This is a genomic window from Methanosarcina siciliae T4/M (genome assembly GCF_000970085.1).
GTDB lineage: Archaea > Halobacteriota > Methanosarcinia > Methanosarcinales > Methanosarcinaceae > Methanosarcina > Methanosarcina siciliae.
The window spans coordinates 4727895-4785565 of the sequence record NZ_CP009506.1 but is presented as its reverse complement, the minus strand read 5'-3'; the positions used below and the strand labels follow the sequence as shown (position 1 = coordinate 4785565).

The window sequence follows — 57671 nt, the reverse complement described above, 5'->3', positions numbered from 1 at the left end:
AAATATAGAGTACCTTTTGTAGTTACTGCTCATGGATATGATATCTATAGATTGCCTTTTAAGGATGATGAATGGAAATCTAAAATTGAATATGTTCTCAATTCTGCTGACGCGATTATTACAGTAAGCAGAAGTAATCTTGAATGTATAAGAAAACTAGATGTAAAAACACCAGTAGTAGTTCTTCCAAACGGATACAGGGAAGATGTTTTTCATCCGCTAAATCCATATGAGTGTAAAAGGTCATTAGGTTTGTCTTCTGATAAAAAAATAGTTCTTACTGTAGGAAATCTAGAAGAAGTTAAAGGGCATAAGTACTTAATTGAAGCTATGGGCCGTGTTGTGAAAACGCGGAAGGATGTGATTTGTTATATTGTAGGAGAGGGCAAACTAGAGAATAAGTTGAAAAAACAAATAAAGTCCTCAGGTCTTCTAGATTATATAAAGCTTATAGGTGGCAGGCCTCATAATGAGATCCCTTTATGGATGAATGCCTGTGATATTTTTGTGATGCCAAGTTTAAAGGAAAGTTTTGGAGTAGTTCAGATCGAAGCGATGGCTTGTGGAAAGCCTGTTGTGGCGACTTATAATGGTGGAAGTGAAGAAATAATTTTATTCGATAATTATGGATATTTAGTTCAACCGGGAAATTCAGATCTTTTAGCAGAAAAAATAATCATTGCAATTGATCATAAGTGGAATTCTGAAGAAATTCTTAAATTTGCAAATAAATTTAATTTAAAAAATCAAAAAAAACAGATTTTGGATCTTTATAATCTCGTAGGTGATGGAGACGAAAGTTGTATTACTGGGTCAATATCCAATTGATCCTGAAAATATTAGTGGTGGGGTTGAAGCCTGCATATTGGGAATCGTTAACGAATTTAAAAAATACCCAGATATAGATCTTCATATTGTTACCGTACAAATATTAAAAAAAAATGTTTACAAAAATATTGAGGGCATTTCTGTACATTACCTTGCTTCGCCGCCATTTCCAAGGTTTTTAACAGTTAATACAATAGATCGATATAAGGTAATTAATAAAATTAAGGAAATAAATCCTGATCTAGTCCACGGTCACATTAGTAATTATGGTTATTATGCATTAAAAAGTGGATATCCTTCTATTGTAACGATTCATGGAATTGCAAAAGAGGAGTATAATCCTCAATTGAGACCTTCTATACTTGACAGTATTAGAAGAAAAGTTCATTTACCTATGGAAGAATTCTGCTTAAAAAATGCAAGAATCTTAACGACTGTAAGCCCTTACGTTATGGAGAAAATTGAATCTTTTTGTAAGGGTGATGTTTATGTTATTCCAAATGGTATAAGAGATGAATTTTTTAAGATTCAATCTCAGGAAGTTGGTGACCGTTTATTATTTATAGGTGGCATTGAGCCAAGAAAAGGTTTATTAAATATAATTAAGGCAGTTGAAATGATATGTACAAAAAGAGATAACATAAGATTGCATATTGTAGGGAGAATCAGAAAACAAGGATATTACGATAGTTTGGTTGAGTATATTAAACAAAATAATTTAAGTTCCTATGTAATTTTCAGGGGAGCATTGGACAATGAGGAATTAAAGAGGGAATTATCAGAATGTTCAATATTTGTATTTCCCTCAAAAGAAGAATCTTTTGGAATTGTTTTAGCTGAAGCTGAAGCATGTGGAAAGCCTATTGTCACTTCGAACATAGGTGGTATTCCTTATGTGGTAGATAATAATAGGACGGGTTTTTTGGTAGAATACGGAGACGTTAATTCTTTGGCAGATAAAATATTGACGTTACTTGAAAACAAAAATTTAAGAATAAGTATGGGGATTATGGGAAGGGAAAAAGCTAGAGAATTTTCCAACAAAAGCATTGCAGAAAAATATTATTCATTATACCAAAAAGCGATCAGAAATGTCAGGTTTTAATTTCGAAAAATTGGAATTTATAAAAAGTATTGGAAGGAGAGCGGATGCGATCTTTCCGCTATGTGGGTTTTTGTTGGGTTGTTTTGTCATTTACATGTCCTTGTCGTATAGGATTCATCAGCAGGATATAGGAGGCACTATCCTTTTTGCTTCTTTAACATACATTTTATTGAAAGAAAAATTGCTAAAGGGAAATGAGATCTTCCAACTTCAAGTTCCAAAATGGTCAGCTTATGTCAATAATATCTTTTTTTTCTTTGTTTTTAGTTTTAGTTTGTGGATATTATATACAAATCTTTATATAAGACCTTTGAGCTATTTTATACTCACGGCTTTTGCATGTGTTTCTATTACTTTTGATATCCTACATTCTAACGAAAAATTGTCAGGATTTGTTCTCTTCAAAATTTTGATTATTGGACTTCTCCTTTATGGTGGGATTTACTACGAATTTTCTGATATTTATGGCACCGACACTCATTTTCATAATGGTGAGACCTCAATTTATATTGAAAGAGGTCACATTGTTTTAGATGCTCCACAGGGGTATTTTAATTCCTATTATTATTTTCCCATATTTCATATACTTACTTCAGTAACAAGTATACTGACCGGTTTGAATGTTTATGACTCGATATTTTCTTCAATCACTTTCCCATATACTTTTTCAGTTGTTTTTATTTTCTTAATAGGAAAAAAACTTGTGAATTCAAAAGTGGGATTATTAGCAGCCCTTATACTGGTTTTTGGAGATTATAGAATTTTGTTTGGTGCAGCTCCAATACCTACAAGTTTTGGGAGCGTTTTTTTTATGGAAATTCTTTATTTGTTTCTTGTGAATGCTTCAAAACCGATTTACAATAAGTTCATTGTTATTTTTTTACTTGTAGTTTTGGTGTTGACACACACCATTGCTGCATTCATAATGTTTGTAACAATAATCTCTCTATACTTCTGGAAAAAAATTAAATCTTATCTTGAAGGTTTTAATTCAACAGATTCAAAAATATTTCTTAATACAATAGTGATGTTTGGTGCTATGCTTATAGGGTACTGGTTATATGCCATTTCAGTACCTGAAAGGTCATCCGCAACATTCCTTGATTACATCCTAAGTTCTTTATATCATGCTCTTACTTATGATGCAGAATTCGCAACAAGTGTTACTGAAAAAGTTTCACCTTACGTAGCGACAAGTTACTCTGAATATTTTTTGGATCACCTTGGATATCTATTTTTTTTGGGAACAGGCATAATTGGCACTTATGTGTGGTTGATGGATGAAAATGTATACAAGAGCTCATTGAGCTTAACAATAGTTGTATTGTTTGCATTACTATATGGTTTTTCACTTATGGGAATGCGAACAATAATGCCAAGTAGATGGTTTATATTTGTCTACGGGATTCTAGCTCTTGTCTCTGCTTCTGGAATCTTTAGAATGGCAAATTTGATTGAGAATAAATTAAATATTGTAACGATTTTAACTATTATTTTTTTGATGAGCTTTTTTATGGTTACATCAACAATTTCAAATGGAGACAATCCCTTGTATAATGAAAAATCTTCTCAAAGGTTAGGTCATAAAGCATCTGAAATCAATGGAATTGAAACTATTGGAAGGATATATAATGGGACCATTAATCCCATCGATCTCAACATGGTTTCACTAGGTTATAGTTTCATTGAAGATAGAGGAAAACTATATGTCTTAAATAAGGAAGCTTTTAGAATACCAGTTGTTTCAAAAAAAATAAATCCTGGGATTATTAACTCAGTGATTTTGGACGATTCTTTTAAGGCTAGGTTCGAATCGAATGGCTCAAAGATCTATAATAATGGCGAAATATGGGGTTATTTGTTTAACTCAAATAATTAAAAAGTAAGTGAACAAAATATGAAAACAATAGCGCAGTACAATCCACGATTCAGTCCCTGTATTGGGGGAGGAGAAACTTATGTTTCGAACTTAGTCCTAAATATTAAAAAATATAACTTTAATATAATAACAAATTCATTGCCATATTCTCCTTTGGAAGAGAATTTTTCTGAAAACACTTTAGTAAAAAGGTTTCTGCCATATGATAGGAATTTACTTCCTTTCAATAACTTTATCATTAGCAAACTTTCGTTTCCATATAGATTCTGTTCAGATATTTTGAGATTACAAAGAAAAAATGAATATCTTAAAAAATCAACTTATGATCTAATTCATTTCCATGGAATCGGATTTTGTAATAATTTATTGAGGGTTGATACTTGGATCAACAGTATGATTTTCTCTAAATTCATTGATTTTAGTGAAATTAACACTCCTAAAGTTATTACCATTCACAATCTGTTTTCCTCTTTAAATAACAATCCTATTTTTGAAAAGTATGAACTAAATATGATTGATCAATTTGAATCTATAATCTGCGTTGATAAAAATATTGAGATTTACGTTAAAAATTACTCATGTTTAATGAATAAAGATAAAAAAATACACTTCATTCCTAACTCTGTAGATATAAACAAGTTCTCTTTTTCTGAGCTTGAATTAAAAGACAAACTTGTTATTGGCTTCGTTGGAAGATTTGAGTATTCAAGAGGTATTGATATCCTTAAACTATTAATTGAAAATCTACCTAATTTTTGTGAACTCCATATAACATGCAATCAAATTCTAGGAGTTAACAATCCAAATGTTTATTTCCATGGCATTCTTCCTGAAAATGATATTCCATCTTTTATTAAGAGTATGGATATTATTTTTAATCCTGTGCTAGTGGAAGGTATCTCAAGAATAACTCTTGAAGCAATGTCTTGTGGACGACCTGTAATAATGATTGACAAAGGTGATAGATATCCTGTATTTAATGGAAAAACTGGGTATATTATAAAGGAAAACATTGATGAACTTCTTTTTTTACTTGAATATCTCTATGACAATGAAAATAAACTAAAAGAAATAGGTTACAATGCAAGGCAAACTGTTGAAAGAGAATTTAGTAATGAGGTTATAATTCCAAAGATTATAAGAATATATGATGAATTAATAGAATAATGGTAGTTATTCAGCCTATCGAAACGTATCAGCCTATTAAAACATATCGTTTGATATCATTTTGATTAAAATGAGAGGGTTGACAACTAACTGGCAAACAGTTGAAAATACAGTCAATTGGCAACAATTAAAGAAAATCAATTCGTAAAATTTGTCTACTGAAGTTTATTAAAGGTGGCCAACAAAGTTGTTTTATCTAGGCTGAATAGTTACGAATTAATTCTTTCGTGATTGAGGATTAATGAGCAGTAATTTTTAACCCTAATTTGACAGATTCTGCTAATTAATACAGTATTTTCTTACACAAAACACGTTGTATTGACACACTACATTTTAGTAAATTAAAAAATGTCCAAAAATCATAAGATGCAAGACAAAACTTTGAATTGTATTAAGAAAACAGAAGCATGAAGCCCATTTCAACATTATAAAATGTGTGATTCTGTCAAATTTGGGTTTTAATAATTTCTTAAAATTTAATACATTAGTATAGCCATCTTAGCAAATTTATTAGTGATTACTGAAGGATACAGACTATGTACATTTTTTGGAAAATATTGTATGATATTGTAAAGAATCTCCCTCAAAACAAATACAGTAATTTTCTTCGATCAAAAGTTGGAAAGCATTTACTAGGAAGATCTAAAAGTTGTGTAATCAGAATCGGTGTAGAACTTGATAGAAGTTCGAAATATGTATTTATTGGGTCTTCTCAAATTGGGGAATTTTCCGTGTTAAGTGCTCGAAGGGGGGGAGAAATATATATTGGAGATGATGTGATCATGGGTGGGAGAGTCATATTTCATACCCTTAATCATAATTATGATAAGAAAGATATTTTGATCAAAAAACAAGGAACTATTGTGAAACCAATTAATGTAGGGGACGATTGTTGGATTGGTTCTGATGTTATAATTTTGCCTGGAGTTACTATTGGAAAAGGTAGTGTTATTGGTGCGGGTTCTATGATTACAAAAGATGTTATGCCTTATTCTGTAGTGGCAGGAAATCCAGCAAGAGTGATAAAAAAGAGAATCTAATTGATATTGATGATTTAATTTTTTCATAAGATATGTAAATTAAATTTGTAATTTTTTTGATTGTGGTAATACAGATTTTAATTCTTTTTATGTTGCTAATCTTATATTCTACAGGTCGACATTAAATTTTGAGAATTTCTAATGGTTGTGTTTTTTATACAGCATATAAATCTTTAATTGGTTTGAAACTGGTTAACATATAACTCAGATCTTACGGTATATATAAACAATGAACCATTTTTGCAATAATGTTTAGTATCAGGGATAATGCATTTTTCAGCAAAAACGTTATCAGTAAAACTATTCTGAAAAAAACAAGTTGCCTGCCGAAAGCAGGTTAATGAATCAAAACGAGTAAGGAATTATAGAGGTAAACTCAATATGAATAAGTGTCAATTGAAGATTGGGATTGTTGGAAGTGAAGAAATTCATATCCAAATCATAAGTGAGTTATTAAATCAACAAGGCATTATTTTTGAAAAAATAAATCAAAGTATGTTGCCTCAAAGTAAGTATCCATGTGTTATTGCAGTCAACATGGATAATGGAAAAAATGAACTAGCTAAGAGTTATTGTATTAATGGAGAAAGAGGGATTATTGAATTAGATATTAATGATTCTATTTATAACTTATTTACTGGAATAGATGATCAATTATACCTTAATGATATTCTTTGCGATCCAATAGTAAGTAGATATGCATTAGAACTATCAACTAAAATTAAAGAGGCATATTTTCTTCATCAACTTCCATTTGTTCAAAAATGGTTTTGGCCAAATTTTTCAGAGTCTTGTTGTGTTATAACACATGATATCGATTCTTTAGATAATTCACCAAGTTTAAAAAAAAATACACTAGAATGGATAAGATATGCATATTATAACTTAAGTAATAAAGCATATTGTAGCAATATTTCTCTTATGTTAAAAGAAGAATCTAAAAGAGATATTAAGTCAAGTTTTTATTTCTTTTCAGACTATGGAAAATTTCATCGTGATTTTGTTAAATCTTTAGACCAAATTAAAAAAGCAAAATGTGAAATCGGTCTTCATGGATCACTCAATTCATTTCAGAGCCCAAAGATGTTGATTCAAGAAATAGAAGCACTAGAAGAACTGACTGAAACTAAAATTTTTGGAGAGCGCCAACACACATTAAATTTCCGGATTCCACATACATGGCGATATCAGGATCAAATCGGGCTTGATTATGATCACACATTTTACTATAATGATAAATTTGGGTTTAGAGCTGGGCTTTGTCATCCATATCACCCTTTTGATCCATTTAATTATATAAAATTCAATCTGCTTGAAATTCCAACTTCATTTATGGATTTCACTGCAATAGTCAATCAATTAACATTGGATGAACAAAAAGAAGTCATTAATAAGCTTGGAACTACTGTTGAAAAATATCATGGCTGCCTTGTAGTAAATTTCCATAATTTGTACATCCACGAAAAAAGATACCCTTCAGTTTTTAGATTATACAAGTATACATTGGATTATATTAAGAAAAACGGATATTGGGTTGCAACTGCAAGGGAGTGTGCACAATGGTGGAGAAAAAGGGAAACTGCAAACTTAGATGTCAAGTTAGTAGATAATATTTTGCAGGTGATTTCCGACACAAGTCTACCTTTATGCATTGAGGTTCCTTCCGGAAAAAGACAAATGATAAACGTCGGTAATAAAATTGAAATCAATGTAGGCGATTGAAATGATAAGTGTTCAGTTTGCAACTTCTAATGATAAAGATAACTGGAATAATGTTGTAGAATTGAGTGATTACGGTACAATATTCCATACATGGGAGTGGAAATGTGTAATTGAACAAGGTTTTGGAGACACATGTTACAGCATTGTCGCTAAAGAAAATGACCAAATTGTGGGTATATTTCCCTTATTTTCTAGACCGATGCTGGTCGAAAATAAATATCATAGATATATAGAGCCATTTTCAAATAACTTTCAGGTGTTGTGGTCTCCTCATCCAAGAGCATGGGGTTATGGAGGTCCAATTGCATTGCCTGATGAAAACCCTATTATTATTCAATCGATGTTTAATTTTGCAGAGCAGCTTATATATAAAAATAAAAAAGTTGTTGATTGGAGGATCTCTTCATTTTGTGACCCAAACATAAGAAACATTTTCCATGAGGAAAATGAATATTTATTTAATGCTCGTCAAACATCTATTCTCAAACTGAGTGACGATGTTGAGGTATTGTGGAATAATCTCAAGAAACAAACAAGAAATGGGGTCAGAAAGGCAATTAAAGAAAATATTGAAGTAGTAGAAGCGTCTCATATTTCAGAAATCAAAGAAATGTATAGAATATTATGTAAGGATTTGTACGAACGCACGGGGATTCCAAGAAACCCTTACAGTTATTTTAAAGCAATCTGGGATATTCTCATTCCTATCAGAAAAGCAAAATTCCTTCTTGCAAAATATGATGGACAATTGATTGGCTCAATAATATTATTTTACCATAAAAATAATACTATGTTTTATGAACATGGTGCTTCTTTGAGGCAATATTCTAAACTTCAACCTAACAACGTTCTTCTTTGGAAAGCAATTGAAGAAGGATCTGCCAATGGTTTTAAATTTTTCGATTTAGGTGGAATGCCTCTCGATGAGGAAGATGGAATATATAAATTCAAAAATGGATGGGGGGGAGATATTACTGAGATTGGATGGTATCGAAAGAGATTTAGATATAGGCATGTAAGAACTCTAGCTGAAAAAATTAAAACAGTTTCTCAATTTCGGTTGGAATAAATTCAATAGTTTCCTCATTCACTTTTATTTTTTTTATTATCTTGGCGGGAATTCCTCCAACCATAGAGAACGGAGGCACATCCTTATTTATAACAGTGTTTGGTAAGACAACTGAATACTGTCCAATTGTCACGTTTGGATAAATAGTAACTTTCCCACCAATCCACACATTATCTTCAATCTTGACAGGACCTTCTTTTCTAAAGGAAGGATCTCCTAATTCAGAACTGCAAAGTGATTGATATACACTGCTATGCGTCCATATTCCTACAGATGGACTGGATATATGCACGTAGTTTCCGATGGTTAGATTTCCAGAACCGTCTAAGATATTATAATATCCTATGTATGTGTGTTTTCCAATCTCTAATCTATTTTTTTTCACTCCAATAAGAAAAGTTCCGTAATCAATTTTTGAACAGTTTCCTATAGAGGTATATTGGATAAAGGTGTTGGATTCTATCTGGATGTTATTTCCAAAAAGATTTCCAAACTTTATTTTTGCGTTTTTTTCTATGCATGTTCTTTTTCCAATTTTGATATTACAAAGTCTATAAAGTGTACAACGTAGCTTGTTTGTTGGCAATTGAGATGCTATCCCCAATATATTTTTTTTTATAAATAAGAATCCACGATTCATTATTCTCACTTTAATCAATTGTTTAAATTAATTATTCTTAATTTTTTCGTATAGTTTCAATCAATTGAATATAATCTCTTGCTCTTTGTACATTTGAACAATTATTTTCAACATATTTTCTAGCATTAGATATCAGATATGACTGATCAGTAAATAGAATTTCACATACTTTATTTGCAATTTTCTCTGGATCTTTTTCTGGAATTAAATAACCATTTTCACCATCTTCAATGATCTCTTTTAGCCCTCCAATATTTGAGGCGATTACCGGCACACAACAAGCCATGGCTTCTAATGCAGAAATTGAAGTTGCTTCCTCTAATCCTTTATAATTTATTGAAGGAATAATTACCAAATCAGATAGGTTATATAAGTATTTCATTTGATCATGTTTTACACTCTCTATAAAAATCGCATTTCCTTGTAATTTATCCTTCCCAATAATTCTTTTTATTTCTGCTGCTATGGGTCCTTTATTACCTGTGAAAACCATAACAAACTTTTCCCCAATTTTATCGCGAATTAATTTTAAAGACTTTGCGGCATATATTACTCCGTTTTTTGGTACAAGTCTTCTTGGGCAAAGTATTATTTTTTTGCCGATTGGCATGTTGTATTTCTCAAATAGGTCAGAATCTATCTCTATTTTTTTGAAGTCTTCAGTATCTAAAAAATTTATTGCAACGCTAATTTTATCTGAAGAAATGTTATACTCATTGCAAATATGATCTTTGATTCGAGTGTCAACTGTGATAATTTTATCTGCTAGATTATATGATTTTTCATCGACAGATATAAACCATTTCTCAACAAAACTTTCTTTTTTAATATGGTCCCCGGCAAGTACATCGGAAATATAGCTATGTACTGTAAACAAAATTGGAATTCTAAAGATTGATTTCGTCATCTTTGATGACATACAAACAAATACGTCTTGAGCAATTATTGCATCATACTTTTTTATAAATTGTTTACATAGTAGTATTCTTTCGATAGAGTATTTAATAAAAAGAAAGTGCCATGCATCTCGCATTTGTAGGGAAAACTTTCCAATTATTATTTTTGGTAAGTAAAGCCCGGTTATTTGAAGTATTCGCGGTATTGATGAAAGAGTTACATACTCTACATCATGACCTATTTTTTCAAGCCCATTCCCCAAACTTTTCATATGGGATATTACACCTCCCACCTCATTTTCTTTTAATGCTGAAACTAATAAAATCTTCAAAATCATTTCTCCATATTTGTTTCTTTTACGACTTGCTTATGTTGTTCTTTTTCTCTTATGTGTAACTGTATAATTTCATGTTTGACAGAAATGCACATAAAACGTTTTATCTGTGTTATTAAATTATTATGGAGATAAGAACTTCTATAATATTATACTCTTGGATATCAATATTTCTTTATTGTTTTTAGTACTGAATATATATATTAAACATGAAATGTCGTATAAATTAATTTTGAGCTCATCCCAAAACCTATTTTATTCCTACATCGATAAAAGTTTTAGAATTATTTTCTTTATTTGTAGCTCGATTGACTATTCTATATTCAAGATTAGGAGAGCCAATTTTGAGTTTTGGGATCAGCTCATTCATTATTTGAAATCATATTGCACTTGGTTGTTGACGAACAAGCAAGTATATCTTTCTAAACTAATAAAATACACCTCTGATTAATCTCTAGTTACCTTTTTCATTCTATTCGTTGGAATATATTGAAAAAGCAAAGATGAAATAAGCTCTTTTTCTTTTTGATTTAGAGCTATGAGCCAGATAAGAAATAGATACAGTAAACTTAACATTATGCAGCAAACGATCAGTGAAATTATGCTTGGAAAATATATATACTGACTTATAACATGGGCTGTTACTCCAATTATTAACATGGCAAAAATTCCTGGCGTTAGTAAGAATATGAATGTACTTTTTTTTATGCCAAGTAGTTTTGCAGTATACCATGAAATAAAAAATCCATTGTTTAAAGTTAACATAGTTGCTCCAGCAATTGCAACACTATAGTATCCTAAATTTGTGTAATGCGATAATGTTATAGACAGCAAAATACTTCCTAATCCTGTAAGTATGGTAATAATTCCTGGGATGCGTACTTTATTGAAACATATATTTATTGAAGAAAGAGAATAGACAGGCAAATTTATTATAAGGTGAGTTAAGGATATCCACATTAAAGGAGCTAGTTTTATAAATTGTTCACCTACCCATAAAGATAACAAGTTTGAAGAAAATCCACATATACATCCAATTGGTAAGGCTAACGATAAACCTATAAGTTTTATGGAAGCTGATGATGTCGCTATAATTTTCTTTAATTGTTTTTTTGCGAAATATGTGAAATATATAGGTGTTAAGATTCCAGTTAGTAGTGTAGTCATTGTTCTTATTAATGTACTCCATTTTAATACTACTGCATATTCTCCACTTGAAGTGGCTCCAAATAATATATTGACGAGAATTATATCTGTTTGAAGGAACAAGAGTCCACCGATATGGTTAATCATCATCCAGCCGGTTGTACTAAACATTTCCTTTAATTTACGTTTATCAAAATAAGATGAAGAAATTTTTAGACTAGGACTTACAGATCTAAAAATATATATGGAAATCAGAAAAGAAATTATACTACTTATTAAATAAGAGAGTCCGACATACATTAAACTAGGGGTAAATAATATAAAAAATATTACAACTAATACAACTTGTGTTAACGTACTTATTATATTTATTCCTTTTATAATATCTATTCGATTGTAGGCAAATGGCGAAACTTGAAGTAACCCTCCTACAGTTCCTATTATGAAAGATCCAAGAACAGAAAAAAATAGGATAACTACATCTGTTTCCTGGTTTGATGGCACGTTTATATATTTTGGTGAAAAATATGATAGAATAAAAATTAGTGGGGTTAGTGTTAAAACGATTGCAATAATACCAAATAGTGATGTATTGAATGTGATATTTGCTTTTTTGAAATCTTTTTTTTGGAGATCAAGAGTCAAATATCTAGAAACAGATGCATTTGTTGTTTGTGTAAATATTCCTATATAAGTACTAACAGATGTAGCTATTGGTATTATCCCGTATGCAGCAACTCCAAGTTTTTCAATGAAATATGGAACTAAAAGCAATCCAATTAGTATACCTATTATGAAGGAAAGTGCATTCATCATAACGTTTTTTCCAAACTGTTTGCTAATATTGTCTTCATTTACATTTATATTCATCAAAATGTTCCTCTTTATAATGCGTTTTTGATTGCACTCTCTCTAACAAAACACAAGGAATATTTTTAATAGTAAATCTTTATGAAAAACTCAGATTTATATCTAATACTATGACAATTTAATTATATGTGTACCAGTTGGTCATTTTCTTGTCCTCATTTTTATGAATTTATGGTTGATTTTATTTTCCTACACATCCTTTTCTTAGTCCATGCACCTGCTTCTGAGCTCATTCCAAAAAGCATTTTTTATTTTTACTCTTAATAACTTATATAATTGTATCATGATCCGGAACTCAGTCGATTAATTTAAAATGTTCTACTTGAGAAGCAAACTTTGAGTCTAAATTAACTCTTAATTGAAAAATTATTTAGTGGCGTAATTACCATGTGGGATCGATGCAATACATTGATAATTTGATTATAAAGAATCTTTCTTGATCAACAGAGATAAAATCGTATTGATCTAAAGTAGATATAAGCAAGTGTCGCAACCATCGACAATATAGTCGCATAATTTTTCTAATCAGATTTCAAAGAAACTATAATATCTAAGTCGAATTTACCTCTCAATTTACCTAAAATAATCTATATTGACAGTAGCCGAAACATGTAACCTAATAAAAACTTCGAACACTTATTTTTGCACTGAATTATCACACCTCAATTTACTAAGAGTCAGTTCTGCAGCATTTCCATTACCATATAGTTTTTCCCACTCACAATCGGATTTTATCATCTTTCTTGTACAGTAAATGATCTTTTCCCCACATCCTGCAATCAAATTCGCGCCGACATCTACTGTTTCCGGTCTTTCTGTATTGTCTCGAAGTGTCACGCAAGGGATTCTGAGGACGCAGGCTTCTTCCTGCACACCTCCGCTATCTGTAAAAACTAGCTTAGCTCCACTTTCGAGCTGTAGAAATTCGAGGTAACCAAGAGGTTCGATCAGTATTGAACCTTCAGGCACTTTGAAGCCAAATTCTCCAATCATTTTTACGGTTCTAGGATGAGCTGGAAAGATTATTGGAAGGCCGAACTCTTTGTAAATTTGAGAAAAACCATTAAGAATTCCAGCAAGGCGTTCTTTACTGTCAACATTTTCGGCTCTGTGGGCTGTAGCTACAAAGTATTCTTTTTCGGTTAAGCCCAGTTCTTTAAGAATATCGGCTCTGTCCCTGGAGATCTCAAGGTTCTGGTAGGCTGCATCAACAACCGTATTTCCTGTGACAAATATTTTGTCGTGAGAAATTCCTTCATTTAAAAGATATCTTTTTGAGTTCTCAGTTGGGGCAAAGAGATAATCAGAAGTGTGGTCTGCAATTATTCTGTTTGTTTCTTCGGGCATTGTTCTGTCGAAGGATCTTAAGCCCGCCTCGACATGACCTATTTTGATTTTAAGTTTAGATGCTGCAAGAGCGCCAGCAAGGACAGTGTTTGTATCTCCCTGCACAAGCACGGCATCCGGCCTGTCTTTTATCAGAATTTCTTCGATTCCAGCAAGCATTTTTGCAGTCTGTTTTCCATGGAGGTCCGAACCTACATCTAAGTTGTACTTTGCCGGTGGGAGTTTTAACTGTTCAAAAAAGATTTTATCCATCTCATAGCTATAGTGCTGGCCTGTATGTAGTATATAGTACTCTAAACCCTGTTTTTCACATTCTCTTATTATAGGGCTCATCTTTATGATCTCAGGTCTTGTGCCGAGAATAATTGCAATCTTCATAGTTTTACCGCATCCTTGCAGGAAGATTTTTTAAACTTTATTAACTTTTAGTGAATTACACTTCTCAATTATTTAAACTATTTGATTCAATTTTACTGTTTATCATTCTTTATTTTCTTTAATTTTTTTCTAGAATTAATAGCCTGACTTTTGCTATAATAAAAACAATTTGTAAAAGCTTCTGAAACAGGCTGTCTCATAACCACTTTCAGTACTTCGCTAATTTTCATTTTCTCCTAAACGAGGCTGTTCGATACCTTTATATGTGATAAAAACTACCTCCGTATGTCTTTTCCACCATATAAGTCTGGATATTCCCCTAAAATAGAATTAAAGTCAAAAAATGTATTGATGCCGTATTAAGACCTCTCACTGACCATGTTACCATCAAGATCAATGGTTCTCTTACAAGTGAAGACGTTTTTCGTACCGTTGTGAGTATGTCAATCAACAGGAATTCTGTTCATTCTGTTACGACACAGTATAAGAATGTTGCTTGCGAAACATCTCTACGATACCATCTTAAAAAACTAAACATGGAAGAACTGATCAAATGAAAAGATTCTCCTTCAAGAACTCATAAAAACCCTGAAAACAGGCAAGTGCTGTGAATTCGCTGCTGATTATACCAATGATCCTTATTATGGAAATAAAGATTCATCTAATGAGAAATATGTAATAGGTGGACAGGCTAAAAAGTCAACAAACTCCTTTTACTCATATGTCTCTCTTTATATCATTAACAAGAATGAGAGGTTTACAATATCTGTTCTTCCTGTCGAAAAGGATAAAACAAAGGTTGAATACCTCTCCCATTTTATCAGCCTCATCTAAAAACTGAACTTTAATATTAAGATTCTCTGCCTGGATAGAGAGTTTTATTCTATTGACGTGTTTAAATTTTTGCAAAGTAACCAGGTTCCACTTATAGTTCCAGTTGTTAAGAAAGGCGAGCGGATAAAGCAGATCCTGAAAGGGAATAAGGCACGTAGCGAACAATATATTATGGGGAACTCTAAGAGGCTGTCTGAATATTCATTTTTCATCTGGATAAAGGTTCTATTTTAGCCAGTCGTCCGCTCATTATATGGATCATAGCCGCATAAATGAAGGCTTGACTGTACTCTGTTAATCCTTCATAATCTTTGCTCAAACGCCGATAACGACCCAGCCATCCAAATGTACGCTCTACTACCCATCTGCGAGGAAGTACTTGAAAACCTTTGACATCATCTTTACGCCTTATTATTTCCAAAACCCAACCACACAGGTTGTCTCAAAACTATACTCTATCATACATTTGGGTCAGAAACCCGTAATCTTTATCTTTTTTACAAAACAAATTTCAGTGTTTCCCATGTTTCGAAAGTACGATCAAAAACAGCAGTTTTTACTTCCGTTAGACCTAGAAGAAGACCTAGAAGATTTTGTTCCTGAAAACCATATCGCCAGAGTACTAAACGACATCGTAGATGTCGTTGATATCACTGTTATTGAATCCACTTACTCTAAGGAAGGCTGCCCAGCCTATCATCCAAAACCTCTTTTAAAAATATTACTTTATGGTTACCTTATAGGCATTAGAAGTTCACGTAAACTGCAACAAATGACTCAAACTGATACTGCATTTATGTATCTGGCAGCCATGCAAAAACCTGATTTTCATACTATTTGTCGATTCCGTTCAACTCATCTTGGCCCTATAAAAGAAATCTTTTCCCAAGTTGTCACATTTTTGTAAAGAAATGGATATGATTGGTTCCAGTATCTCAATTGACGGAACAAAGGTTAAGGCAAATGCTTCATCAATACAGAGCAAGAGTTCGGATGCTCTCGAAAAAGAAATAGATAAGATACTCAAAGAGAGTATTGAGACAGATAAACATGAAGATGAAATTTATGGTGACTCAACACCATATCATATTCCAGAAGAGCTTGTTGACAGGAAGAAAAGACTGGAAAAAATAAAAGCTGCTAAGAAGAAGCTTGATGAAGAAAAGCTGAAAAAAATAAACATCACAGACAATGATGCTCGAATTATGAAGCATAAAGATGGAAGCAAGAAACCTTCCTACAATTGTCAGGTTGCTGTTGATGAAAAAGAGCAAATAATCGTTGCAGCAGACGTTGTCAACGAAGAAAACGACCTTCATCAAATAGAACCAATGATACAGAATGTAAAAAACACACTGGGATATAAACCAACAATAGTACTTGCAGATGCAGGTTATTTCTCATATGGAAATCTGGAATTTTTACAGGAAGAAGGCATTGATGCTTATATTCCTGACAACTTCTATAAAGCTGAAAAAGAAGGAAAAACCAGGAAGTTCAGGAAGTCTCTTTTTACATACGATGAAGAAAAAGACTGCTATTATTGTCCGGCTGCATTTGAAATTCCCTTTACAAGAATTCAAAAGAGGAAAGGTGAACCTGATTTAAGGTTTTATGTCTGTAGCTATTGTTCTCAGTGTGTGCTGAAAAATGCATGTACTATGAGTGAAAAAAGGACGATAACAAGAGATCCTCGAGAACATTTAATGGAGAATATGAGGGCTAAACTGAACACAGAAAAAGGTACGGAAAAGTATCAGAAAAGAATGTCTACCGTAGAACCTGTGTTTGGTCAGATGAAACAGGATAGGGGGGTTTAGGGAATTTCTGTTGAGAGGGAAAAGGAAAACAGGAATTGAATTTGTTATGATGTGTACTGTACACAATATAAAGAAAATGGCAGACTTCATAAAAAGGAAAGGGAAAAACCTGAAGGATATGCTGAAAATGATAGTTGGGGGAGGAAGTAAACGCTGGAATAAAGGGGGAATTCGAGCGAGAATAACAAATACGCTATGTTGACCTATGAAAATTATCTCTCATTGTTGAAATGAAATAAAAATTGAAATGGGCATTACCCAATTGTACAAGTTAAAATGGTTATGAGACAGCCTGCACAGGTTATCTTGACCCAATCAACCAGTTGACCAGCATAAGCAGCATCAGCCCAAATAAGCTGCAATCGAGAGAATGTCCCCTTAATTTGTTCCAGAACAAGTTTAGCTCCATCCCGATCCTGAATATTCGCTGCATGAACTACAACCATTGCATGAACTACAACCATTAATAGTAGCTCTGTTGTATCCACCAGAATATGGCGCTTTCGTCCTTTGACTTTCTTACCAGCATCATAGCCGCGTACTCCACGTGTTTCTGTGGTTTTGACTGATTGACTATCCAAAATAGCTGCACTCGGTTCTGGTTCTCTGCCATTTTCAATTCTCAGTTCAGTTCTTAGCGCAGCATTTATGCGTTCCCAAATTCCATAAAGACGCCAAAGGCGGAAATAGTGGTAGACAGTTTGCCATGGTGGAAATTCGTGTGGTAACATTCGCCAGGCACAACCAGAACGTAGCAAATAGAATATGCCATTCAATATTTCACGATAGGGGTGAACACGTTTTTTGCCTCGATTAGTTGGAGATTTGGGATATGAGGCTCGATTAGTTTCCATTCTTTATCAGATAAATCGCTAGGATAAGGAAGTCTTTCAGTCTGTTCTGACATTGACGAACAATCTTGGGACAGGTATTATTTAATTTTAAGACAGCCTCTTAGTCATTTTAATCCCCTTTGGGTATTCAGTCTTATCTAACATGCACTTAACTTTAAGCCCTTTTGATGTAGTTGTTGCCGCAATAAGATTCACAATTACTTCGTAGCTTGTAAGTGGTTTACCTCTCCAATTTAAAGTTATATGAGAAAATAGTCTGTGCTCTATTTTATTCCATTTGCTTGTTCCTGGTGGGAAGTGGCAAACCGAAATTTCCATTCCAGTTTCATCAGCTAACTTTTGTAATTCCATTTTCCATAATCGTACTCTATATCCATTACTCCCACCACAATCAGCAGTAATCATGAGTTTTTTTGCTTCTGGATACGATTCACATCCCATCATATTCCACCATCTTCGTATACTTTCAACTGCAAAAGAAGCCGTATCATGATCTATTCCGACATTTACCCATCCTTCATTGTTAGCAATGTCGTAGACTCCATATGGATTTACTTTTCCCAGTTCTTTGTCCTTAAAATCATATACATTGACGTTTATGGGATCCTTTTTTGGGCGTAATTCTCTGCCCTCATTCTTGAAATTTCCAACCAACTCTTTCTTTTTTGTATCGACAGATATCACAGGCTGATGCTCTTCCTGAAACTTTTTGCAATTTTCATTTATATGGTTGAATTGTTTATCACGATCAGGATAGGAAGCTCCTTCAATTGTCTTCCTATTAGCCTGTAAACTGTAACCAAGTATGTGAAGCAGATCTGCAACTCTTGCATGAGTTACCTTATGACCCATCTTTTTTAGTTCTTCAGCCAAATTGCGAACACTCTTGGAAGTCCAACGCAGAGGTGATTCCGGATCACCACGGCTTGTTGGTTCAATAAGACTTTCAAGATCAGATTTAAGTGTGGGATCTTTATCAACACTCTTTTTGCGACCTCCACCAGGAGCTCGAATTTTACCATCGGGTATAGATGTTCCACTTGCTCCAATTGTTCCACTTTCTAGTTCTTTACAAGCTTTTGAAATGGTATCACGAGAGATTCCTGTTGCACGAGAAACTATGCTGATTCCACCTACGCCAAGGCTAATAGCCTCGGCACCAGCAAATAGACGTTTGCTTTGTTCATCCAGAAAAGGTTTTAGTAAGTTATACTTTTCAGAGATATGTTTCTCAAGTTGGTTACTCATGTATAGTCAATACACAGAACTTGTGTAAAAAAATATCTAAATTATTTTGTGACAATTGCTTAGTTGCATGTTAGTGAGCTTCTCACCAGGTGATTCGGCGGATAGACTCTTGTTGGTAATTTCTTTGTTGTGGAAACTGGTACACTTGTATTCGTTCCAAGCAGATGGATTTCCTATGAGTTTATCCGTTTCATCATCCAGTGTAGTTGAAAGTCTTACTTTCATCGTCCTGCTTCCATTCTTACGTTTCGATACCATGAAGCAAGTCTGCATCTTTTCAGATTAGGGCAAATTTCGGACCCATATGTAACTCATTACAAGTTACCATTCGCTTTTTGCTTCTTTCTTTACCCTCTATGCTATTGTTGTTTCTTACGAAAATTCTACCCATACGGGAACATATCGGGCTTACCAAGTTTTACAAAACGTATATTTATGAATGCTTTAGAAGTCACCCATAAGCCGGGAATCGTTTGTCTGTTTCCTGTAATGTGCCATAAGCCATTACAGTCTAACTCCATACCTTTTGGTGAAGCGTATCAGTCCAATTTCGCTTGTAAGCTTGACGACTCTTACAGTGGTTCATCTTATGATTCTTCATGGCATTCTTATCCTAGCAATTGTCTGGTTTGGATGAGACTTTCCACGTTGTCCTAAGAGCTTTACACATTGACGTTATCATAAATGCATGTCTTAGTTGGATTATCCCAAACAGAAGGGATAGCGTGTACGCAATACGTTTTATAACTTCTTGCCACACTTACAGAACTTTCGGTACACTGCCTTTTTCGGGAAACATTTCTCGAAGGGAGTCTTCGAGAATAGATGGGGGACGAGGAGACATAGATACACTAATATTTAGAGGATGAGCTCATCCCAAAACCCAGTTTTTAATCTCAATTGTCGGAATTACTCAGGATTGCTCTCATAATCAGAAGCTCGATTAGTCACTTAAAATACGGGGTCCAAAGAAGCAAATTTTGAGTTTTGGGATCGTCTCGATTAATATAAAAACACATGCAGGAGTGCTTTTATAACGCTTAACCGATGACGCATGGATTCGATTTATGTTTTCTAAACCTATTCATTTCATCTTTTATCTTTCTTCTGTAGATGCGGCAAGTAGGATATTAAGTTGAGTTTTATTTTAAAGTTTCAGGCTGATTGAAATAAATTTCTGAGACTCCAGAAAAGCCTGCGGCACTTAAGTGTGAATTTTTATGCTCTTATGATATCGTTTTTTTATAGGGATCATCTTTTTATTTTTTACTACTTATAATTTTCTATTTTGTATTCTGTTTTTTTTTTCATGGCTTGTATCTCAATCGTATAATGTTATATTTCTCCTACTAAAGCTCTCTTGGTATTATTATTACTAATCAATTATTTTCTTTCTGTATAACAGTCAATAAATTTATATATTACTATTTCAGACATCAATCTAAAAAATTAAAGTATATAGGGATTCGAGCAGTTATACTCTAAGTGGTATCGACTGGTTTTTGATCATCTGTAATTATTTCTATTTAATCTTGTAAATTTCAAAGGGGTTATAAAAATGAGTAATGAACTGATTATGGGCAATAATATCCAGTTCCAGGCCCATATAGAGAACCCCCGTTTCAGGGAAGCAGTCTCTCAAAATATAACTGTCGTCCTTCCAGCTTATAATGAAGAAGGCTCTATCGGGAGTATCGTTCTTCTTTCCAAGCTCTATGCAGATAATGTGATAGTTGTCGACGACGGTAGCACTGACAGGACAGCCGAAATTGCAAGAAAAGCCGGAGCCGAAGTAATTGCTCATAATACTAATAAAGGAAAAGCGGAAGTTCTTAAAACAGGCTTTACAGCTGCAATCAATCTCGGTGCCGATATTATAGTTACAATGAACTCAGATGGGCAGCACAACCCTGCTGCTATTCCAAAGCTCGTTGCTCCTATCCTTGAAGGAAATGCTGAATTCGTTAATGGCAGCCGTTCTCTTAATTATCCGGGCAAAAATACTCCTCTCTACCGGCGTGTTGGCCAGACCCTGCAGGACACCACTGCAAAAATGAACTTTAACCTCAAAATTACCGATACGCAGAGCGGCTTCCGAGCCTTTGCAGCCTCAACAAAGAATATTTTCCGCTTCAATGGTAAAAATACGGCTATAGAACGTGAAATGCTTGCCGATGCAGGTAGATCCGGTCTCCGTATAAAAGAAGTAGAGATTGGGACTTTCAAAGATTCGGAAAGCATAATCCAAAACCCGATAAAGTATCTTGCCGAAGTCATGAAAAATGTAGTTGAGGATATAGAAGTTAACAGACCTCTGTACTTCTACTCTGTGCCAGGTTTTGGTCTTGCAACATGCGGCTTCTATATGGGTTTCAAGTTCCTTGAATCCTTTTTCCTTGGCAGTACAAGCCTCAATTTTGGGCACACGTTCCTCATGTTTTTCTTAGCTTTTGTGGGTGCATACATGACTCTCAGGGGAATAATAGAGCATTCGATGGCAGGAGTGGCTAAAAATACCGATCCAGCTTAATTCTTTGAATTAATATTTGCATTTCCGGTGTTTGAATAGAGATTACAGGATTTATATATTGATTACTTGCTTTGTCTCTCTTTCAAACTCACTTAAATTTTATTCAAACTTAAATCAATACGGGGTTATTCGAATGAATAATGAACTGATTATAGGCAAGAGCGTCCAACCAATCACAAAAAAAGAGGAAAATCCAAATGTGAGAGTTCCATCTCTTCGAAACATAACCGTTGTCCTCCCTGCCTATAATGAGGAAGTTTCCATCGGCAGTGTTGTTCTTCAGGCAAAGAAATTTGCTGATAGAGTAGTTGTAGTCGACAATGCAAGTTCCGATAATACAGTCGATGTAGCTAAACTTGCGGGTGCAGAGATAATCCGAAACACCAAGCATAAAGGGTTTGATTTTCCAATTCAAATAGGTATTGAACATGCTACAGATTCTGAAGCCTTCTTGTTCATGGACATCAGTATTTGCCATGAACCAAAGTTAATTCCTAAAATGCTTGAACCTATTCAAAAAGATGATTTTGATATGGTAATTGGCACCTGTTTTAGCAAATCAAATCGGCTACAAGAGAATGTATCTTTTTTAAACAAAAAACAGATGGAAAGTGGGCCTGTAGGATTCTTTGTTTTTTCTAAAAAATGCTTTGATATATTATTAAGTTCCCCCAATATTTACATTTCTTCTGTAGGTACTATTCTCTCTTTCGCCGAAAACAATAATCTTAAGGCAAAACATCTAAACCTCGAAGAAGAGCACACATTCAGTCTATTTAAAATGTACAAAATTGGAGTTGTAGTGCCCGCATACAACGAAGAAGTTTTGTTAGGTGAAACAATTAAAGGGATTCCGGAGTATGTGAGCCGTATCTATATCGTAGACGACTGCAGTTCTGACCGGACTCCTGAAGTGATTAAAAGCCTGAAAGACTCCAGAGTTGTTTCCTTAAGGCATGAAGTGAATATGGGTGCCGGAAAGTCGGTAATTGACGGATATAAAATGGCTCTGGCAGACAAAATGGACATAGTCGTTGTAATGGATGGCGACAACCAGATGGATCCGTCCCAGATGCCTCGTCTTTTAATGCCCATAATAGAAGGCAAAGCCGATTACACTAAAGGAAACAGGCTTATAACCCGAGAAGCCCGGGAAGGCATGAGCGCCTGGAGGTTCTTTGGAAACACTTTACTCTCACTGCTAACTAAAATAGGAAGCGGCTACTGGGATTTAATGGATCCCCAGAACGGTTATGCTGCTGCATCTCGAAAAGCACTGGAAACAATAGACCTTGATTCCGTATATACTTATTACGGTTACGTAAATGATATCCTGATAAAGCTCAACGCATACGGCATGAGAGTAACAGATGTTGTAATCCCTGCCCGCTATAAAAACGAAAAATCCTCTATAAATTATCGTAGATACATAATGAAAGTCGCTCCCATGCTTTTCAATGGTTTCTTATGGAGGCTGAAGACCAAGTATGTACTTTTAAGTTTCCATCCGCTTGTGTTTTTCTATGTTGCCAGCATGGCACTTCTCCCTGCAGGACTTATTTTTGATTTCTGGATTCTTGTACAAAAGTTGATGCACAATCCGGTTTCTCAAAACTATCCCCTTCTGGGCGTATTTATGACTTTGATGGGTGCACAGTTGTTGTTTTTTGCAATGTTTTTTGATATGCAGTCGGACATTAGTAAGAAACTTAATCAAAATGTTTAATTATAAGTTTTATTCTTTGGAGTTGGAAATTTGAGGGTTCTCATAGATATCGGACATCCAGGTCATGTTCATTTCTTTAAAAACACCATTTGGAGCCTCCGTGAAAAAGGTCATGAAGTAATGGTTACTTCTAGAGATAAAGAGGTGACTATTGATCTGTTAAACGCTTACGGCATTCCTCACGATATTTTGACATCTACTGCTTCTGAGAAAGGTAGTGTATTCAAAGAATGGATGGTTCGAGATTGCAAATTTCTCAATGTTGCAAGAAAATTTAATCCCGATGTTTTGGCAGGAATTATTAATCCATGTGTAGCGCATGCTTCCTGGGTACTTGGAAAAAAAGCTTTTATCTTTAATGATACCGAACATCAGAAATTTGCTCGTAAAATAATCAATCCTTTTGTTGAAAAAGTTTATACTCCTTCCTGCTTTTATGAAGACTTCGGAAAAAAACAGGCTCGATATCAGGGGTATCATGAACTTGCATACCTGCATCCGAATCACTTTTCTCCAAATCCTGCCGTCCTTGAAGAAATGGGGTTGAAGGAAACTGACACAATAATTATATTAAGATTTGTTTCCTGGAAAGCGCACCATGATGTTGGACAGGCCGGAATTAAAAATAAAGTGAAATTAGTGAGCGAACTGGAAAAGTATGGGCATGTATTCATAACTTCTGAGCAGCCTTTAGGGCCTGAACTGGACAAATATAAAATAAGGGTTTCTCCCGAAAAACTTCATGATCTTCTCTATTATGCTACTCTTTACATCGGGGAAGGAGCTACAACAGCCTCTGAATGTGCTGTTTTAGGCACGCATGCCGTCTATGTAAACACGTTAAGAACCGGTTACACAAACGAGGAAGAATCAAAATACGATCTTGTTTTTAATTTTTCAGAAGGGCAGAATATGGAAGAAGAAGCTTTCAAAAAAGCACTGGATTTACTTGAAAATCCAAACTTAAAGTCTGAAGGCAGAGTAAAGAGAGATAAACTGCTCAATGATAAGATTGATGTTACGGGCTTTATGGTAAATGAAATGGAAAATGCCGTTTTTTAAGATAGGGGATTTGTATGAAAAATTTGAGAGAGATGGTGCATGGTAAAACTGCATCTCCAAGTACTAAATGTATACATTCTGAAAGTGGATTCAAATATTGAAATACAAGTATTTTCCCTGAGAATGAGAGCATGAATATGAGTTTTGATCAAATTATCAATAAAAATTTACTGGTATTGACACCTGCTTATCCTAATGAAACTGGCAGCTATATAGGAGATAGTTTTGTAAAAAATCAGGTTGATGAATTGAAACAGTACTTTAAAGAAATTATTGTCATCTCCCCTGTCCCTTTCAGTTTTGAACAATATCCTAAGGATAAATTATGTGATAATTATAGTTATGATAACGTTAGGGTTTACTATCCTAGGTCCTTTTATGTACCAATTCGCTATTTTAGAAAAATACTGATTGATAACCGTCTTCAGGTTATTGAAAGTTTAATAAAAAAAGAAAATATTTCTTTTGATATTATCCATGCTCATTTCACCTGGCCATCTGGATATATTGGAGTTAAATTAAAATCCAAATATAATATACCTGTAGTCATAACACTTCATGCTAATTCAGTGCGCTTCTATCAGGAAGTAAATATGAACTACCCTCTTTTAAATTATACTTGGAAAAATGCTGATGCATTAATTCGAGTTAACCAAAAAGATGTACCTGTATTGAAGAAATTCAATGAAAATTCATTCTTCATTCCAAATGGTTTTTCTCAAACATTTAAACCTTTAGATCAAAAAACATGTCGAGACAAATTAAATTTGTCTCCCAATAAAAAGATAATTTTCAGTCTCGGTTGGCTAATTGAAAGAAAAGGTTTTAAATATTTAATAGAAGCTATGGACATACTCCAAAAAGAAAGATCAGATATTCTCTGTTTCATTGGAGGATCAGGTCCTTTAAAGAATAAGTTGCAAAAGCAAATTGATGATCTTAACTTAGCTGATAAAGTTAAGCTAACTGGTTTCATTCCAGATGACCTACTCCCAATATGGATGAATGCTTGTGATGTTTTTATATTGCCAAGTTTGAGTGAAAGTTTTGGTGTTGTTCTTATAGAGGCAATGGCATGTGGTAAACCAGTTATTACTACATATAATGGTGGAAGTGAAGAAGTTGTAATTTCCGAGGATTATGGTTATGTGATCGAGTCAAAAAACTCAAAAAAACTAGCACAAAAGGTATTGATTGTTTTAGACCAAAAATGGGATTCTACAAGAATTAAAAAATATTCTGATTTATTTACTTGGGATATCGCCTGTGAAAAAATTATCAAAGTTTGTGCTGATCTTTTGAAGAACTAATTTGAAATAATAAATTATATTGTAATATTGTGGAATTGTGGATTGTCGCGACTATGGATCACAAAACAACAGATAATAGATTAGATATCTTCTTGAGCATAAGTGGAATAGTTGTAGGGTTAATTCTCTCCACACTATATTTAATTAGCCCTACCATATACTTGCTTAATATAGGAATTGCACTATTGTTTGCGTCTTTTATGTATCTTTTTCTTATTTATAATCACGAGTGCATCCAATCTTTAGAACTAAATAAAAAAACAATGAGTTTAATACCTGAAATTCTATTTTTTATATTTTTTTCACTAAGTATATATATACTTTATTTAGTTGGAAGTTATCGCCATTATTTGTATTTCATATCAATCTCATTGTGTGTTGCTCTATTAGCTGTGTCAATACTTCAGGTCAAAACAAAGAAAGATGAGATCTTTCAAATATTGAAAATATTTATTATCTCTTTAAACCTTAAATATTCGATCTACTTTATGTATGCTGGTTTTAGTATGCCAGATTCATGGCGCCATGCAAAAATGAACGATTTATTATTTCATGTAGGAAGAATGGATTTACTATTTAACAATTCTCTTTTAGATCCTTTATTAGACAAAGAATATTTTTTTCCGCTTATGCACTTTCAAGTAGCTATAAACCAAATTTTACTTGGTATTAATATTAAGTCTGCTTCCAACGTTGCCTTGATAATTCCTTTAACAATTTCTTCAGTCTGTGTTTTTTTATTCGCTAAAGAGTACTTTGGCAAAAAAATAGGTCTTTTAGCCATGTTACTAATTAATATTTCTGATTATCATATATTATGGGGCTCGGCACCTCAAACAACAACTTATGGTATATGCTTATATTATTTTTTACTATTTTGTATTTTTAAGACTATTGACTCTCCAAAACCACGCTGGATTTCAGTCTCACTCTTATTAATATTTTGTCTAATATTGTCACATGCAGTTTCTTCTTTCATATTTTTGATAACTTTATTCGGATTGTTATTTGGGAATGTAATATATGGTGCACTTTTTGATAAACATCGTCGGATTTTTATCTCTCCAACTATAATGCTTATTTCTTTTGTAGGACTCATACAGCATTGGATGATAGCGTTATATCGTAAAGATGGGACTCCATTTTTTGATAAAATGATATTAACTTTCAATTACTATATTTTAGGAGGGTATAGTGGGTTCTTAAATAGACCTGAGTCTATTGCTGAATATGCAAATACATTACCTCCATTTTGTGAAAGATTTTTGGATCATCTAAGCTTGACGCTGTTTTTATTTCTTTCAATAATAGGATGTCTAATCTGGCTCTCTAAAGAATGTCGTAATAATCTAAATTTTTCACTTATTATTTGCGTATCTTTACTTTTAGGTATCACATTTGGTTTTCCACTTTTTGGATTAAGAAATATTATTCCAGATCGATGGTTTATTTTCGAATATTTTTTTCTAAGTATTATGGCATCCGTTGGTTTTTTGAGATTATCTAAATTAATTCCTAATCAAAATCACTTAAAAATCTTCACATTTTTTATATTTTTTAGTTTATCTTTTTTCATGTCTTCAAGTACTATTTCAAATTCTGATAGTCCCTCATGGCTTGAAGAATCAACAGTTTCTGAATCATTTACACTACAGGAAATCCAAGCAGGTGAAAGATTAGCTGACTATAGTACAAATATTGTGAGTGATTCTAAATACAGTTTTAATTTTTTAGATCTTTGGTTGGGAGTCAAAAAACCTCCATTTTCTATTGAAAATATTGAAACTAACGATAACCTAAATGATACAATATACATTTGGCGAAAATATACACTTTACAGACCTATAAAGGTTACAAGAAGTCTCAATAATACATATAATAGTGTGTATTCAAAAATGATATACGAGGATAAAATATTAGGAATTTCTTTCTTTAGAAATTTAGAATCACACAACAAGATATATGATAATTGTGATGTTTCCGCTTATCATCTTGCTAACGGCACTTAATTCTTTAATTCCTATCTTTGGAAAAGATCGAGAAATGAAATGCTAAGAAATGATGTAAACATAAATCATTAGCAGTAGGTTATGGAGTTTTTTGTCTTTATGCTGGTCGATTTTAGAGTAAAAATCAGTCTCAAGTTTTTTGAACCTCAAGACTAAACTTGATACCATCAACTTCTGTCAAGGCCGGTGAATAATTCCTCCTTTTGGCCGGGTTAAAATTTCCCCATTTACAATCCTTGAGAAAGCTCAAGGATCATAAATCATGCTGAAAACGGAGGAATGGCTATTGATACGAGATTTGTATTCATGAGGCTTTGGCATCAATGAAATCGCCAGACAAACAGGTTTTGACAAGAAAACTGTTAGGAAATATCTTCGGCTGAAAACCTTGCCTGAACCCCAGAAACGTCCCGGAAGAAAGAGCAAGCTTGATCCTTACAAACCTTATATACTCAAAAAACTCAAAGAAGGTCCTATACTGCTGCTCGCCTCTATCGGGAAATCAAAGAAATGGGTTTTGATGGAGGAAAAACCATCTTCAAGGACTTCGTACAAAAAGTCCGACCTCAGCAGGGAGTCCCTGCTGTACTCCGCTATGAAACAAAACCAGGTGTAAAGGCTCAGGTTGACTGGGCAGAGATGGGAACAGTTGATGTTGATGGAAAGATAAACCTACTTTCCGCACTATTTTTTCACGCATAATATTTTTCGTACTTTTCTCCCATCAGTTTCAGCACTTTAATGGTTTCCTCATCCAGATTTAATACCTTCTTTATCCTTTTTCCATCAATTTCGATCACTAATTCTGTTATTCTTCTGAACAGGAAGAATACCCATTTCATTGTTGGAATCTGTGTTTTCTTCTTAACCTGGTTTCTAATAGCTTCTTTTGCTTCTTCCAATCTTGTTCTCAGTTTCCACTCAGCTATTGAATATAACAATAAGCACAGAACCATTACCATTGCAAGTGCTTCTATTCTGGACTCTTTTTTCAGGTATACCTCAGACACTCTGAAACTCTTATCTTTAAGGAACCTGAACCCTCTTTCAACTGTTCCCTGTTCCTTATAGTATTCTAGGAGTTGATCTGGAGTCAACTCCAGATCATTGGTTGCAAGAATGAACCTTCCTAACTTTGTTCTTCTTTCCTGCACTTTCTCCTGATCATGTTTAATCTCTGCTTCTATCAGGTAGAAAGTCTGTACCTCTTCACCTTTCCTTGGTCTCCCTTTCTTGTTTTCAAGCCTGCGAGACTTAATTTTTATATCAAGACTCTCAAACTCATAAGAGTCATTCTCTTTCAACCATTGTTCAGCAGCCATTCTTGCGTCAGCTTCACAGGCAAATTCACGATTAGAAAGCTTTTTAAGGGATTTTTCTGCTGCTTCAAGCTCCTTAATGATCTTTTCTTCAAACGTCTTCTCTTCCTTTTTTTTCATTTCCTCTGAACAGAATACACCCCATAACTGTTCTACTCCACCATAACAGGATTTTGCAGAATAGCAAGAATAACGTTCATCAGAGCATGTTTTCAGAATTAAGTCGGCTATTAAGAGTTCCTTTGCTTCATTGATGGTTGCAGGAGCTCTCGATATGAAAAAAGCGTTTGTTCCTATCTCTTTCACATTATCTTCAGTATAAAATGCGCTGTCTGCAACATGGTAGACTCTTTCATCAAGATTCAGGTTCTGTGTTAGTTCCTTTATAGTTTTGATGAGAACTTTCTTGTCGGAACTGTTGCCATCTAATGCTCTTACGAAAAGAGGAATTCCTTTCTGGTCAGTAACCATGGAAATGGAAAAACGAAGTAAGTCGACTCTCTTGTCTTTTGGATGACCATAAGTAATGTTGATAGTTTTGCCATCATCGTTTTCATAGTCACCATAAACACTGAAATTAGTAGTATCTGTATGACAGAAACGATGATTGATGGGAACGTGTTTCATAGCTTGCAAAATAATGTGGTTAAAGAGTTCGGTTGCTCCGTATTCATAAATTTTATCCAAAGCTCTGCCAAAAACATCGTCATTAAGGTGTTCTGGGAGAACACCTTCTCCCAGTAACCTCTCAGTGGGTAAATTTTCAAAAAAGTCTGGAAACAGGTAAAGACGGCGCTCAGTAAATCCTAAACCGTTAATGCACATTGCTTTGATAACAGTAGAATGAGGAATGTTATGGCCACTTTTCTTGGGAAGGAGAGTGTCAATCAAATCTGAAATATCAAGCTCGTCAAATACGCCAGCAATAAGGCCATAATGACCAAGATGAGTTGTGGATTCAGAGCTAGGGGAGAGAGTCATCAAGGTAAATGAGAGAATATTTTTATAAAAAATAATTGGAAGATTTTAAAAATATAAAATCCTGAAATTTTACTGCGGAAAGTGCGATAAAGAAACTCTTTTGCTTCAACATGATTCTTGGATATTCCAGGATGAAATATGTTGAATTTACACTGGGCATAGACACTTCCACTCTTATCCAGTGTCATCTGAACGCCTTTGAGTACTTTGGAGGATTTACACCGGAGATCCTCTATGATAACATGGTGCGACGAGAAGTTATGCTATGGATTGCGGAACAATCCGCCATTCTATCCATTCAGAATGTCCCTATTCTGATGTGCATTTCTGGCAACGGATCTGTGCAAAGCTCAGAGGACAATGAGGTGTAAAACTGAACCTGACAGTTCCAAACCGCTAGGGAAAAGGACATATGGAGAACCGAAAGGTGAAGATCCGTTCGAGGGATCGTAACATAGAACATGCGAAAGCAGGTTAATACGCATGAGCCAAAATGGCATCGAAGCTTGGTTATGACATTCCGTGTTGTGTCATGACGAATGGACATATGGGCTTCCGGTCTTTAGGATCCTCCTAAGTATCCAACAACTATCTATGGCATAGAACTCGGTAAACCATTTATGGCCCTCAATGAGGTAGGAATTCCGTAAGGAAAACTGACGCCATAGATGGAAGAGGAATTGGCAAAAAGCTAATGGTTTCCTGTAATGGGGAATATAGAGGGAAAAAAAATGCCTCAATGCGAAAGCATGCCCACTTGCCATTAGTCACGAAAGCAACAGGGATTGTTTAATTATGAATGTAAGAGAACCAGAGATAACTTCGGTTACGGAACTTACAGACAAAGAACTCACTCAACAATGGAAAAATATTGATTGGAAAAGAGTGAAAGAAGTCGTTAATAACCTACAGTCTCGAATTGCAAGTGCAGCTAAGAACGGAAATTGGAAAACTGTGAACAAACTCTCCCGCCTTCTGACCCGGTCCTTTTATGCCAAACTTCTTTCGGTACGTAAAGTAACCACTAACAAGGGAAGTCGAACTCCCTGAATAGATGGCGTCATTTGGTCATCATCGGCAGATAAGATGCGTACCGCTCTACAACTAACGAACAAAGGCTATCGTGCAAAACCATTAACACGGAAGTATATTCGAAAGAAGAGCGGTAAACTACGACCTCTTAGCATACCAACTGTGTTTGACAGAGCAATGCAAACCTTGCACTCTCTGGTGTTGGGCCCAATCGAATCTGCACCAGGTGACAAAACTTCGTTTGGGTTTAAACCTTATCGTTCCACAAAAGATGCTTATGCCTACCTTCACCTCTGTTTAAGCAAGAAAGTTTCTCCTGAATGGATCGTCGAAGGTGACATTAAAGCTTGCTTTGATGAAATCAGCCATAACTGGATACTTGATAACATCCCTATGGATAAACGAATCCTTAAAGAGTTCCTAAAAGCCGGATATATCGAGAATTATCATCTGTTTCCTACCGAAAAAGGCACACCTCAAGGAGGGCCTATATCTCCAATAATTGGAAATATGTCCTTAAACGGCTTAGAAAACGCCTTAGCGATGAGATTTTACTCCAGATCAGATGGAACAATTGACAAATCTCATCAAAACAGGCACAAGGTTAATTATGTTCGTTTTGCTGATGACCTTGTGGTAACTGCTGATTCCCCGGAAACGGCTCTTGAAATAATCGATGTCATCCAAGCATTTTTAGATCCTCGTGGACTTAAGCTCAGTGAAGAAAAGACTCTTGTGACTAATATTAGTGAAGGGTTCAATTTCCTAGGATGGAACTTCAGGAAGTATAAAGGAAAACTCCTTCCGAAGCCATCTAAAGACTCTCAAAAGGAAGTTCTTAAGAAAATCCGTGACGTACTTCACAAAGCAAAAGCATGGGATCAAGACCGATTGATACAAACACTCAACCCAATCATTAGGGGATGGGCACAGTATCATAATCACGCAGTTTCTTCTGCTATCTTCAACAAACTTGATGAAATAGTCTATAACATGCTTATCTCCTGGGCGAAAAGAAGACACTCAAATAAAGGTTTCACTTGGATAACGACCAAATACTGGCATAAATCCGGTAAAAGAAAATACGTATTCTGCACAGAACTACAGACGTTGGAGAGATTCTCCAATGCCAGAATTGTTAAGCAAAGATTAGCAAGCCTTAATAAGAATCCATTTATCGACAAAGAATATTTCGAACAATGGAAATTCATAGAATACCACCGGAAGAAATGCATCACTAGCCCCAATTTTGTCCTAAACTGACACCCGAAAGGGTAGTAGTGGCTCGAGCCGGATGACGGGAAACCGTCAAGTCCGGTTCCTAGAAGACGGGGTAGGGAGTAATCCCACCCTGTTATTCGACAAACAGGTCGTCATCAAAAGAGCTTTAAAGTCATCAGATTCTGAATGGAACTCACAATTTGAGGATTTCTTCAAATGATTTGGTTTTATTCCACGTTTATGTAGACCTTACAGGCCTCAGACAAAAGGCAAGATTGAAAATACGGTAGGATACGTTAAGAGGGATTTTTTCCTTGGAAGAAGGTTTACCTCTCTTGAAGACCTGAACGGCCAAGTTCACAGGTGGTTGGAAAGGGTAAATTCAACTGTCCATGGAACAACCTATCAAATCCCTCTTGAACGCTTTAAGGAGGAGAACCTGAGCCCTCTGGGCCATGTTCTTCCTTACAAAGTTGTCCATAAGGAGACCAGAAAGGTCTCCAGAGACTGTTATATTTCGTTCCTTGGAAATCAGTATTTTGTTCCTTACAGGTTTGCAGGAAGAACTGCAGAAATTCAGATTTTTGACGGAAAATTCGAGGTCTATGTTGATTATGAGAAAGTCTATGAACACGAAATTCTTTCAGGTAATTGTAGAATTGCCAGGAAAAAGGAACATTTCCAGGGTCTTCTGAGTGAGATCCTTAAAGAGAACTCAAAATGCAAAAAAAGCTCACAGATTCCATTGAAATTCTCAGGTCCTGAAGTTGAAAAAAGGCCTCTTGATGTCTATGAAACATTTAGCCAGGGGAGTTTTGAATGAACAACTTCAGTTATGAGAGACTTCACAATAACCTGCAGTACCTGAAACTGAATACTGTTGAAGAGCTCCTTGAAAACTATCTTGAAATTGCTGCAAGGGACAACAAGACAACAATGGAAGTCCTTGATTATCTGTTTGAACAGGAAAAGAAGCACAGAGAAGCTGTTGCAATTGAGAGAAAAATGAAAAGTGCAGCATTTCCAGTGAAAAAAACGCTTGATGAATTCGATTTTGAGTTTCAGTCATCTATTGATAAAAAAGTAATCGAAGACCTTGCAACCTTGAGATTTGTTCATAACTCAGAGAATGTTGTTTTCCTTGGTCCTCCCGGCGTTGGAAAGTCTCACCTTGCAATCGCTCTTGGAATTGAAGCAGTAAAAGCAGGGATTTCGGTTTACTTTACCAATACAGGAAACCTTATTGAAAGATTGAAAACAGCAAACAGAGAAGGAATACTTGAAAAGAAACTCAGAGATTTGATGAAGTATAAAGTGTTGATAATTGATGAGATAGGATACCTCCCTTTTGATGAGGAAGGAGCTCACTGCCTATTTCAGCTGATTTCCAGACGTTATGAAAAGAGTTCAACGATCTTGAAATCAAATAAGTCGTATGGAGAATGGGGAGAGATATTCAAGGATCGTATAATAGTGGTGGCTGTACTTGATAGGATACTTCACCATTCAACGACGATCAACATCAAAGGAGAAAGTTACAGGCTTAAGGAGAGAAAAAGACAGGGTCTAAAAACAGGAAATATGTACCAGTAATTTTTTTAAAGAGTTCATGAAAAATTGAGTAAACTTTATATCAAAAGGGGGAAATTAAAACCGGCCAAAAAGGGGAAAATTAAATCGGCGTTGACAACTTCACGCCATTGAACTTTTTTGAGCAATATTGCAGAAGTATGTCCGTGTATTCTGATTCCTCTTACTCAGATTTATGAAATTTACATTCCGACCCCCCTCTTAAAAATATGATGAATTTTTCAACAACTGATTCAACTTATTCAATCCGTTGCGAACACATGATCCTGCTTTCGGCAGGTAACTTTTTTTTCGTAATATTTTTATTGATAGTGTTTTTGCTAGAAAACACATTATTCTTGATACTAGACATTATTGCAAAACGACTCATTGTTTATATATGCCGTGAGATTTGGGTCATATATTAACCAGTTTCAAACCCAACATATATTGCATAATGTTTGAAAAACGCCATCATTAAATATACTTATAATCTAATGTCGACCTGCCGAATATAGGATGATCAATAGGTTTGATGAGTTTGACTTGAATTCTACATAGTTCTAAAAAACCAAGTCTAAATTTGAGGGATCTACTGAAAAACAAAACAAGATTTGCTAAAATTTTTCAAAATTATTCTTAAATTGGTGGTATAGGTATAATTAGCAATAAACTTTATGAATAAAAAAATTAAGTTGGTTTTTTTGAGGGGGGGGTCGAAATGCAAAATGAAAAGATTTAAAACTCAAATTTTTATCTAATTTTAAAAATATTCTTTGAGTATTGTGAGTATTTCTTGAATTCGACGGCTGTATCTATCATGTAAGATGAAATTTTGTAAGGTATAAATGTAATACAATACCAAAATGTTTTTTCAAACGCGAATAGCTTTGTCCCGCATTTTTTTAACTCTTTTTTTGCCAATTGCCGATTTCCGCTTTTTATATTGCGTATTGCAGAAAGTATCTGGTATTTTGAAATACATTCAGTTAAATCATCTTGTATTTCTTTCCGAACTTCTCCTTTGTTAATAGCATTTTTTGCCGTTTTTACAAAAGGATGCTCTTCTATTTGAGAACGTAAATTGCAGGCTCTATTTGTAGCTTCTTTGTGATATATAGCTCCTATTTCACGGCTAAATGCAATAGGATATTTCAGGGCGATTCTTCCCCATAAATCATCATCTTCACCCCACCATGCCCCAATCTGAAATATTCCTACTTTTGAAAATATTTTTTTTGGGATGCATACAGCAGATGAACAAACTGGATGTTCTCCTGTGGCAACTGTCAAAAAATAACTCTGGAGTAGTCCTTCCCATGGAGCTGGCGGGACTGCATTATATCTCGCGGGTTTTAGATCCCCATTTTTTAAAATATTATATGACGTTGCATAAGCTCCAGCCTCTGGATATTTTTCTCTCAGCCTTAATACTGTTTCCAGAAAACTTGGAGTCCACTCGTCATCTGCATCTAAAAAAGCAATTAAATCCGCTTTTGACTCTTCAATCCCTTTATTCCTTGCTGCAGACACCCCTGCGTTTTCTTGTTTTATCAACCGAATCCGGGGATCTGTGAAACCTTTGACTACTTCGGCACTTTTGTCTGTTGAGCCATCATCTATGACAACTATTTCAAAGTTTTGGAAGGATTGGCCGAGGACTGAATTTAGTGAGTGGGAGATGTAAGGTTCTTTGTTGTATAATGGAATAATAACCGAGACAAGTGGCATATTATCGCTCCTTTTTAAGTTTCTATTATCATACAGCGAAATTAACCTGTGATTTTCATTAGAGTTTCACCAGCTAAAAGGGCTTCATTTTCTATCTTTGGGATGGCTGCTCTCAATTCGGATCTTATATCTTTCCCCTCATCCAACATTGATTCTATTTTTTTAGCCACAGTTTCCGGAGTTAGTTTTTCAGGGTTCAAACAATAATCTTCATGCCCGAATATATCTTTATTAATTCCTTTTGCTTTAATACTATAAGCAAAACTTAATGTTGGAACACAAGAAGAAAGAGCAGCAATTGTTGAGTGAGTCCTTGCCCCCGCAAAAAGTCTCATCTTGCTAATTATCCACTTTGTTTCTGAAGCATTATATGTTGGTGGAAGTAAAATTATTTTCTCTCTCGAAGTTTTTGCTCTTTCCTTGACTTCTTTTAAAAACAAATAATCATTTGAAATTGGAGTAGTAACATGTGGAATCAAATATATTTTATTGTCAGTTATGTTAGTAATTTCCTCTACAATCTTATTTGCTGTGTTTATCCATGATTCCATATTTCCATCGATGAAATATTTTGCCATTAAAGGACTTAGATTTATTCCGATGGAGTTCTCTTCAACCTCAATTTTTTTGTCAGACGGAGGTTCTATCGCATCCATTAAAAATGCTGGATCTGCAACTTTATACACATTGTTTTTTATTCCAATTTTGTCTAAATATTCCATTGTTGCTGGCTCTCTTGCAAAAATTCCTGTTACTTCTCGAAGGTGGTTTTTCATATATTGTTCATATTCAGGTATTTTTTCAAAAGGTCCTACTGAGGCGCCCCAGATTACTAATGGTTTTTTACGTTCCAATACAACATCGTCCAAATATGTAAATAATCTGGGAATTCCATAATCTAAAGAGTAATTATCTCCACCGATAGATAATACTGAGGTTGAATTTTCTATGTATGGAATCATTTCTTTATAGATCCAGTTTTTATACAGTTCGGGATAAGCCGTTCTGAATGGTAACCTAAGAAGCCAGTTCGGGTCAAACTTACTTTGGCGTTTATTAGCTTTTTCATGAATTATTGCCGGATCATATTCTTCCTTACATTGTTTCTCAAATTGCTCCTTATTTTGGAAAAAGCTTACACACAAAAATGAAGGGTCCTTATAGTAATGCCTCAGTATCTTTGTGGTTCCTCTTACAATTGCTTCACAGCCTCTGTTGTCATATGGACCATTTCCTGCTAATATAAAAGTCGGATTTTCGCTCATTTTTTCGTTCCCCCTACTTGAGTATTTTTTTAACTGCTTGCATAGGAAATGTAAACTTTCTAAGTAATTTGAGCTGATAAATCTGTCTAATACATGGATTCATCCTTGTCCTGAAAGTTTTTACATCCACGGGTTGATTCTGACAATTATCTAAGAAATGTTGTTTACTTTCTTCCTGCATTATTTCTTTTAACTTAATTTCTCTTTTTTTTAGGATTCCTATTTCCTTACTGGCACTCACTCTCTTTTCAGGAACTTTTTGCCCTTTTTGCTCGGCTAGGTACAAACGATAAGAAAGCTGTTTCCTTTTAAGTTCGATGACTCCCGCTTGGCTCTGTATCACTTTTGCAACTGAAATTTTACTGACATTAATTTCCGCTTTTTCTATTCCTTTCTGGATAATATTAAGAACTTCAGGTGACCTCGCAAGCACAAGGTTTGTACCCATACTATCTTTGGAATATTCCGGAAGCCAGGCATCCATAAAAGTTATATCTGCAAGTTCCGCAAACACATCATCACAATAATTGCAAGCATTGGGTGTCAACCATCTATTGAGCCAGGCTTCAGACACTCCTTCACTCCAGAATATCTTATGTTGTGAGCCATCTTCGTTTATGAATTGATAATAATAATCGTTTGCAGTTTTTTCAGAACTTTTTCCTCGATAATGAACACTTATAATTTCATTTGAATTTATACTGCCTGAGAGCGCTGCAATATATTTTGTATAATTTTTGCTCTTCATTTGACCACAAACAAGACCTATTGTGAAGGCAATCCTTTCTCTTAGCTTTCTGTTCTTCTGAGCAGCGAGTCTTAGAGCTTTTATAAAGCAAGGTAAACCAGTAATAGCATAGCGACCTGGTATTTCCTGGATTTTCTGTATTACTTCAGATATTTCAACAGGGTAATATGCAGACCCCGAAGCAGCCTTTATAGAGTTTTCATCGCTCAAAATTTCAAAACTGAATAGTTTCTCTGGATTTTTTTGGGGAGTCGGGCAGATTACATAGTCTACAATATTTTCTTTCAATAACTTTGTAAGAATCCAGGTTGCCATACCACCCGAAGCACTGCTCTGCCTGAATTCATTTGAATATCCTACATAGGAATCGAGGTAATATCCTGTTTCAGGTAGATACTTCATTCCTTCTATGCTTCCGTAAATTTTTGCTCCGATTTGCGTTTCGTTTTCATTGTTACCAAATGGGCAAACTTCCAGGCATAAACCGCAATGGGAGTCACATACCTGAACTTCAGATGGGATATATTCTCCATATTCATTATCCTGGATTCTCAGGATTTTTTGGGGGCATATTCCTGCACAGGTTCCACAGCCTACGCAGAGATTATTTTTTACTACCTCATCGATCACATTTGGCTTCAAGACTCACCCTGCTCCTTATTTTTATTGGTATAAATGACTCTAATGTTTGCCTTTCTAACGGCTTGAGTCCAAATTCCCATACAATTGATAGATAAATTGCAGTCAAAAGAATTCCACAGATTAATAATGAAATTATACCCGAAATTTGAAGATAACTCACGACCAGACTAGATACAACTCCAGTCAAAACCATAGCAACTACTCCAGGGATTATGGAATTTAAGAATGTAGTTCTGGAGATCCCAAGCACTTTTGTAGCATACCAAGGGATAAAAAGTGTATTTTTAAGCGTCAGCATAATAGCTCCTGCCAGTGCAACTCCATAATAATTCCAGCCGGTAAGGTAGGGAATTATTACTGCCAGCAAAAAATTTCCTATTCCCATAAAAAATGTTACAATACCTGGGACCCTTACTTTGTTGTATGCAACATTAATTGCAAAGAGAGGCATTACTGGAAGATTGATTGCAAGATGGGATAACATTAAAACCATCAATAGGGAGAGTTTCGCAAACTCCGGGCCTACCCACAGTGTAAGGAGTTGAGGAGCAAAACCGCATATGTAACCTATCGGTAGTGCCATAGCAAGACCTATAAGCTTTACAGCACTTTTTGATATGTTTATCAGTTCATCGATTTTTTCTTTTGCATAATATGTGAGAATTACCGGTGTAAGTATTCCCACAAGCATTCCTGCGATAGTACGCAGCATTATGCTCCATGTCAGTACGACCGAATATTCTCCACCTGCAACAGTGCCAAATAATTTATTCACAATTATTAGATCTATCTGAAGGAATAATAAGGAGCCTATTTGGTTAATTACAACCCAGCCACCCATTTCCGTAATCTCATTGACCTTAGATCTACGGAAATCCTTTATATTTACCTTTAAATTAGGATTTATTTTGCGTGAAAAGATTATAGTTAAAATAAGAGCAGCTGCAGCTCCAATTAAATAAGCCAATCCAATATAAACAAGATTTGGAGAATATAACTTGAATAATAATATTATCAGGCTTACCTGGACAAGAATATTTACAGCATTTACCAGGTTCTGGAGGTCAAGCCGGTTATAGGCAAAGAGGGAAACTCCAAAATTACTGCCCCATGCCCGCAGTAAGAATGAAAATATTACCCCGACAAAAAGGATTCTTGCAGCATTCTCTTGACTGGTAGGAATGTCAAAAAATGAAGGTGCATAATAAGAAATTAAAACTACAAAAGGAAGTATTAGTAATATAACTCCAAGAGTTCCGAAAAGAGCAGTATTGAACGTTATATTAGCTTTTTTAAACTCCTTTCTTTGTAAATCTATGGTTAAGTATCTGGATACAGACGTGTTAAGTGACTGCACTACTAGGTTTACATAACTGGTCAGGGAAGTAGCTAAAGGGACAAGTGCATAACTTGCTACACCAAGAGAATCAATAAAAAACGGTACTAGGAATAAGCCAATTATAACGTTTAATATAAAATACAGAATATTGGCAGATAGATTCTTAGGCACCTGTTTACTAAAAGTTTCTTGGGTTTCTTGGTTTTCAGTTAGATTAAGCAAATTTTTTCCTCATCATAAAATACAGATTTATTATATTCTTTGATCCATTTTTAGTTCCCGAAGATGCTTTGCTTTTTACATTCTCTTATTAAAGTTCAGTTTTTGTGACCAAGTAGCTGTTTTATGTTTTCGATTTTGTCTGTAGACTCATTATCAATGGCCGTTACTTCATTGTATCCAAGCAATCTCTCAGTAAAGTAGGAGCAGATAACACCCATCCCGCCAGTGACTATTACTTTTTTATCTTGCAAAAGATCCCCTGTTGTAAATTTGCGAAACTGTGGAAATTTTTGAATTTTGCTTATAAAATTTGCTTCTCTGTATTTCTTTTTTGATCCTCTGGATATGACCTCTTCCAAGGGCTTTGACTTCACAGCCAAGTTCGAAGTATCTTCTTATTTTTTCGTCGGATAATATCCCGAAGCAATCGATCACTGCAATAGGTCCGCCTGCCATTTTTACAACAGTTTCCGGCTCAAGAGTAAGATATTGATTATGTGGGACTGCGAAAATCAAGGCTTCTATGCCTTTAATAGCTGTTGAAAATTCAGCTTCCATTTTTAGCACACTCAGATCTTCCTGATTTCTGAAGAAACGCTTCCATGAATGGCCGGATGCTGGGTATGTGTCCTGGCTTTCCATCTCGTACCAGTGGTCTACGTAAGGGTCATGTACACGCATTTCAGCGCCCATTTCCGTAAGTTTCCTTACGACAATCTCGCTTCCGCTGTATCTGGTGTCGCCCACATCTTGCCTGTAGCTGGCTCCGCAAATCAGGACATCTGCTCCGGCAATGTACCTGTCCATGTTTCGGAGCGCATCTCTTGTGAGTTCGGCTACATGAAGGGCTCTTGTATCGTTGATATCAATCGATGTGGGGGTGATCTTGAACACTTCATCCCCGTCTTCGAAACCGAGGATGTGCTTGTATGCCCAGTAACCCAGACCTCCGTCTTTCGGAAGGCAGTAACCTCCGATTCCAGGACCCGGGAAGATCATATTGCTGTGGGTTGGCCGCATCTTTATTGCATTTATGACCTTTATGATGTCCACACCGTTTCTTTCGGAAAAGAGGCTCCATTCATTAAGGAATGCGAGTATGGTTGCACGGTATGAATTCTCAATAATTTTTGCGGTTTCGGATTCTATAGGCCTGTCCATTACAGTCAGAGGATAATCTTTTGTGTTGATAACTTCCCTCAGGAATTTTTCAACCTTTACTTTTGCTTCGTCATTGCAGCCGGCACAAACTCTCCAGAAATCGCGGACACTTGCAACATAGTCTTTTCCAGGCATAACCCTCTCATAGCTGTGTGCAAGCAAAGGGGTCGAATCGATTCCACGCTTATAAAACGCTTTTTTCAGGAGTGGAAGGGCGACGAATTCGGTCGTTCCGGGAGCAACAGTTGTTTCGATCAGGACAAGGCACTCGGGAGAGATATGTTCTCCGATTGTTTTCATGGAAGATTCGAGTGCAGCCATATCTGCTTCTCCTGTCTTGACATTTCCAAGCTCACACTTTACATAATCGCACTGAATGTCTACTACTACAACGTCCGCTAGTTTTAAGCATTCATTTGTATATGTAGCGACCAGGGTTTTTGTTTCAAGGACACAGCGCTTTATTATTTCATCTACTTCTTTGTCTTCTGATTTCACAGGAGACTGCCCTCTGTTTAGCAGGGGAATTTTCCAGTAACTGCGGGTACTTGGTCTCTGGCAACCAATTACAAATTTGCTGTAGTTCCCATTTTCGTCTTTCGTGTCTGCGATGATTGCAGCCATAACTGCTCCGACGAAACCCACTCCCATTACAACAACAATTTCTTTTCCCTCTTCACGTGCTTGATCCACGAGAATCTTAATTCTGTTAAATTCTTCATTATATTCTTCAGGTTCGGGTAATGGAAATTCTTCTCCTTCTGGGCTAATAGAATAGTCGCTAATATGAGGAGTAAAGTGTATTATTGAGCCCTGTTTATTCTGAAGGCTTTCTGGCCTAGCAACACGATTTCCAATTTGAGAAGACATACATTTTTCTCCACGAGCTTTCAATTTAAGTGCTATTTACAATTAAATTTCATCTCTGCTTCTGCATTATGAAGAGAATTATCGCAATCCTCATCTTTTACCGGATCCTTGTCAGAGAAATTTCTAAACAACTATTATTTTTTAGTAAGATACTCTCAAAGTTATTTAATTCCTTTGGTAATTTTAGACAGTCTTGTAAGTGTCTTTTTCTATGGAATATTTGCTCTATTCTGGCTGTTATTCTCAAATATATAATTATAAAGTATTCTCTAATTCATGGCTATACTTCTAAATAATTACTCTTCCCTATGAGAGTTCGGTGCAAAAGTAGAAAATTCAGGTTAAGATTCCTGAGTTAAGTTTTAGTTTAAAAAAGTGGGCTTCTTATCTTTCGATAAGTTTAAAGTTCAGCTTCTTTGAAAGTGGCCTTTAAATTCATTTGATTTTTTCATTTTGCCTTATTTCATTTTACACTGCTTTTTAATTTTTTTATTCCAGGGGATCTGCCCGTTTCTTAGCAACAATTATTTCTCCTGAGCTTTCCCCTGAGCTCTTGTTTTTGGTGCCTTGCCTGTGATGCGCTCTTACGCTTTTTCCACTTTTCCCGGGAGTTTGAATCCCTCTATTATCTCCTTTACCTGTCCATCCGTTTTCAATATGTATAGGTAATAGATACAGATCAGCAGGCCGGAGATTATAACAAGAAGAACCTGGTTTATTCCTGCAATTTTGAGAGCTATCAGAACGATTCCTGCAGGGATAAAGAGGATCAGGTTTGAGGATACTATTTTCAGGGCTCTTGAAGTCTTAACTCCTGAGTAATGCATCATTTTCAGGCACAGATACCCGTATACTATAATACCTGATACGGAGAATAGGAGAAGGGCTATACGGGCGTTTCCCAGCAGGCCTCCGATTGTAAGGGACAGGAAACGGGTCGTAAGGTTGAATATGTTATATGTGAATCCAAAATGAAGTTCTTCTACTACCAGGTATATCGCTGTTAAAGGAGATGAGATAAACCATACGAATGCCCAGAGGCTCAGGATCTGAGCATAGACTCCTGCTTCTGACCAGGCGCTCCCGAAAATCACGGTGAAGACATCGCTTCCTACAATTGTGAGAATCAATATAGGGAACATGCCTATAAGCACAAGCATTCGGAACACACTTTCCACAAGAGTACTGAGAGTACCTTCAGATGTCGCCCTTGAGGCCCTCTGGTAAAATACCTGCGAGATCGAACCGCCAATAAAACTCATGGGTAACTGAAGCAGGCGGAACCCGAGGGAGTAAAAGCCTACCACTGCAGGAGCAAAAAAAGCTGAAAGGAGAAAAGCCGGAAGCTGCCAGGATATTGAGTTCATAAGGGCGGACCAGATATCTATAAGCGGAAGTTTGCGGTGCCGTATTGCGCCTTCATATATTTTTTTCCAGCTCAGGCTCTTTGTTATCAGACGCCTGTCATCTCTCAAAATCTGCCCTCCAAGCACGAATGTCGCTATAGACTGGCCTGCAAGGCTCCCCCCTATTAAACCGGATGCAGTAGGGGTTTTTTCTACAAGTCCGAGTGTGATCTGGGTTGCGGTCGTCGAGACCGAACTGGAAACCCTTGCGAAGGAGAGCCTTTTGAAGAGTTTTGTTCTTGAGTTCCACTGGTTGAGTGCGAGAAAAAGTCCGTTTACGAACACGAATGGGGGCACAAGCCAGAGATACTTTTCGATCTGCGGGGCATTTAGTAGATCAACTATCTGGACGTGGAAGGACCAGATAACTGGTACGGTTAAACCGGTAACAGCAAGAACTGCAAGGAAACTCAAGCCTAAAAGGTTTACTGCTTCATCTTCCGATTCAGGCAGCATTATGGAATAATCGTACCTGAGGCATGAAATAACGGTTATAACGCTCGTTATGGAGATATACAGAGCCCAGACTCCAAAATCCTCCGGTCCGTAAATGCGGGTCAGAACAGGAGCTGCCAGAATCGTAAGGATCTGAGCGAAGGTTGTTCCACCTGCAAGTGTCAGAACATCTGATACAAAACCTGCCTTCTTTTTATTTTCCGATGACTTCTCTGCCGCTTTTCCTGTCTTTTTATTCATAGCCGGTACCCTTAAAAGGTCTTTATTGAAGGCCAGGCAACTGGAAATTTTTAAATATCTTGAGTGAGCGTTTAAAACTCTGCAGTTATGTCTGCTCTTTTAAGAACTATTAACTCTCAGACTTTCTAGTACCCTGATCCTTTACTTACTTTTACCCTGTTTTTTTCCCTTTCCCCATTTCTTATTACCAAATTCTACCTTATAAATTCATCCGACTCAACAGCGCCTTTTTTCCTATTTGTGGCATTCTGTACTCAAAAAATGAATAAAGTATGGTTCCTTTGCAGGTATATTTCCGGTTTTTTCCTGCTCTCCAGAGGGTTATAAATCCTCCTTCTATGGATAATGATATCTCTACGGATAAATGAATTCTTAAACCTCTAACAGAAAGCCGATGTTTGGCCACATAAATGAGAAAAAGAGATAAACATCGATTACCAATGCGATTCATCAGCCGCACTGGAAATTAGGAGTGATTCAAATATAATCTCAAAGAGTTTTGTTGCTAAAATGGTTATTGGGGGAATGTAAATGTGGATCATTTTCTAAGCTGAAATTTAGAACTTATATTTTTATCATTCCTTAAAAATCATTCTCTGACTTTTTTGTTTACACTAACTAAAAAGCTCAGGACTACTTTTCTAAACATGGGGTCTTCATTAAAAGTTACTCCATAATATATCGGGGTTATGATTGTGACCATCAAGAGCATTATGTAAAAGTTTGAGGTGAACGTTTCCACCAGAATTAACGGAGCCGCAACAATCAGGCCTATTGTCATATACCTTACAAGGATTACAAAGCTCTCTTTCTTGTCAATCCCTACAAGGTTTAGCAAATATGCGTTGTTCCAGAGCCAGAATGCAACACCGGTAAGACTAAAAAAACCCAGGGCGAACTCCGGGTCTCCGTAAGTACCTCCGATGAACAGTGCTGTTACCCTTGAGATTAAGAGAATTATACTGAAAGTAAGCCAGACCGACTGTTTGTCGTATATATTGTAGAGAGTTGAAATAGGTGAGGACAGGAAGACCAGAAATATCCAGGGCAATAGAATCCTTACATATGTTCCGGAGACAGACCAGCTTTCACCGAAGGCAAATGTGAATACCTGTTCTCCTATGATCATCAGGAGTATCATCGGGAATATCCCGATTAAGATCAGTTTTTTGTAAACCTCTTCCACAACGATCTTCATATCTCCATCCACATTTCCATTTTTGACCTCGCTAACCTTCTGGAAGAAGACCTGTCCAATGGCGTTACCGACAATCGTCATGGGCATGTTAACTACCTGATACGCAAGTGAATAGTGCCCTACGACTGTTGTCCCGTAAAAAAGTGCAAGCAAAAAAGTAGGTACCTGAGGGGAAATCGTATTTGCAATCATGGACCAGGAACTGAATAATGGGAAGTTTTTATACTGAATGGCCAGTTCTTTAATTCTTACGAGAGAGACCTTTTTCAAAATCCCAATATCATCTTTTATACTCTTGAGCATGAAAAGGTCTGCAAACACGTATCCTGCAATAACTCCGAGGAGCAGGCTCACGGGAGATACGATCCATTCTGCCAGTCCGATCTGAAACACCTTTCCCAATAAGGTGTTTGAAACTCTGGCTCCTGCTATTGTTCCAAAACGAACCCTTCTTGAAAGCCAGTAGTTCTGTACGAAAAAAAAGCCGTTAAGGAGGACTATTATTGGAAGATAAATTAAATATCTTGAAGCTCCGGCTACACTCAGTATATCATCAATATTTTTGGGAAGAAATAATATTGCAATGCCTGTCAGTAATGATATAAGGGTAACAAGTATGATACAGAGTACTACAACATTTACAGAATCTTCATCTTCTTTTGGAAGCATGATCGAGAACTGGTATGAAAAAGTAGAAAATATTGCAAGAATGCCTGATATCGAGAGAATTAGTTGAAAAACCCCAAAATCATTTGGGCTGTAAATCCTGGTGATGATGGGAATGAGGAACATGCCCAGGGCCTGTGCAACCACGCTTCCAGATACTATTTTTAGTACATTAGTAATAAAGTTAGACATGCCTTTTTCCATCTTTGAAATTTAAGTAAACACTGTTAAGGTTATCATATATGAAAGTTTTCTGTTATTTCTGTTTTTCAGTCTTTCTTCCTATTTAATCTGTTACTAAATATATTTTTCCTGTCATTCAGCGTACAAGAGCCTATACCTTCTTGAAGAGTGCTATCTGAAATGGTTAGATGGTATTACAAAGGAGTCTGTCCCAAAATCTCGTTTCTACTTAAGAAAGTTAATGAATGGGATTGCCGGATAAAGCCTTACAAGAAAGAGGAATTGCTCCTCGTTTTTTGTGGAGACAAAAAACAAGGAACACTTTTTGGTAAAAAACAAATTTATAGGTTTTTAGTGAGAGCCATAAGGCAAAATCAAAGGAGTGTCCTCAGTTTCGTCCTGAAAGTTTCCCATGCAGGTAAAACCGTCTGTCTCCATTTTGATTCTTTGTATACAGTGGCGTATTCTGTGTTTCCGTATCTCCCAATGTTTATCCGGTCCCCGTTGTCCTCTGGTTCTTTTGAGTAATCAGAGAGGGGATATCCGGCATCAATGCAAGGAGAGTACGATTGCAGGTGGTAATCATGTTTGTACTCGTTTACAAATAGCGGATCTGTATGGATATCAGCGGTTGACGTGCAGTTCTTGTAGTTCCCTCCCTTGTTTTTATACATGCAGTTATTTTCCAGTATAAAGCTGTGTGTTTCCGGGAAGTTATCAATAACTCCATAACCTGTTCCTTCCGGGCTGTACTTGCGTCTTAAAGTATTTATTATAATGTTGTTACGCACGATGGTCGTGTACTCCCCATCCGTACCATTTGGAGTAAAATCAATGTCATAACGTGAGCCGGTTGGGTACGTATACACAACAGCGGCGTTATAATTCGCATCAAACACATTGTTTTCTATGAGGGTATCATAAAACCCGCTTGTCACTATCCCACCCAGCCAATCATAAGTCCGATGTGTGCCACAGCCATAAAATATGTTGTGGTGGATATGAACATTCTGTGCCTCGGTTTTTGAGTATGGCTCCCCAAATGCTATAAGCCAGATCCCTGGCCCATACGTATCATAAATTGTATTGTTATAGATTTCAATATCATTCATCGGCCGAGCTTCGGATGTTCTAATATATTGTATCTGAATCCCAGGCCCTCCGGCATCATCCTCGAATTCGGTGTATATAGTGTTATTATAGAATTTTATATGGTTTGAGTTCCAGATTCTCAGTGCAGAATTTGTTTTACATCTCACGTTATTATTCCATGCTTCTACATTCTGACATTCGATTGCATAAAGGCCGTCATGACCAAGCTTGTAAATTCGGTTGTCGTGAAATTTTATATTTTCGCCGTCTTTTATTCTCAGTCCGTCTCCGTGGCTGTCATGCATGTACATATTACTAATATTTATATTGTCGCAATTAATGAAATGGATCAGGTTGTAGTATCCATCTCCTCTCATTTTTTCGGTATTACCTTCATAGTTTCCATCGATCTCAAATCCACTTATGGTGATGTTCTGGTTTCCGGAGCTTTTCATCTGAGTTATCAGCGGTCTTTGATGCGGCCAATCTGCGTTGTCTTTGAGCTTTATCACGGCTGTAGGGTCCCCTTTCAGGGCCGTATTGTTCCCGATGCGAATTTTGTCTGAGATCACATAAGTGTTGGGGCCTTTCAAATAAACGGTAGTGAATTCAGGATTTTCTGCCACATAAACGAGGGCTTTATTGATCTCTATCTGGTCATCTACCCCATCGCAATTGAAATCTCCTTTTCCGTCGCCTGCCACATAAACAGTCATGTCATGTGGTGCGCTGGAAGGGGTAGCTGTGCCCATTATGGTCAAAAAAATATGGATTATAATAATTATTCCAATTTTTTTCCTGTTATCACAAACATATTTTATACATTTTTCATTCATTTAATATCCCTGTACCTTTGGACATTAACCCATACAACTTGGTAAAGTTCTCTTAGAACGTATTATCAGCGAAATTCCATCAGGATATTAGTATATCTTTTAGGCATTTTTCCTGGTTTTAGTCAATATACAGATTTTTCGCGTTTTACCTGCTTTTCAGGTTCTATGACTTTGTCTTGTGTACAACACATACATATTATGCATTGGTTGCAAATGGTACAAAAATCTTATGTGTTTAAGTTTCTCCAATTATGTTAAAAGAAACCACTCTACTTGCTGATAATATTAAGATTTTAGGGCTTTATTGGCGGAAATCGGTGAAAAACTCCTTTCTTTCAATTTTTTAATAACTTAGAAAATTTTACAGGGAATAATATACTCAGAAGAGCATGCTTTTAGTAATTCTTACTGGTTTTTAGAGTCGTATCTTTTCCCTCCCGGATTCCCAATCGAGGCAAAATTCAGAATGGAGTGAGGTTGTTTGGGTTGTGAAAATATGGACAAATGGAAAAAAAGTTTCAAAGCGAACTTATTTCAGGGTAAAACACCAAGGTCTAAGGCAAAAACATTTAATATTTCATATAACAATGTGCATTTGAGGATCTTCGTTTGGTTATCTAAGCGGAGGTTTCACAATAAATCGAAAATAGGATGTGTTTTTTCAGGGAAACTATCTGGTTTAATTGACAAAAGATAAATTATCCCACAGGTTACTTACGTTACTTAAAATTACAGGTTGGTACTGCGTTGCAAAACGGTTGACGGGGTATGTAAATCAGGCATCGAAGGATGAGGGCTGAAATCTGTATTTTATACTTTCATGAGGATTTATCAGATCTTAATACTCATCTATTACATGGAGTTTTAAAATGGACGAAATTGAAGTCAGGGAATTAGCGCCGTCTGAATACGGGAAATGGGACCTGCTTGTTGAAAAAGCTTCATCGGGCACTCTCTTTCACACAAGCGATTTTCTGGGAATTTTCAGGGATGTTCTTTCAAAGGATCTAAGGATTTATGGATGTTTCAGAAATGGTGAACTTGTAGGGGGATGCCCCCTTTTTGTCAGGAACTTCAAAGGAATCCTGAAAATAGGGTCTTCTATCTCTAATATGACTCACTATAGTGGCCCCCTTATAATGGAAAGCGCAAGTTCCAAAGTGAGCAAGCGTGTTCAGGATACCCACGAAATTCTTAATTCTCTGAGAGAGTTCCTCTGCAAGCAGGGATTTGACAGTATTAATCTTGTATTTTCTCCGGGTTTTGAGGATATCAGGCCTTTTACCTGGAATGGCTGGAATTCAAGTGTACGTTATACTTATAAACTGGACCTCAAAGAAAACATTGATAATAACATCTCGAGAAAGATCCGCAGAGAGCTTAAAACCGCAGAAGAGGCAGGGCTTAAAACAAGGGTCATAAACGATCCTGATACATATTATCGCCTATTTTCCCTGGTCTACGAAAAACAGAATCTGGAACCTCCGGTTCCAAAGGAATTTTTCGAAAGGGTGTTTAAACTAATTCAGGAAAAAGATGTTGGTTACATGTTTGTTTCAGAGGCTCCTGAAGGAGAGGCCGTTGCATCCCACCTAAACCTCTATGGTAAGAAATGCACTGTCACCTGGTCTTCAGCTCTGAATCCGGCTTATGGCAGGATGGGTGCAAATTCCCTTCTCTATTATAATGAGTTTCTTGATCTGAAGTCCAGAAATTTTGAATATATGAATGTTATGGCAGCCAACGTTCCCAGGTTTGCGGATTTTATCATGGGCTTTTCCCCGAAGCTTATGCCTTTTTATATTGTGAGTTATTACAGCAAAAGATGCTCCCTGATGAGAACTTTACACGATATTGTATATGAGAAGACTGAATAATCCGAAGTTGTCCCGAAAAAGCCTAAATAGGGCTTTTTCGAAATAAAGAATTTCTGGTTGCCAATTTGCATTCGATTAGTATTACATCTCAGGTAGGTGTGAAGATGGAAAACTATGCTCTTAAGAAGTGTCGTAATCGATTGGTGGGAACTACTCAGATAATTAAACAAAGAGAAGACCTTTGGAATCTTTACACTAAAAAAGAAGAGTACAACTCTCCGTTTACCGACGAGTACGAACGATTCCCTTATTATCTTAGCAATCATAGGGATATTTTTGAACCAACTGTTTCTAAATTTTTAATCTCTAATAATCTTGAGCTGGAGTACCCTGAAAATAAAAATTTTGCGGTATGTTTTACCCATGACATTGATGTTGTTTATCCTAAAAGGATAATGTCTTCTACAAAAGCTATTATAGATAGAAAGTTTACTGATGCCTTTAAATTGCCATTTTCCAAAACTTACAGGCCCTGGAATCCATACTGGAACTTTAAGCAAATAATGGAACTGGAAGCAAAGTATGATGCAAAATCCAGTTTCTATTTTCTTTCACTGAACCCTGAGGAAGCTGACTTCAATTATAACATTAAAGACCTTGAATCCGAAATAGGCTTCATATCCGACAGTGGATGGGAAGTCGGCCTGCACGGCGGGCACGAGTCCTACAATAGCCTTACAGATATCCAGGAAAAAAAGCGCAGGCTCGAAAAAGTTCTGGGAAAAGAAGTAATCGGATACCGGAACCACTACTTGAGGTTCATAGTCCCAAACACCTGGGAATTTTTGAGCAAAGCAGGGTTCAAATACGACAGCACGTTTGGATACTCCGACTGCGCCGGGTTTCGAAACGGCATGTGTCATCCGTTCAGGCCTTATAACGTTGAAACAGAAAAAGAAATCGAGATTCTTGAAATCCCTCTAACAATCATGGATCGCACTCTTCAGGAGAACTATATGAAGCTTGGTCTTGAAAGGGCTTGGGAGCTTACAAAGCGGCTCATCGATATCGTGGAAGAGTGTAAAGGAGTAATAACAATTCTCTGGCATAACACAGAAATGCGGGGAGAAAATTTGAAATTCTATGAAAATGTGCTTAAATACTGTTCTGAGAATAATGCCTGGTTAACAAGTGGAGAAAACATCTGCAATTTCTGGGAATCATGAGTCTGTAGTTCCTGTTTCTTGTGAAATAAAAAGCATTATACTCTGATTCTTGCAAGTTCTTTCAAAGTATGTTCAATAATTCCGGAACTTTGCGAGCATATTTTTTCCTTGACATCTGCATAGAAATTAATCCTAGTGTCGAGTCAATTATCAAGTATTGAATAATAATGAATGACTATATAATCTGTTTCATATGGCATATTTAATTGACAGGACACTAGAGTAAAGAATTTCGGAATATCCCTGCATATCAAGTTGTATATGCTATATCCAGTTTTGGTTCTTGGTTTTCGTTCCCACAATCACTGCTGTAGAGTGCGATGTAATTGTTGCTTTCAGTTTTTGCTTTAATCAGGAACCCTGTATTTTCGTATTCTCCACTAATGTATTCTTTTACTAGCTCGGTTACATCAAGCTCATAATACCTGTTATCCGGGAGGCTACTTCCTTTGATCGTTATTGTGGCATACGGCGTGCTTCCCTGTAGTACCCCGTTCTTATCGTACCAGTCTCCTCCGGCGTTCTTCCATGCAACCCCACTGTCCCTCCTGTTCCAGCTTACATAGTTTGAATTCCAGGAAGATGCAGGCCTGTAGACCTCAATGACTGTATCTTCAGGCCTTGTAGTCCCCGAAGGATAATACCAGAAGAGATCCAGATTGGCATTACTAACATCAGCAGAGCCTGTGTACTCGCTCAGGTCAAACCACATTATGTCTCTATACCTTCCAACCCCACTTATACTACCAACATCAATAAAGGACGAACTCTGGTAAACAGTGGAAGAAGATGCTTCACGCAGCCTGTTATCTTTTGCACCGGTAATAGTTGCATTTACAGTCGCCGCAGGCGCCGTCACTGAAGCTACTTTCTTTGCTATGCTAAGCTTTGGTTCTTTGCTTCCATTTCCGTAGTCACTGCTGCAGAATGCGATGTAATTGTTGCTTTCAGTTTTTGCTTTAATCAGGAACCCTGTATTTTCGTATTCTCCACTAACGTATTCTTTTACTAGCTCGGTTACATCAAGCTCATAATACCTGTTATCCGGGAGGGTACTTCCTTTGATTGTTATTGTGGCATACGGCGTGCTTCCCTGTAGTACCCCGTTCTTATCGTACCAGTCTCCTCCGGCGTTCTTCCATGCAACCCCACTGTCCCTCCTGTTCCAGCTTACATAGTTTGAATTCCAGGAAGATGCAGGCCTGTAAACCTCAATGACTGTGTCTTCAGGCCTTGTAGTCCCCGAAGGGTAATACCAGTAGAGAGAAAGAGTGGCAGCTCCAATCTGCGAGGCATCGGTATATTCACTCAAGTCGAATCCCATCACATCCCTGTATCTGACATTATTCATCCCACCTGCGTCAATGAAGGATGAAGTCTGGTAGACGGTAAAGGAAGATGCTTCACGCAGCCTATTATCATATACTTCAACTTCGGAAATGATATTTTCATCGGATACGTTCTCATCAGGTGTAGTGTTATCTGTGAGATCATCAGGTGTAGTGTCATCAGGTGTAGTGTTATCTGTGAGATCATCAGATGTGGTGTCATCAGATGTGGTGTCATCAGATGTGGTGTCATCAAATGCGGTATCCGAGTTAATCCCTGAAAGGGATGCATATATAGTGTTTCCATATCTTCCGATGTTTATTTTATCTCCGTTATCTTCAGGTTCATTTGAGTAGTCAGAAGAGGCGGACCCTGCATCAATACATTGGGAACTTGTGCTATCCCTAACCCATGTTTCCCCGTTCCAGCGACCGGCTAATGACTTAAGATGGTAATCATGATTAGCCTGGTCTGCAAAAAGCGGATCAACATGGATATCCGAACTAGATGCATCGGTGTTCTTGTAATCTCCGCCAGTGTTATTGTAGAAACAATTGTTTTCCAGTATAAAGGAATGAGTTCCTGTGAGGTAATTAACCACTCCATTTCCAGTCCCTGAAGGCTTATATTTTCTTTGTTTAGTATTTGAAATTATATTATTACGTACAATTGTCGTGTATCCTGTTCCCGGGGGATTAAGATTAAAAGGAGCCTGTAGCGCGACTGCAGTGTGATAATTTCCATCAAAAACATTGTTTTCTATGGTGGTATTATCAAACCCGCTTGTTACTATACCACATACCCAATCGTAGTTCGGTTGTGTACCACAATCATAGAATATGTTGTGGTGTATGTGGACATTTGCTGCCTCGGATTTTGCGTATGATTCCCCATAAGCTATAAGCCAGATCCCTGGACCATATGTATCATATATAGTGTTGTTATACACCTCTATATCGTTCATCGGCTGAGCTACATCTTTCCTAATATATTGTATCTGAATTCCGGGACCTCCTGCGTCCGACTCAAACTCAGTGTAAATTATATTGTCATGTATTTTTGCGTGATTGGAATTGTAGAGGCGGCAAGCGGAATTTGTTTTAGTCCTGCACGTATTGTTGTAATACTCAATGTTCTCACATTGGATTGCATAAAGACCTTCATGACCAAGCTTGTAAATCTTGTTATCATGGAACTTGACAGAGTTACTCTCTTTAATTTTGAGTCCGTCATTATGACTATCATGTAAATACATATTGTAAACTTCAACATCATCATAATAGAACCACATTAAAGTGTGATAACTGCTCCCGCGTGGTTTGTCGGTGTTTCCTTCATAGTTGCCGTCGATTTCAAAGCCTCGAATGATTATTTTACCAGGGTTTGTTTTACTGGGAGAAGCCTGTTTTATTAGAGGGATATCCTTCCCCCATGAATTATCATCTTCGATTGTGATAACAGCATTGGAATCTCCTTCCAGGATAGTATTGCTATACATCAGAAGAGGGCTGTCAATGACGTATGTAAATGGCCCTTTAAGGTAGACAGTTGTATATGCAGAATTATCTTTGACATATTTGAGAGCCTGGTTTATCTGAACATGATCGTCCTTCCCATCGCAGTTGAAGTCTCCGCTTCCGTCTCCGGAAACATATACAGTGGGTGCTGGACTTATGCATAAGGCTGTAGGAATACTTGTAAGGATAAGACATCCTGACAGGCAAAGTATTCCTAATTTTCGTTTTAACATTACTCTCGCAAACGTCTGGACATTATATTTATTCTTAAATTTCTCCGCAGATAATATTCTTAAATTTCTCAACAAGTTTTCTATGAAAATCTTTATTAAGTTGCCCGAATAATGCTTTAAATAAATAATACAGTTTGCAATCAGAATAGCTAAATTTTTCAAATAGCTTCCACTCCCTAACATTAGTTTTTTATAACGAACTATTGAAAAATATACAGTTCAATTAACATTAGTTCAATTGAGGAGAACCGCTTGAGTAAGAATTGTTCTCTTGCTTATGCAGTGTCTCCTATATGATAAATTCCTCCTCTACTTATCAAAATAAATTATTTTATTCAATCTTATTTTCTTGTATATGTCCCCCCTTCAAAATAGAACTTCAAACTATAAAAAACGCATGACAATGCCTAAAAATATTTATTAAGTTTGCTGCAATATATTTTGGCCTGTTTGGCACCTAAAAATAAAAACAGGGTTTAAGGAGAGTGATTATAATTATGAAAAAGATGAATGGAACCCAAAAAAAGTCACGGAATAGACATGTTCTATAGTTTTTTTATACATCTTTTTTATAACGTCCTAAAGCCTCTGGTCCTAAAGCCTTTATACTTACGGTTGCTCTCAAGAACGATTTTTAGTCAGCTACCTTTAATTCTTACACTTGGAAAACTTCCTGTTTTTCTCTCGGTTCATATTATCCTGATAGGCTTATTAGCTGAAGCATTCACTACTTTGATCTCTTTTGATATATTCTTGCTGCAATAAGATTTTCAATTCTCCGTAGTTTGCTGGAGTTCATATTATAATATTATATCAGAAACTATGGGATATTGGCTATAATTATGCAGAATATCAAAAAAATTAAGTGGGTTGAAGGTTTGTGAAAACTCTTATATTAATGTTTATAGTGTTGACGGGAATTGTTTTATACTGACAGTGAGGTTATGGGATACATTAAAAAATGAATTAAAATACATTAAAAAAGAGGGCTTTTTCTTGAAAATATTGCGCATTGCTCCTGACCTTTATCCTCATGTGGTTGGAGGAATTTGCATCCATGCCCATGAAATGTCCAAGGAGCAGGCAAGAATGGGACATGATGTTACCGTTTATACTGCGTCTGAGGGCATCAAATGTGAATATGAAGCTCTTGGCGGTTATCATGTCAGGAATTTCAAACCACTTGTAAAAATACTTGGAAATTCCATCACACCGAATATGTTTATTAATCTGATTAAAGACCAGTCAAAGTATGATGTGATCCATGCACACTCCCACTTGTTCTTTTCAACTAACCTCAGTGCAGTTGCAAGAGAGTTGGGTTCAACTCCCCTTGTCATAACCAATCATGGCCTGAACTCACAGACTGCTCCCAAATGGTTCCAGAACATTTATACGGCCACTGGTGCCAGGCTTACATTTGCAGCAGCAGATAAAATCATCTGTTACACTGAATCCGAGAAAAAGGAACTTGTTGACATCGGAATCAAATCCCAAAAAATCAAAGTGATACACAACGGCATCGATACTGATCTTTTTGTTCCTTCAAAGGAAACCTCTTTTGACAAAAAAAACTTGCTCTGGGTTGGCAGATATGCAAGAGGAAAAGGGCTCGAATATCTTATTGATGCTTTCAATATTGTAAAATCCAGGCACCCCAAAGCTACTCTCACAATGATCGGGGAAGGTCCGGAAAAAGACCGTATCGTTCAAAAAATAAATGACCTGAATCTGGGTAACAGTATTATAATGAAGGATTTTGTTCAGAACTCTGAACTTGCAGGTCTTTATCAAAATTCAAGTGTTTTTGTACTTCCGAGCCTTGAGGAAGGTGTCCCAAGGACAATTCTAGAATCAATGTCGTGTGGAATCCCTGTAGTCTGCTCCCGGCTTCCGCAGCTTGTCGATATTGTCGATGGTGGTGGGATACTGGTCCCAGTTAAAGATTCCCAAACCCTTGGAGACAGAATCTCAGAAGTGCTATCAAACTCTTCTCTTGCAGAAGAATTCAGGGAAAATGGAAGAAGAAATGTTGTTGAAAACTATTCCTGGAAGGACACCGTGAAGGAAACAATAAAGCTTTATGAAGAGTTGGTTTAAAATATCTAAAATAGCTATTACTGGCAGTACAGTTTTATCACTAAACTTGAATAAGGACCTAATAAATTTATGTGATCAGTCCGGTGGAACTATGAAAATTGGATATTTTACAACGCGATTTCCATATAAAAATCCTTTAACAGGGGAAGTGATTTTTCATTCTCACGATGGAGGGGTAGAAAATGTTGCCTATAGCTTAGCAGTAGAAATGGCAAAAAGAGGGCATGAAATTTTTATTTTTACCTCTTCAATAAACTCAACTAACTCTATAGAAGATTATGGGAAAATAAAGATATATAGGTATAAAAAGAATTTTATTATCGGTCAAGCTCCAATTTCTCTTGACTTATTATATAAGCCTCTTATTTCTGACTTATGTTTGGATATTGTACATGCACATATGGGAAACCTACCAGCCCCATTAACTGCTCTTTTCTTTTCCATGATAAAAAACAAGCCCTTTATTATTACTCATCATGGGGACTGGATTGGTGGATATGGAGGTCTAAAACGCAGAATCGGGGTTTTTTTGTTCAATAATTATTTATGTGATTTTATCTTGACTCGCACAAATTCTATCATAGGTCTCTCTGAAAGCCACGTTGCAGATTCGCGCTCTTTACAAAAATATTTCTCAAAAATAGAAGTTATACCTAATGGTATAAATCTCGATGATTTTGATATCCCTCTTTCAAAAGAAGAATGTAGAAATTTATTGAATTTACCAAAAGATAAATCTATTATTCTTTTTGTAGGTAGCCTTACCCCGAGAAAGGCTCCTGACGTTTTACTTAAAGCAATGGAAAAAATAGTACAGGAATCTCCGGATTCTTATTTGGTTCTTGTTGGTGAAGGATCTTGGAAAAATAACCTGAAAGAAATGGCAAAAACACTTGGTATTGACAATGACGTTCTATTTACAGGTTTTATTGATGATGATATGAAGATATTACACTATAAAGCGGCAGATGTTTTTGTATTACCCTCGTTATCAGAGGCCTTTCCACTTACTTTAATGGAAGCTGCGGCTTCAGGCTTACCTTTGGTTGGAAGCGGGTTAGAATGTTTTAAAGAAATTATTGATGTAGATTGTAATGGATTTCTAACTAAAACCGGAGACTACAATGACCTTGCTAAAAAAATAATTTATCTCTTGAATGATAAAGAGTTGAGGCTAAAAATGGGAGCGAACTCTCTGAATAAAGTTAAAGAATTTTCTTGGGAAAAAGTGGCTCAGGATACCGAACAAGTTTACCTCACTCTCACCATGTAAATTTCTTTGAAATTATGTCCTCAAGGTGTTTTTATGAATATATTATATATTTCTTTCCCGGATCTAAATGGTTCTGACGGTTCTTCTACTCATGTGAGGGAAATATTGAGAAATTTGTCCATTAATAATTCTATCACTGTTGTCTCTCCTACTAAATATCCTCCAGATTTTGGGAATAATTTAA

General features: G+C 36.0%; 34 protein-coding genes and 9 pseudogenes (2 of these 43 cut by a window edge). 25 read left to right on the top strand and 18 right to left on the bottom strand.

What is annotated here, in order from left to right; genetic code table 11:
* The 7 genes and pseudogenes from MSSIT_RS20005 to MSSIT_RS19975 all read left to right on the top strand — a co-directional run.
* On the top strand, positions 1 to 828 hold the 3' portion of the coding sequence (locus MSSIT_RS20005) for a glycosyltransferase family 4 protein (RefSeq protein WP_052721737.1). 390 nt of this gene lie to the left of the window's left edge; only the last 828 of its 1218 coding nucleotides appear in the window; its start codon lies beyond the left edge, outside the window; it ends in the stop codon at positions 826 to 828.
* On the top strand, positions 788 to 1933 hold the full coding sequence (locus MSSIT_RS20000; protein ID WP_048174223.1) for a glycosyltransferase family 4 protein: 1146 nt from the start codon (positions 788 to 790) through the stop codon (positions 1931 to 1933). Before MSSIT_RS20005 ends, MSSIT_RS20000 begins: the two co-directional genes overlap by 41 nt.
* Positions 1920 to 3812 (top strand): hypothetical protein, encoded by a 1893-nt coding sequence (locus tag MSSIT_RS19995; RefSeq protein WP_048174222.1) that lies wholly within the window; start codon positions 1920 to 1922, stop codon positions 3810 to 3812. Before MSSIT_RS20000 ends, MSSIT_RS19995 begins: the two co-directional genes overlap by 14 nt.
* 18 nt (positions 3813 to 3830) lie before the next feature.
* Positions 3831 to 4979, top strand: coding sequence for a glycosyltransferase family 4 protein (locus tag MSSIT_RS19990; protein ID WP_048174221.1), 1149 nt, complete (start codon positions 3831 to 3833; stop codon positions 4977 to 4979).
* 875 nt (positions 4980 to 5854) lie between these two features.
* Positions 5855 to 6013: pseudogene (locus MSSIT_RS25805) on the top strand (DapH/DapD/GlmU-related protein); the annotation flags it as partial.
* A gap of 387 nt (positions 6014 to 6400) precedes the next feature.
* Positions 6401 to 7741 carry a polysaccharide deacetylase family protein gene (locus MSSIT_RS19980; protein WP_048174219.1) on the top strand — a complete coding sequence of 447 codons (1341 nt, stop codon included), beginning with the start codon at positions 6401 to 6403 and terminating at the stop codon, positions 7739 to 7741.
* Position 7742: 1 nt separating this feature from the next.
* Entirely contained in the window at positions 7743 to 8810 is a 1068-nt protein-coding gene (locus tag MSSIT_RS19975; RefSeq protein ID WP_048174218.1) for a lipid II:glycine glycyltransferase FemX, read from the top strand.
* Here MSSIT_RS19975 and MSSIT_RS21475 read toward each other — a convergent pair.
* The 4 genes from MSSIT_RS21475 to wecB form a co-directional block, all read right to left on the bottom strand.
* Positions 8779 to 9450 (bottom strand): acyltransferase, encoded by a 672-nt coding sequence (locus MSSIT_RS21475; protein WP_052721736.1) that lies wholly within the window; start codon positions 9448 to 9450, stop codon positions 8779 to 8781. The genes MSSIT_RS19975 and MSSIT_RS21475 overlap by 32 nt on opposite strands.
* A gap of 37 nt (positions 9451 to 9487) precedes the next feature.
* Positions 9488 to 10678 (bottom strand): glycosyltransferase family 4 protein, encoded by a 1191-nt coding sequence (locus tag MSSIT_RS19965; protein WP_197080307.1) that lies wholly within the window; start codon positions 10676 to 10678, stop codon positions 9488 to 9490.
* 450 nt (positions 10679 to 11128) lie between these two features.
* A complete protein-coding gene (locus tag MSSIT_RS19960; RefSeq protein WP_048174216.1) occupies positions 11129 to 12697 on the bottom strand; it encodes a lipopolysaccharide biosynthesis protein in 1569 nt (522 codons plus the stop codon).
* A gap of 636 nt (positions 12698 to 13333) precedes the next feature.
* Complete coding sequence (gene wecB / locus MSSIT_RS19955; protein WP_048174215.1) at positions 13334 to 14422, bottom strand: non-hydrolyzing UDP-N-acetylglucosamine 2-epimerase; 1089 nt, start codon at positions 14420 to 14422, stop codon at positions 13334 to 13336.
* A 285-nt stretch (positions 14423 to 14707) separates the two neighbouring features.
* Between wecB and MSSIT_RS25145 the strand changes: the two are divergent.
* A pseudogene (locus MSSIT_RS25145) lies at positions 14708 to 15442 on the top strand (ISH3 family transposase); the annotation flags it as partial.
* Positions 15443 to 15464: 22 nt separating this feature from the next.
* Here the strand turns inward: MSSIT_RS25145 and MSSIT_RS22665 are convergent.
* A pseudogene (locus MSSIT_RS22665) lies at positions 15465 to 15689 on the bottom strand (transposase); the annotation flags it as partial.
* Positions 15690 to 15779: 90 nt separating this feature from the next.
* Here MSSIT_RS22665 and MSSIT_RS19945 point away from each other — a divergent pair.
* A pseudogene (locus MSSIT_RS19945) lies at positions 15780 to 17278 on the top strand (IS1182 family transposase).
* Between the two features lie 82 nt (positions 17279 to 17360).
* On the opposite strand, the pseudogene MSSIT_RS19940 reads toward MSSIT_RS19945, so the two are convergent.
* A pseudogene (locus tag MSSIT_RS19940) lies at positions 17361 to 17983 on the bottom strand (IS5 family transposase); the annotation flags it as partial.
* A gap of 49 nt (positions 17984 to 18032) precedes the next feature.
* Positions 18033 to 19178, bottom strand: a pseudogene (locus tag MSSIT_RS19935) (ISAzo13 family transposase); the annotation flags it as partial.
* Positions 19179 to 20736: 1558 nt separating this feature from the next.
* Here MSSIT_RS19935 and MSSIT_RS19925 point away from each other — a divergent pair.
* The 6 genes and pseudogenes from MSSIT_RS19925 to MSSIT_RS23790 form a co-directional block, all read left to right on the top strand.
* Positions 20737 to 21708, top strand: coding sequence for a glycosyltransferase family 2 protein (locus MSSIT_RS19925; protein ID WP_048174212.1), 972 nt, complete (start codon positions 20737 to 20739; stop codon positions 21706 to 21708).
* 133 nt (positions 21709 to 21841) lie between these two features.
* Positions 21842 to 23434, top strand: a complete 1593-nt coding sequence (locus tag MSSIT_RS19920; RefSeq protein ID WP_052721734.1) for a glycosyltransferase family 2 protein — start codon at positions 21842 to 21844, stop codon at positions 23432 to 23434.
* 30 nt (positions 23435 to 23464) lie between these two features.
* Positions 23465 to 24496: a DUF354 domain-containing protein gene (locus MSSIT_RS19915; protein WP_048174211.1), complete on the top strand. Its 1032-nt coding sequence runs from the start codon at positions 23465 to 23467 to the stop codon at positions 24494 to 24496.
* A 137-nt stretch (positions 24497 to 24633) separates the two neighbouring features.
* Positions 24634 to 25806 carry a glycosyltransferase family 4 protein gene (locus MSSIT_RS19910; protein WP_048175132.1) on the top strand — a complete coding sequence of 391 codons (1173 nt, stop codon included), beginning with the start codon at positions 24634 to 24636 and terminating at the stop codon, positions 25804 to 25806.
* Between the two features lie 506 nt (positions 25807 to 26312).
* The gene (locus MSSIT_RS19905; RefSeq protein ID WP_197080306.1) at positions 26313 to 27815 is read left to right on the top strand and encodes a glycosyltransferase family protein; all 1503 of its coding nucleotides are present in this window, start codon (positions 26313 to 26315) and stop codon (positions 27813 to 27815) included.
* Between the two features lie 319 nt (positions 27816 to 28134).
* A pseudogene (locus MSSIT_RS23790) lies at positions 28135 to 28493 on the top strand (IS21 family transposase); the annotation flags it as partial.
* A 14-nt stretch (positions 28494 to 28507) separates the two neighbouring features.
* Here the strand turns inward: MSSIT_RS23790 and MSSIT_RS19895 are convergent.
* The gene (locus MSSIT_RS19895; RefSeq protein WP_048174209.1) at positions 28508 to 30115 is read right to left on the bottom strand and encodes an IS1634 family transposase; all 1608 of its coding nucleotides are present in this window, start codon (positions 30113 to 30115) and stop codon (positions 28508 to 28510) included.
* Between the two features lie 77 nt (positions 30116 to 30192).
* Here MSSIT_RS19895 and MSSIT_RS23785 point away from each other — a divergent pair.
* The 5 genes and pseudogenes from MSSIT_RS23785 to istB form a co-directional block, all read left to right on the top strand.
* A pseudogene (locus MSSIT_RS23785) lies at positions 30193 to 30360 on the top strand (IS21 family transposase); the annotation flags it as partial.
* A gap of 550 nt (positions 30361 to 30910) precedes the next feature.
* A complete protein-coding gene (locus MSSIT_RS25140) occupies positions 30911 to 31165 on the top strand; it encodes a reverse transcriptase N-terminal domain-containing protein (RefSeq protein ID WP_231590106.1) in 255 nt (84 codons plus the stop codon).
* Complete coding sequence (gene ltrA, locus MSSIT_RS19885; protein ID WP_449288714.1) at positions 31166 to 32410, top strand: group II intron reverse transcriptase/maturase; 1245 nt, start codon at positions 31166 to 31168, stop codon at positions 32408 to 32410.
* Positions 32411 to 32507: 97 nt separating this feature from the next.
* Positions 32508 to 33191, top strand: a pseudogene (locus MSSIT_RS19880) (Mu transposase domain-containing protein); the annotation flags it as partial.
* On the top strand, positions 33188 to 33961 hold the full coding sequence (gene istB / locus MSSIT_RS19875; protein WP_048174208.1) for an IS21-like element helper ATPase IstB: 774 nt from the start codon (positions 33188 to 33190) through the stop codon (positions 33959 to 33961). The pseudogene MSSIT_RS19880 and the gene istB, both read left to right, overlap by 4 nt.
* Positions 33962 to 34690: 729 nt before the next feature.
* On the opposite strand, the gene MSSIT_RS19870 is transcribed toward istB, so the two are convergent.
* The 9 genes from MSSIT_RS19870 to MSSIT_RS19835 all read right to left on the bottom strand — a co-directional run bounded on the left by MSSIT_RS19870 (position 34691) and on the right by MSSIT_RS19835 (position 47992).
* Entirely contained in the window at positions 34691 to 35668 is a 978-nt protein-coding gene (locus MSSIT_RS19870) for a glycosyltransferase family 2 protein (RefSeq protein ID WP_048174207.1), read from the bottom strand.
* Positions 35669 to 35709: 41 nt separating this feature from the next.
* Positions 35710 to 36933, bottom strand: a complete 1224-nt coding sequence (locus MSSIT_RS19865) for a polysaccharide pyruvyl transferase family protein (protein ID WP_048174206.1) — start codon at positions 36931 to 36933, stop codon at positions 35710 to 35712.
* A gap of 13 nt (positions 36934 to 36946) precedes the next feature.
* Positions 36947 to 38323 carry a Coenzyme F420 hydrogenase/dehydrogenase, beta subunit C-terminal domain gene (locus tag MSSIT_RS19860; protein ID WP_048174205.1) on the bottom strand — a complete coding sequence of 459 codons (1377 nt, stop codon included), beginning with the start codon at positions 38321 to 38323 and terminating at the stop codon, positions 36947 to 36949.
* Positions 38301 to 39884 carry a lipopolysaccharide biosynthesis protein gene (locus tag MSSIT_RS19855; protein ID WP_048174204.1) on the bottom strand — a complete coding sequence of 528 codons (1584 nt, stop codon included), beginning with the start codon at positions 39882 to 39884 and terminating at the stop codon, positions 38301 to 38303. Before MSSIT_RS19855 ends, MSSIT_RS19860 begins: the two co-directional genes overlap by 23 nt.
* Positions 39885 to 39979: 95 nt before the next feature.
* Complete coding sequence (locus MSSIT_RS23775) at positions 39980 to 40135, bottom strand: hypothetical protein (protein WP_197080305.1); 156 nt, start codon at positions 40133 to 40135, stop codon at positions 39980 to 39982.
* A complete protein-coding gene (locus MSSIT_RS19850) occupies positions 40125 to 41915 on the bottom strand; it encodes a nucleotide sugar dehydrogenase (protein ID WP_082089081.1) in 1791 nt (596 codons plus the stop codon). The genes MSSIT_RS23775 and MSSIT_RS19850 overlap by 11 nt, the downstream gene beginning before the upstream one ends.
* Positions 41916 to 42499: 584 nt before the next feature.
* Positions 42500 to 44017 (bottom strand): lipopolysaccharide biosynthesis protein, encoded by a 1518-nt coding sequence (locus MSSIT_RS19845; RefSeq protein WP_048174203.1) that lies wholly within the window; start codon positions 44015 to 44017, stop codon positions 42500 to 42502.
* Between the two features lie 589 nt (positions 44018 to 44606).
* A complete protein-coding gene (locus tag MSSIT_RS19840) occupies positions 44607 to 46073 on the bottom strand; it encodes an oligosaccharide flippase family protein (RefSeq protein ID WP_048174202.1) in 1467 nt (488 codons plus the stop codon).
* Positions 46074 to 46438: 365 nt separating this feature from the next.
* Positions 46439 to 47992 carry a right-handed parallel beta-helix repeat-containing protein gene (locus MSSIT_RS19835; protein ID WP_082089080.1) on the bottom strand — a complete coding sequence of 518 codons (1554 nt, stop codon included), beginning with the start codon at positions 47990 to 47992 and terminating at the stop codon, positions 46439 to 46441.
* An 869-nt stretch (positions 47993 to 48861) separates the two neighbouring features.
* Here MSSIT_RS19835 and MSSIT_RS19830 point away from each other — a divergent pair.
* Together MSSIT_RS19830 and MSSIT_RS19825 are read left to right on the top strand one after the other, a co-directional pair.
* Complete coding sequence (locus tag MSSIT_RS19830; RefSeq protein ID WP_048174201.1) at positions 48862 to 49869, top strand: GNAT family N-acetyltransferase; 1008 nt, start codon at positions 48862 to 48864, stop codon at positions 49867 to 49869.
* A 143-nt stretch (positions 49870 to 50012) separates the two neighbouring features.
* The gene (locus MSSIT_RS19825; RefSeq protein WP_231590086.1) at positions 50013 to 51035 is read left to right on the top strand and encodes a polysaccharide deacetylase family protein; all 1023 of its coding nucleotides are present in this window, start codon (positions 50013 to 50015) and stop codon (positions 51033 to 51035) included.
* 250 nt (positions 51036 to 51285) lie between these two features.
* Here the strand turns inward: MSSIT_RS19825 and MSSIT_RS19820 are convergent, their stop codons facing one another.
* On the bottom strand, positions 51286 to 54114 hold the full coding sequence (locus tag MSSIT_RS19820) for a disaggregatase related repeat-containing protein (RefSeq protein ID WP_048174197.1): 2829 nt from the start codon (positions 54112 to 54114) through the stop codon (positions 51286 to 51288).
* Positions 54115 to 55110: 996 nt separating this feature from the next.
* On the opposite strand from MSSIT_RS19820, the gene MSSIT_RS19810 reads away from it, so the two are divergent.
* The 3 genes from MSSIT_RS19810 to MSSIT_RS19800 form a co-directional block, all read left to right on the top strand.
* Positions 55111 to 56214 carry a glycosyltransferase family 4 protein gene (locus tag MSSIT_RS19810; RefSeq protein WP_048174193.1) on the top strand — a complete coding sequence of 368 codons (1104 nt, stop codon included), beginning with the start codon at positions 55111 to 55113 and terminating at the stop codon, positions 56212 to 56214.
* A 91-nt stretch (positions 56215 to 56305) separates the two neighbouring features.
* Positions 56306 to 57487, top strand: a complete 1182-nt coding sequence (locus MSSIT_RS19805; protein ID WP_048175126.1) for a glycosyltransferase family 4 protein — start codon at positions 56306 to 56308, stop codon at positions 57485 to 57487.
* Between the two features lie 6 nt (positions 57488 to 57493).
* Positions 57494 to 57671, top strand: partial view of a glycosyltransferase family 4 protein gene (locus MSSIT_RS19800; RefSeq protein WP_148706063.1) — the beginning only. 1022 nt of this gene lie beyond the right edge of the window; only the first 178 of its 1200 coding nucleotides appear in the window; the start codon lies at positions 57494 to 57496; its stop codon lies beyond the right edge, outside the window.

Bases quoted from the DNA above. Each gene is read 5' to 3' on its own strand.
- wecB (WP_048174215.1), bottom strand. From the start codon at position 14,422: ATGAAGATTGCAATTATTCTCGGCACAAGACCTGAGATCATAAAGATG.
- MSSIT_RS19850 (WP_082089081.1), bottom strand. From the start codon at position 41,915: ATGTCTTCTCAAATTGGAAATCGTGTTGCTAGGCCAGAAAGCCTTCAG.
- MSSIT_RS19905 (WP_197080306.1), top strand. From the start codon at position 26,313: ATGCCAGATTCATGGCGCCATGCAAAAATGAACGATTTATTATTTCAT.
- MSSIT_RS19960 (WP_048174216.1), bottom strand. From the start codon at position 12,697: ATGAATATAAATGTAAATGAAGACAATATTAGCAAACAGTTTGGAAAA.
- MSSIT_RS19990 (WP_048174221.1), top strand. From the start codon at position 3,831: ATGAAAACAATAGCGCAGTACAATCCACGATTCAGTCCCTGTATTGGG.
- MSSIT_RS25140 (WP_231590106.1), top strand. From the start codon at position 30,911: ATGAATGTAAGAGAACCAGAGATAACTTCGGTTACGGAACTTACAGAC.
- MSSIT_RS20000 (WP_048174223.1), top strand. From the start codon at position 788: ATGGAGACGAAAGTTGTATTACTGGGTCAATATCCAATTGATCCTGAA.
- MSSIT_RS19910 (WP_048175132.1), top strand. From the start codon at position 24,634: ATGAGTTTTGATCAAATTATCAATAAAAATTTACTGGTATTGACACCT.
- MSSIT_RS19865 (WP_048174206.1), bottom strand. From the start codon at position 36,933: ATGAGCGAAAATCCGACTTTTATATTAGCAGGAAATGGTCCATATGAC.
- istB (WP_048174208.1), top strand. From the start codon at position 33,188: ATGAACAACTTCAGTTATGAGAGACTTCACAATAACCTGCAGTACCTG.
- MSSIT_RS19895 (WP_048174209.1), bottom strand. From the start codon at position 30,115: ATGACTCTCTCCCCTAGCTCTGAATCCACAACTCATCTTGGTCATTAT.
- MSSIT_RS19845 (WP_048174203.1), bottom strand. From the start codon at position 44,017: ATGAATAAAAAGACAGGAAAAGCGGCAGAGAAGTCATCGGAAAATAAA.
- MSSIT_RS19975 (WP_048174218.1), top strand. From the start codon at position 7,743: ATGATAAGTGTTCAGTTTGCAACTTCTAATGATAAAGATAACTGGAAT.
- MSSIT_RS19830 (WP_048174201.1), top strand. From the start codon at position 48,862: ATGGACGAAATTGAAGTCAGGGAATTAGCGCCGTCTGAATACGGGAAA.
- MSSIT_RS19840 (WP_048174202.1), bottom strand. From the start codon at position 46,073: ATGTCTAACTTTATTACTAATGTACTAAAAATAGTATCTGGAAGCGTG.
- MSSIT_RS19835 (WP_082089080.1), bottom strand. From the start codon at position 47,992: ATGAATGAAAAATGTATAAAATATGTTTGTGATAACAGGAAAAAAATT.
- MSSIT_RS19870 (WP_048174207.1), bottom strand. From the start codon at position 35,668: ATGCCACTTGTCTCGGTTATTATTCCATTATACAACAAAGAACCTTAC.
- MSSIT_RS19925 (WP_048174212.1), top strand. From the start codon at position 20,737: ATGAGTAATGAACTGATTATGGGCAATAATATCCAGTTCCAGGCCCAT.
- MSSIT_RS21475 (WP_052721736.1), bottom strand. From the start codon at position 9,450: ATGAATCGTGGATTCTTATTTATAAAAAAAAATATATTGGGGATAGCA.
- MSSIT_RS19995 (WP_048174222.1), top strand. From the start codon at position 1,920: ATGTCAGGTTTTAATTTCGAAAAATTGGAATTTATAAAAAGTATTGGA.
- MSSIT_RS19980 (WP_048174219.1), top strand. From the start codon at position 6,401: ATGAATAAGTGTCAATTGAAGATTGGGATTGTTGGAAGTGAAGAAATT.
- MSSIT_RS19920 (WP_052721734.1), top strand. From the start codon at position 21,842: ATGAATAATGAACTGATTATAGGCAAGAGCGTCCAACCAATCACAAAA.
- MSSIT_RS19820 (WP_048174197.1), bottom strand. From the start codon at position 54,114: ATGTTAAAACGAAAATTAGGAATACTTTGCCTGTCAGGATGTCTTATC.
- MSSIT_RS19805 (WP_048175126.1), top strand. From the start codon at position 56,306: ATGAAAATTGGATATTTTACAACGCGATTTCCATATAAAAATCCTTTA.